Origin of the sequence: Paenibacillus sp. FSL H7-0326, assembly GCF_001955535.1 — a bacterium.
Taxonomy (GTDB): domain Bacteria; phylum Bacillota; class Bacilli; order Paenibacillales; family Paenibacillaceae; genus Paenibacillus; species Paenibacillus shunpengii.
In genome coordinates this window covers 1-57,671 of sequence record NZ_MPVN01000005.1, presented here as the reverse complement: position 1 = coordinate 57,671, position 57,671 = coordinate 1, and the positions used below count along the sequence as shown (strand labels likewise).

Here is a 57,671-nt window from a genome sequence, read left to right as displayed (position 1 = left end):
TTTTTTGTGCTTATTTTAAATGCTCAGTCAAGACCCTTAGTAAGTGTCTTCCATAGCAGCGTGCTTGCCTGCCGTATAACCTGTGGAGAAGGCAGAAGTGATATTATAACCCCCGGTGTAACCGTGAATGTCCAGAATTTCACCGCAGAAAAAGAGACCGGGCATGAGTTTAGATTCCATGGTCTTGGGATAAATCTCCTTCAAATGCACCCCGCCGCCGGTAACGAATGCTTCGGCAAGCGAACGTGTGCCATTCACTTGAATCGGCATGCCCTTAATGACAGCAGCCAGCGTTTCAATAGAGCCTTTTGGAAGATGGTGATAGGTTGTCTCACCGTCCAGCTCTGCTTTTGTCAATACAACAGGAATCAGCCGCTCCTGGACAATGCCCTTCAGCGCGTTCTTGATGGCTTTCTTAGGCTCCGATTCAAGTTTGTGCTTCAGGTCCTGCTCCATCTTGGATAAGGAGTATGCAGGATACAAATCCAGCTTCATAATCACGTTCTTCGTCCCCGTCTTCTTCTGCACCTTGCGAATGAATTGACTGCATCTCAGCGCAATGGGGCCGGACAGTCCAAAGTGGGTGAAGATCATATCTCCCTCGTGCCGAATGACCGTCTTGTCCTTCGCATCGTGAACAGACAGAGCGACATCGCTTAAGCTCAGTCCCTGCAGCTCCCGAGAGGTGATGAAGGATTCATTAGAGGTAATAGGCACCTCTGTTGGATACAGCTCTGTTATGGTATGGCCAGCGGCCTCTGCCCATGGATAGCCATCGCCGGTTGAACCGGTTTGCGGCACGGATTTGCCTCCTGTAGCTACAATGACCGCATCAGCTGCAAGAACTCTCCCCGAAGCTAATTTCACACCAGCCACCTTGGATTCCTCGTAGAGAACCTCAGCTACGGGAGAATCTGTCAGCATCATCACACCAAGTGAGCTTGCTTTGCCGATCAATGCATCGACGACCGTCTTGGCTTTGTCAGACACGGGAAACATTCTTCCGTTGTCTTCTTCCTTCAAGGCAATACCGAGATCTTCAAAAAAACGCATAATCCCTTGATTATCCATATGCTGAAATGCACTGTACAGGAACTTTCCGTTCCCGGGGATATGCTTGATTAGCTCATCCTGATCTTTGGCATTGGTCACATTGCAGCGTCCTCCGCCGGATATGCCGAGCTTACGCCCGAGTTTATTGCCTTTGTCAACGAGAACAACCGATGCACCATGCTCAGCAGCGGCAACGGAAGCCATAAGGCCGGAAGGTCCTCCACCGATGACAATTACTTTTTTCATATTTTAAAAATCTCCTCTTCAATACAAATTCCTTCAAACATCGTACCAGATTCTTGTCGTTTTTTGTTTATGTTTTGTTTATTATCAACAAGTTCATCGTTTTATTACGAGATAAAATGGTGCATTTGCATAACTACACATAGAAAATATTGTAATATAGTGTCGCCTATGTTTTAATCAGGTTACATAAGGTCGATTGATAGTGAACGAAATGAGAGGAGAGATAAACGCCTGTGTTTGCTGTCAAGAATATTCTGCTGCAGATCCTGCTGGCAGGAATTACCCCGCTTCTCTTTTCGTTATTTATTGGACGCATACGTAGTCATTTTCATGACTTGAATTCGTCTCATAGGTCAAAGACCGCAGAGAGACAATTGTTGCTGGCATGCATAATATCCATGATATTCTGTGTTATTTTCTCTACGACTTTATTTGATTCCCTGTATTTGAATTTAGATACGCTCGCTGTTACGGTGGCAATTCTGTATGGAAGCACTTCGGCGGGTCTATTTGTGTCGATTTTTAGTACGTTATTGTTTGTAATTACGACGGATTTGTGGAATGATCCTCTGATTTTTCTTCAATCCGGCATTTTGCTGTATCCTATTATGCTGCTGCTGGCAAAGCGCTTCAAGCAAGACAGAATACAAGGTAAAAGAAAGCTGTTCCTCGTCCCATTTGCACTCTTCGCAATGATCAGCATGGCTGCTGCGTATGCCTCATATTTCGCCAAAGCAGACTCGGTTCAGATTGATTTTATCCTATACTCTCTTGTTTACTCGGTCTTGTCTGTAGTGACGGGACTAGCCATTATTCAATTCATAGAGCTTCAGTTCGTTCAGCAGGCGCTTGCCTCGGAGATTGAAGCCAAACGCAGGCAGTTCATACATCATTCCAATTTGAACAAGCAGCTGCTGAACACGATCCCTGTCTCGGTTGTCGCTTTTGATGTTGATGGTCGAATTGTGAACATGAATGAACGAATGCTTGATGAGCTGCGGAGAAGAAATCCGGGCATGGAACATGAGTCTGACATGATTGGCAAGCGTATTGAATCGATCGTTGGACAAGAACATGGGTCGCGAGTAACAGAGAGAATTCGAGTTGCATCGAAGAGTGGAGAGATCTCTTCAGAGTATTTAAATGTGGGACCTTATATCTTTCATACGTTAATTTCGCCAGTCAGAGACCCTTATGAAGGATCCTTGATTGGAAGCTCCCTTGTGCTTCAGGATATCACGGAGCTAGAAAAACTCCGCAGTGAGCTTGCCCATGTAGAAAGGCTCAGCCTGGTTGGACAAATGGCTGCAAGCATCACGCATGAGGTGAGGAATCCAATGGCCGTCGTAAGAGGGTTCCTGCAATTGATGCATGAGAGAAGTCCACGGTCACTTGATCACTATTATCGGATTGTTATGGAGGAATTAGACCGGGCCAACGGAATTATCACGGATTTTTTATCCCTCGCTCAGAATCGGATCGTCGAGAAGGAAGAGGTTCATCTGCATGACATTATCCATGATATGCTTCCGCTGCTAAAGGCCGATGCGAACATGAGAGGGCAGACGGTTAAGCTTAACTTGAGCGATAGGATACCTAAATATCATCTGAACTCAAAGGAAATGAAGCAGCTGATCTTGAATTTGGCACGAAACGGTATGGAGGCCATGGACAGCAAGGGAACACTCTATATCGAGACATCGTGTGAGCAGAATCGAATTCTGCTTAAGGTGATAGACGAAGGTCCGGGTATTCCACCGGCCGTTCAAGAGAAGCTGTTCGAGCCTTTTTATACGACCAAGTCGAAGGGTACCGGTCTCGGACTTGCGTTATGCCGAGGTATTGCTGAGCGGCATAACGCCGTCATTCAGGTGGAATCTGGTGATGGGCGAGGCACGATGTTCACGGTTGTTTTTAAGCTGTAAAGAGGCATCTATGCATACACTGCTTGAAGGATAGAAACAATCGTCTGGAGTCATAATAACATGGCCATCTGTTAGTTAACGGGTGAGAATCCTAATCTTGAAGCGAAAAAGGAGAGTTTCCCATGGCAAAAAATGATTCCAAACAACAGGAAATCCAGAAGCAGTCCAACAAGAAGAACCAGAGAGGGCAAGGTCAAATCGTTGACAAGAAGCTCGAAGGGGACAATTTCCCGGCAACGTAGGTTGCTACTCCATGAGATTACAGTCCCATCTTGGTCATCAGGATCTGAGGTGTCGTAAGTTACACCAGCTGGTTTGACATGTCCATCTCTTGCGTTCACGACTTAGGAATGTATAATAAAAGTTAGTGAAGGAGTGAATAGAACATGTCAATGTCTTTTGACCAATACATGAAAGATATGGTTCAACCCATGAGGGATGAACTGACACGCCTCGGTATCGAAGAGCTTCGTACCGTAGAAGAAGTAGAAGCTAAACTGCCGGGTGCTGAAGGAACTGCCCTTGTTGTCGTCAATTCGGTTTGCGGCTGCGCAGCAGGTCAAGCACGTCCTGGTGTAGCCAGAGCGCTTGAGAATGAAGTAACCCCTGACCACTTGTTTACGGTGTTTGCAGGTCAGGACAAAGAAGCCACTGCTCAAGCACGCGAATATTTTGCTCCATATCCGCCATCCTCCCCTTCCATTGCTTTGATGAAGGATGGAGAGCTGGTACACTTTATCGAGCGTCATCAGATCGAGAATCGTTCTGCTGAAGAAATCGCTGCCGATCTAGTGGGAGCATTCAACCAGTACTGCAAATAAGCTAGTTACATAACGCCCCGATTCTTTCGGATTAGTCCCGAAATTACGGGGCGTTTTGGCTTTTTCCATTATTCATACTTACTAATCTCTAAGAGACGGGGTGCGTAAACTTGAGTTTACAAGAGCAAATCATCACAGAATTACGAGTGAAACCACAGATCAACGTGGAAGAAGAGGTTCGGAAACGGGTGGATTTCCTGAAGGAGTATGTTCTGAAGTCAGGCACAAAAGGGCTGCTTATTGCGATTAGCGGCGGCATTGATAGTGCAGTAGCAACAGCGCTGTGCAAGCAGGCTACGGATGAACTGACAGAGGAGAAGGGCGAAGAATACAAGACACTGGGTGTGTTCCAGCCTTACGGAGAACAAGTAGATATTGCGCACAGTTATGCGGTAGCGAAGGCATTTGACCTGAAATATACGGTTGAGACAAACATTGAAGAAGCGGTTAACGAGATTGCCCTTGAAGTAGAGCATGGCTTCAAAGCTCTTGGATCTCCGCGTCATATGACACCGCAGGGTAAAGGAAATGTGAAGGCCAGAACTCGGATGGTTGTACAGTACGCACTATCGTTTGAAATGAATCTGCTCGTTGTCGGGACAGATCATGCATCGGAAGCCATTACGGGCTTCTACACGAAATGGGGCGATGGCGCCGTTGATATTACGCCGCTGACCAGCCTGAACAAACGTCAGGTCCGCCAAATTGCAGCCTATGTGGGCGTGCCGCAGGAGATTCTGGACAAGGCGCCGACAGCGGGACTATGGGAAGGTCAGACCGATGAGAAGGAACTTGGTATTACATATGATGATAACAGCGACTATCTTGAAGGCAAGGAAATTAATGCAGAAGCAAGAGAGAAGCTTGAAGCAGCCTACCTTCGTACAGCACATAAGCGTAATGCGATTCCGGGTATCTAATTAGCGGCTACCTATAACCTATAAGCAAGAGAACCCTCGTAATATGGGACAATTTACTGCCCCGACGAGGGTTTTTGATTTGTCCAAACAACTGATACAATAGATTAGGTTGAAAAGGTGGTGAAGAGCTTGATCTACGGGATTGGCAACGATGTGCTGGAGACAGACCGGATTGCTCGAATTATGGAAGGCGCTCACAGGGCCAGATTTCTCAGCCGAGTGCTGACTGAAGAGGAACGAGCTATACTTAGTGAGCGTACACAGAGTGAAGTTCAGTATGTATCGGGAAGATTTGCAGCGAAGGAAGCGATATCTAAAGCGTTTGGCTGTGGAATCGGGGAGCTGCTGGGCTTCCAGGATATTGAGATTTTACCGAACAAGCTGGGTAAGCCGACTGCGGCCATCTCTGAGCCTGCTCGGAAACGGCTTGGTCTTAGCGGCGAGTATTCTTACATGGTTCACATCAGCATCTCGCATCAGCCAAGCGTTGCAGCTGCGTTCGCCATCGTTGAACGGATGTAACTGAGGATTATACGAATCATTTAGTAATACAGAATGGGAGAATAGGAATCGAATGAATCAGAGCAATGCAAAAAAGTTCTTTAGTACGGAGCTGCTTCATTGGTATATGCAAAATAAACGTGATCTTCCGTGGCGGCGACATCGGGACCCCTATTATATATGGGTATCGGAGATCATGCTGCAGCAGACAAGGGTAGATACGGTGATTCCGTATTTTCAGCGTTTTATCGAACGCTTTCCGACAATACAGGATTTGGCAGAGGCGCCTGAGGAGGATGTGCTTAAGCTGTGGGAGGGGCTCGGATATTACTCTCGTGCCCGTAACCTGCAGGCGGCCGCAAGGCAGGTCATGGAGCAGCATGGCGGGGAAGTGCCGAACCAGAAGGATGCGGTATTTCATCTTAAAGGTGTAGGTCCTTACACAGCGGGTGCAATTCTCAGCATCGCGTTTAATCAGCCGCAGCCTGCTGTGGATGGAAATGTCATGCGGGTGCTGTCACGTTATTTTCTGATCGAAGATGACATTATGAAGGGCAGCACAAGAGTCAAGATGGAGACGCTGGCAGAGGAGCTCATCCCGGAGGGACGAGCATCGGATTTCAATCAGGCATTAATGGAGCTCGGAGCGCTCGTATGTACGCCAAAATCCCCACATTGTTTGACTTGTCCAGTGATGGAGATGTGCACGGGACGGATTGAAGGAAGAGAAGACACATTACCAGTGAAGAAAAAGGCCAAGCCGCCTCGTCCCGAGCAGAGAATTGCTGCGCTTGTTGTCGGTACGGGGGTGAACGAAGGGAAGGTGCTGGTTCGTCAGCGTCCTGCAACCGGCTTGCTGGCCAAGATGTGGGAGCTTCCTCATATGCAGGCATCAGCACCTGGCGAGCTGGCCCATCTGGTTCCTCACGAGCCTGCGATGGATCTGATTGCTGGACATTTGCTTGAGGAGGGCTATCATATTAAGCCGAACTCGTTCTGGAGAATGGCCGAGCATACCTTCAGTCATATTCACTGGAATCTGCAGGTATATCATTGTGCAGAGGCGGAAGCGGTGCTGACATCCACTATGGTTGCAGAACAGGTGGAAGCTTATAAGGAAGAGAGACATCTGTACCGCTGGATCGAGCCGAAGGATATGGACACCATGGCCTTTCCGAATGTATTCCTGAAATTATTGCGCGATTATTTTAATGAATTGAATGAATAGATAGTGAAGAGTATAAGAAAAAAAGCAGTCTTAGAATAAAATGGCAAAGGCCGCTTTATTCTGGACTGCTTTTTTAGAAGCAAACAGCGGTAACCGCTGTTGAACTGCAGAGGTCTAATTCTTATTTCGCTGCAGCGTAACGTTTATTTACTTCATCCCAGTTGATTACATTCCAGAATGCTCCGATGTAGTCAGGACGTTTGTTTTGATATTTCAGGTAGTAAGCATGCTCCCATACATCCAGACCAAGAACTGGAGTCAAGCCTTCAAATACAGGGCTGTCCTGGTTAGGTGTGCTAGTGATTGCCAGTTTGCCGTCTTTGCCGACAACCAGCCAAGCCCAGCCGCTGCCGAAACGAGTTGTTGCTGCTTTTGCAAAATCTTCTTTGAATTTGTCATAGCCGCCCAGCTCGCTGTCAATTGCTGCAGCGATTTCGCCTGTAGGAGCGCCGCCGCCGTTAGGTCCGATAATTTCCCAGAACAGGCTGTGGTTGTAATGACCGCCGCCGTTGTTGCGGACTGCTGTACGGATGCTCTCAGGTACGCTGTCGAGGTTCGCAAGCAGCTCTTCAAGGGATTTCTCTTGAAGCTCAGGAGCGCTTTCCAAAGCAGCGTTCAGGTTCGTTACATAAGTATTGTGATGGCGATCGTGGTGGATTTCCATCGTTTGAGCGTCGATATGTGGTTCTAATGCATCGTTTGCGTAAGGAAGTGCTGGTAATTGGAATGCCATGATTGAAATTCCTCCTAAAAATAAATTAAAGGTTAAATCTTTATGTAGATTTCCCCTCGACACTTATATTAAACCTTATTCAGTCTATTTAATCAACATTTTTGTTTGTTAAGCTGTTATAAAAGGGTTTTAATATAACATGAAATTAACAAAACAGTTTTTGAAGTCTATTACTGTGTTAACTAGTTTAACACCAAATATACAAAGTTTAGCAATAAAAATGTAAGCGCTTGATATTAAGCGCTTACAGAAGAAAAAGCGTGTTTTCTGGAGCAAAGTGTGGTTTAATGGACGATGAAGAAGATATATCTCGTTTTTTGTCATATTATCATTTCCTGAACATTTCTGGCTCTCCTTAATAGGCGTGGCAGATGTTTCGGCCGGCTTTTTGCCGGTTTTTCCGTCTGTACATATCATTCTAATATATTCAGATGGATCATCATCGGGTTTTTGGTAAAAAGGGCGTGCCTTTTTTGTAAAACCTCACTAAAGATAACGAAAAGGGAGATTTAGCAGATGAACATTCGTTCCTTTCAGTTGAGTGACGCAAATGGTGTAACAGAGCTCCTTGCGGCTGCTTTGTCGGAAGATTGCTTTGAGAACACGATGGGTCCTTTCGCTCGCCAGTTATCCTGGGATTCAGACCTTATTATGGTTGCTGAGCAGGATGGGGAGCTGATCGGTGCTTTAATCGGTACTATTGATCAGAACCATGGTTGTATTTATCGTATTGCGGTTCACCCTGATTTCAGACGTCAAGGCGTTGGAAAAGCCTTGGTTAAGGCGCTTGAACAGCGTTTTCAACAGCGCAAGGTAAGAGGGGTGTGGGTCGCTGGTGACGAGCATAACAAAGCCGCGATGCCGCTGTATGAAGCGATGGGTTACGGAGCTAGTCAGGTCATGAAGGCATTCCAGAATCTTAGTATTCTGGCACACAGCTAATGAAGTGTACTGAATGCAAGTTATAGTTTTGCTAGATTGGCGTCTCATGTTCAAGCAATGAGCGAGATCAGATATAGAGAGAGAACACAGACTTTATTCTATTTTTTATTGTTAATCCATAATAGGCATATCTTGGCGTCCAATTGCAAATGGAACCGAGATATGCTTTTCTATTGATATGGCATTTTTATTATAACCTTGAGGTGATAGAAGCAAATGAGCCGGGAAATACCGCCAGATATAGAGAATACGGCGACAACATCCTCTTCGGGCTCAACTCTGTCCGGAGAGCTTCTGGATTGGCTTAAGACCATTTTGATTGCTGTCGTACTGATGCTGCTTCTTAATTTGTTTGTCTTCAATATTTCGATTGTTAAGGGTGAATCGATGCAGCCAACCCTAGTTGAACAAGATCGATTGTTCATTAATAAGATCGTATACGAATTTGATACGCCGAAGCGTCATGACGTCGTCGTGCTGCATGATCCGAGCCATACGCCTGATCGTAAAGAGTTTCTTGTCAAAAGAGTCATTGGTATTCCCGGCGATATGATAGAAATACGGGAACACGTACTATATATCAACGAAGAGCCCCAGACGGAACCTTATACAAATACTTCAATTGAGGATCCGGATTTTGGTCCAATCCGGCTGGAAGAAGGCCGTTACTTCGTCATGGGAGATAACAGGCATGCAGGTAAGAGCAAGGATAGCCGATCATTCGGGAGTGTCTCGGCTAAAGAGATCGTCGGGAAAGCTGAATTTATTTTTTGGCCCATGAGTGATATGAAGAAGCTGTGAATGGGAACAGAAGATCAGGCTATACAGATATATGTGAGGAATTGACGTTTATTCCATTTGTGACAGCAAAGTTATTATGAGATTGATTGGATTAGAGGTGATAATATGATTAGTCGAGATTCGCTTGTAAGCCCGGGAGTACATTTTGAGTGGCTGAAGCAGGAAATTAAACAGGCAGCACCGTCTTTTGGAATCGATGATGTTGGATTTGCCTCTGCGGAACCGTTTGAATCCTTGCGTTCCATATTGCTGGAGCATCGTGCCAAAGGCTATGAGTCAGGATTTGAAGAGCCTGATATCGAGAAACGGGTGAATCCCGCGCTGGATTCGGGTAAGCCTGCTTCGCTTATTGCTATTGCCATCGCCTACCCTTCCAAGATGAAGGATCCGCCAAAGTCGGAGCCTGGCAGCTATAGAGGGATATTGGCCCGCTCAGCGTGGGGGCAGGATTACCATCATGTTCTGAGGGCAGCGATGGACAAGCTCACCGCCTTTATCCAGGAGAGGGTTCCAGAGGCGCGCATTGAGAATATGGTGGACACGGGTGTTCTGGTGGACCGGGCTGTTTCAGAGCGGGCGGGTATTGGCTTCAGCGGCAAGAACTGCGCAATCATATCACCCAAATTCGGTTCGTGGATATTTCTAGGGGAACTCATAACAGACATTCCTTTTACACCGGATGCACCGGTGACAGAAGGATGCGGAGAATGCACGAAGTGCATTGATGCCTGCCCTACAGGAGCGCTTGTTGGCCCGGGACAGCTGAATGCCCAGAAGTGCATTTCTTTTTTGACGCAAACCAAAGGCTTTTTGGACGAAGAATATATGAAGAAAATCGGGAATCGGCTGTACGGCTGTGACACATGCCAGATCGTATGCCCGAAGAATAGAGGGAAGAATTGGGATCATCATCCTGAATTTGCACCCGACCCCGAGATTGTCAAGCCTTTGCTTAAACCACTGCTCTCCCTGAGCAATAAGGAATTTAAGGAACGGTTTGGACACAGCTCTGCCGCTTGGCGAGGTAAAAAACCCATACAACGCAATGCCGTCATCGCGCTTGGTAATTTTAAAGATCAAAGCGCTGTACCCGAGCTGAGCGAAGTGTTGCTGCGGGATCCTCGTCCCGAACTGAGAGGAACCGCTGCTTGGTCGCTCAGCCAAATAGGAGGAGAAGAAGCAATGAATGTGATATCGGAAGCTGCTGCAAGAGAACAAGATGGGAACGTACTGAACATGCTGCAGAGAGCCCAGGAGAAGCTGCTCATGGGGCCTCTATCCGAGAAGAAGAAATACGAAGCAGAGTTTGCTGCTGAATATAGTTCGTCTGAATCGAGTTCATCGGATGGCAATAACAATGAGTCTAATATGGCGCTGAATCGCAATGACAACACGGCAGCCTGGAAGCCTACTCCGGTAACCAAGCTTACGGGTGAGCCTGTATATTATCATGAAATATCAACAGAAGCAGGAGAGCTTACACTTTGTGCCACGCAACAAGGACTTGCAAGACTCGATTTTGGTAACTACACGGTAAGAGAGGCGCATCTGCAGCAGTGGGCACGCACTTGGCTGGGTGAATATCATTTTGTACATGATCCTTCCCGGTTCCAAGAGGTGACATGGCAGCTTCAGGAATACTTGTCTGGAGAGCGTACAGAGTTCGAGCTTCAGCTGGATCTAAGAGGAACCCCATTCGAGCTGCAGGTATGGCAGGCGCTAATGGAGATTTCATATGGTCAGCATGTCTCAAGTCTCGGATTAGCGGAGAAGATAGGGAGACCGAAGGCTGTTCGCTCGGTTGTAGCGGCAGTTTCAAAAAATCCGCTTCCTATTATAATTCCTCATCACCGTTTGACGGGAAGTGAGGGTGGAGTAACGATATACCCTGGAGGGCTCCATGTGAAGGAACGCCTGCTCTCATTGGAAGCACAGACTACGAATTGACAAAAACTCCAAATTGCGTTTGCTAGCCGCGTTTCTACATGCTATGATATCGTGTATGATGCGTTAAGAATAGCAATCAAGCAAAAAACAGGGGTGTATAAGTATGGATATCGTTATTCCCATTATTACACTAATTGTAGGCCTCGTTGGGGGATTCTTTATCGGTGCATTCTATCTGCGCAAGCAGCTTGAGAAGATGCAGAGTGATCCTGAAGCTCTACAAAAAATGGCAAAACAAATGGGCTACAATTTGAACAGCAAGCAGATGCAGCGTGCTCAACAGATGATGAAATCCCAGCAGGGCGGAAATGGTGCAGGCAAGATGCAGCCGCCTATGCGCAAGAATCAGGGAAGAAAAAGATAATGCTGCTATCTTGCCTGCCAGGTACAGGTGTATGCCGCTTGGGAGGAGGAAGAAGGAATGGCTGGAGTTAAAGATTACATGAACTCTTCTGTCGGCGCTAATCGCGAGAAGATTGAGTATCATGTTGAACAGATATTGAAGCTGATCGGTGAAGATACAGAACGCGAAGGTCTGCTGGAAACACCGGCTAGAGTTACCCGTATGTACGAAGAGATTTTTGCGGGCTATGAAGTAGATCCTAGAGATGTACTTGGTGTCACTTTTGATGAGAATCATGAAGAGCTTGTCATTGTGAAGGATATTGTGTACTACAGTCAGTGTGAGCATCATATGGCTCCGTTCTTCGGTAAGGTCCATATCGGATATGTACCAAGTGGACAAATTGTCGGGCTTAGCAAGCTTGCGAGACTGGTTGAGGCGGTAACTCGTCGTCTGCAGGTACAGGAGCGGATTACTTCTCAAATCGCGGACATCCTTGAGGATGCGCTTAACCCGAATGGGGTCATGGTTGTTGTAGAAGGAGAACATCTATGCATGTGTGCTCGTGGTGTGAAGAAGCCGGGCAGCAAGACAGTAACTTCTGCTACACGTGGTACATTCCGGGATAATGCAGCTTCCCGGGCTGAGTTCCTATCTCTTGTTAAAGGTTAATCTTGAAATTTCGGAAAGTCTTGATCGTACTGATCAAGGCTTTTTTATTAGGGGGAGAAGAGGCGCATGGCGAGCAAAGATACAATGCTTCACAAATTCAAGGAGATCCAAATCTGGGAATCGCCGCTCATGAAGAAGGATGAGGACGTGCTTGAAGCTTTTGCATGGGAAGAGGTGATGTGCAGGCAAGTGGGGCTGGGGCATCGCGCTGTCGCTCATCTCTGGCGTCACGAGAATGCGCTTGTCATCGGTCTCCGGGACCGCAGGCTGAAGCAGGCTGAGGAGGCCATGCAGCAATTTCGGAATAAGGGGATAAGCTCCTGTGTGCGTCCTTCCGGAGGTGCGGCGGTCAGACTGACCAGAGGAGTGGTGAATCTTAGTCTTATTCTTCCGAACCCTGGACATGCGATTAATATTCATGATGATTTTAAATCCATGGTTGAATATATCCGGAAAGCGATTCTTCCCTGGGGAGGACATGCAGTGGCAGGAGAAATCGAAGGAGCCTATTGCCCGGGAGACTATGATGTGGCGATCAATGGACGGAAGTTTTGTGGAATTGCCCAGCGTCGTTTGGCCAAGGCTTATCTTGTTACTGGCTTTATTATCGTGGAAGGAAGAGGGGATGAGCTGACAGAGGACATCATCCAGTTCTATGATCAGGCAGCCGGAGATGCTGATGAGGGCTATCCTCAAGTGAAGTACGGAAGTATGGGGAGTCTAAATGAACTGTCAGATGTACCTTCTGCTGAGGCGTATATGCAGTCTTTAATAGAAACGATCGGTGCTTCGGCAGAGAAGGTGTATACCGGAGTTAGACCGTCTGTTCCTCGATCCGAGGTGGAACGCACAGTGGCTGTATTAAAGGAACGTTACGATTAAGCTCATCCCCAAAAGGTGTAGTGACAATAAAAGACCTCGGAGGGAGGTCTTTTACTTTGAGAATAGGGGTGCAGTTAGAGAGCCCACATTTATTTTGAAAAAATAAGGAGAGCTGCCTTGATGTTCTCCCTACGGTCAATAAGGAGTCCATTTCAGCTTGCGGGCTTCTTGGAAACGTTCTGCCACAGCAGGCCAGTATACAACGTTCCACCAGTCGGTAATGTATTTCTTGCGTTCATTCTGATGCTTCAAGTAGTAGGCATGCTCCCACACATCCAGCGGAAGAAGAGGAACAATATCATACTGAGATAGATTTTGATGCTTTTCTGCCTGTAATATTTCTAACCGATGCGCTCTTGGGCTCCACACCAATACAGCCCAGCCGCCGCCTTCCACCTTATTGGCTGCTTCTGTAAAGTGCTTCTTAAATGCTTCATAGCTTCCAAAATCCTTTCTGATCTGTTCTCCCAGTGACCCAACAGGCTTTCCGCCGCCATTCGGGCTCATGATGTTCCAGAAGATGGTATGAAGGTAATGCCCTGCTCCGTTAAAGGCCAGCTCTCGTTCCCAATGCTTCACAAGCTCGAAATTCCCGGTTTGCCGTGCTTCCTGAAGCTTCTTCTCCGCGGTGTTAAGATCGTCGACATACGTCTTATGATGCTTGTCATGATGGATGCGCATCGTCTTCTCATCAATATAGGGCTCCAGCGCATTGTAGGGATAAGGCAGCGGCGGCAGCTTGTGTCCTCCAATCGGAACAGGAGACTCAGGAGGGGAACTGTCTGCTGATGCAGTGTCTGATACAGTGAGAGCTGAGGATAATTGCTGAACCAATTCCTCCGAAGCTCCAGTTCGCGGTGTCGACACCTCCGGATAAGGGAAGGGCTCTTCGTTCCAGATGCTTATAGGTTTTACTCTTTGGGAAATGGCTGCGGGTTGATCCAGTCCTCGGAGCCTGTTCACCGTCTGCTCTGATTGGCCCTGGATATATCGAAAAACAACCTCGGCAGCAGGGTTGCTTGATAACGCGGTGCTATGCTCAAGAATGTGGCCGAGGTGACGATGGAATTCCTTCGATTGGGTAAACGAAGCGGCCAGCAGCACATCCAGCTGAGCAAGCGCATAATCATCTGGAGGCTGTACGCCTGTGCTTACCCGCTGAAGCAGATCATCTGCTGCATCAGCCGATCGCTGGAATACGCTTCCCCATTCATTGAGAAGCTTCACATAGGCCTCCTCAAGCTCCGGTGCAATCGATGTAATCATATTTGTGCAACCCATTTCAGTATCCTTCCAAGTCCTTATCTCTTCCAGCGCGCGCAGCGGTAAATAGGGTCCATAACTGAGCTCCATAAGCTCGGCACCTCCCAAGAATCATTCTTATCAAATCAATGTTATGCATAACAGCAGGCGGCGTAATGATCTAACGTATACTTATTCTCATTAGGGCTTGGACTATGATGACTTGTCAAAATAAGAGAGCGTTTAAAAAAGAATACGAAGAAGGCACCTATTTAAAGGTGCCTCAGCTTGATCTATTTTTGAGCGAGACTTATACCGCCAAGGAATGAAGACACCTTGTTCAAGTACTCTCTTGGATGCTCTCTGTATATGAGCTCGTGACGTGCTTCCTCTACAATCCACACATCAGAGTTTGGATTCGTCTGGTTACTCGCAAAGAGCTCTGCCATTGGGTAAGGCGCCTTCTCATCCTGGGTCCCGTGGATGAAGAAGATAGGAATGTCATAAGCCTTTGATCTTACCTCCTGATAAGGGATGGAGTTTAGACTGGTGCCATTCAGGATTGGAAACAGCATGGTCAGAATTTGCAGCGTAGGCTGCTTCGGCAAGTCAATCTGATTCTGTATATTATGATACAGCGTATCCGGCTCCAGCAGGAAGGTGCTGTCAAGAATCATGGCATCAATGTCCTCAGTTTGAAGGGCAGCCTGAAGGGCGGTCCCTGCACCCATCGAGAAGCCCCATACGACAACTTCTTGAGCTCCCTTTTGCTTAGCGAGCTGAACTGCGCCGAGAAGCTGCTTCGATTCTGCCTTCCCGCCCGTAGCAACGACTCTTGTGCTCTGGGAGGCGAAGCCATAATCGAACATAATGACATTAAAATTCTGCTGATGAGCGTAATGGGCCAAATCATACATGGGAATCCAGGATTCTTCCCGGTTGGCCCCATAGCCGTGACTGAACACAATCGTTTTGCTGCTGTTCTCCTCGGCAGGAATGTACCAGCCGCTGACGTCCCGGCTTCCGTCCGTAGCAGGGAAAGTCACCTCTTCATACTCCATACCCTTGGACAGCAGGGGATTGGAATATACCGGAGCTACTGCCGGGTAGGACAGTACCCATGCGATATAGGCATGAAGAGCAATAAAGCAAAATACGAGGAAAAATATAATCGATAAAATAAGAGCAACCACAATATGCTTAAAACGGATGAGCCGAGTGGAAAGTGCGGGAGGAGCACTCGATACGTTCTGATTAAGGGATCTATTCTCGGAGATAGGAAACATCATACTCCTCCTTCCAATAGAATGTTATATAGGACTAAATTACTAAATCCAACCTATGAATAAAGTTGAGGTTGGTATAACTTATTCTTTATCCTATGATGCGTCCTGTCTAATGTCAATTGATTGGGACTAATTGTTACACACTTGTAATGTAAGTGAAATTATTGGTGAAAAATGTTTGTCAAGTGAAGGAAGACTTATTCCAAAATTTCTCCATTATGATCGATTGTTGAGAGAAATGAGCGGTTTAATTGAGATTAATTCTCAATTAAACCTTTACTTTGGTCATCGATTCTCATATAATTTATGTAACCAGGTTTCACGTGATGAAACAGAGAGGGGATTATGCCATGGAAGAGCAAGATCGCAAATTAACGGTTCGAGCGGTCGAGAGGGCATTGGATATTTTGTTATGCTTTACAGAGCAATCAGATCTGGGTCTTACAGAAATTTCGGGTAAGATCGGTTTACATAAAAGTACCGTTCATCGTTTAATGACAACACTGGAGGACAGGGGGTTTGTTGTGCGCAATCCTTCAACGGAGAAGTATAGGCTTGGTATTCGCATATGGGAGCTTGCGGCACATATGTCCCAGAGTGATGACCCGGCGATTCTACTGCTGCCTGCGATGGAGCGCCTTCGTGATCGCTTGGGAGAGACCGTTAGCTTGTATTTGAAGGACGGCAATGAGCGGATACGCGTTCAGGCCGTACAGAGCAATCAAGCGATCCGAAGGGTAGCACCTGTTGGTGTAAGGCTGCCCTTGTCCGTTGGTGCATCAAGCAAAGTGTTGGTTGCGTTTGCAGCAAGAGAAGAGCAGGAGCAGCTGATACGCAATTTTGATATCCCCTTGTCCGTTGATCAAGATATTTATATGAGTCAGCTGCAAGAGATCCGAGAATTGGGATATGCAACGAGCTATGAAGAGAGAGAGCCTGGAGCAGCAGCGGTATCAGCGCCGATCTTTGATCGCAAGGGCAAGGTGGCAGCGGCACTGTCATTATCCGGACCCGTCAGCAGGCTGTCGGAAGAGACACTTCGGGAATATGCGCCTATTGTTATGGAGACGGCGGCACAAATGGGTTTCATGCTGAGGTAATTCTCTCGGATTGGATGGAAAATAAAGGTTGAAAATATGCTCTGAATGAGATAATCTTGTATGGACCTTGATGCAGACGAAGGATGAGGTCAATCCATTTCTTTTAAACAACAATAACAATTTACTAGGGGAGCCCGAAATGCCGGGCTGAGATGGCACTGCAAGGTGCCGGACTCTTTGGACCTGATCTGGATCATACCAGCGTAGGGAAGTAATTGGCGATATAATGTGGATAGGATCCGTTGTATGCGGTGATGGCTCTGTTAGTGGTCTATGCAGATCTATTAGCCTGTACACCAAGATCTTATTTGGATTAGAGCTGATTCCCCTGTGGGAATGGGCTCTTTTTTTGTTGCCGCAGCTTCTATATAACTGGCTATCGTTTGTGAAGCTTCTGTCTTTCAAACACAGCTCAGGAGAGGGCTTCCCAACTCGACAAAGGAGGAAGCACATATGAATCATTCGAACAAAGGATTGAACACAGAGACATCGGCTATAAGAGGAGAACAATTAAAGATCGAATCTGGAAGGCTACAGCCATTCCCCGCCAGCAAGAGGGTATATATCCAAGGATCAAGGCCGGACATTGCCGTACCCGAACGTGAAATTGAGCTCCATCCCACCAGCACACCCCAAGGAGTAGAGCAGAATGAGCCATTTCGGGTTTACGATACGAGTGGACCCATGGGTGACATGAATACTGAAGTTGATATTCGTCAAGGCCTTCCACTCTTGCGTCAGAATTGGATCCTTGAGCGTGAAGATGTTGAGTTTTATGAAGGAAGAGAAATACGGCCAGAGGATAATGGGATTCGATCGGACAGAAGTGCCCAGCAGGAGGTAGAGGTGTTCCCGGGCGTCAGAAGACAGCCGCTCAGAGCCAAGTCAGGGCGATGTGTAACTCAGATGCATTATGCCAGAAAAGGGATCGTGACGCCTGAAATGGAGTTTGCAGCGATCCGCGAGGGGCTTGATCCGGAGTTTGTAAGGAGTGAGATTGCAAGAGGAAGGGCAATCCTGCCTGCAAATATTAATCATCCGGAAAGTGAGCCGATGCTGATCGGAAGCCGATTCCATGTTAAGATCAATGCGAATATCGGAAACTCTGCTGTTTCCTCTTCGATTGAGGAGGAGGTAGAGAAGATGAGCTGGGCTGTGCACTGGGGAGCGGATACAGTCATGGACCTCTCGACGGGCCGCCATATTCATACGACTAGAGAATGGATTATCCGCAATTCTCCTGTACCCATTGGGACAGTTCCACTCTATCAAGCGTTGGAGAAGGTGAACGGGGAGGCAGAGAAGCTCTCCTGGGAAATATATCGAGATACGCTGATCGAGCAGGCGGAGCAGGGTGTTGATTATTTTACGATTCATGCAGGCGTTCTTCTAAGATATATTCCAATGACAGCAGAGCGGATGACTGGAATTGTGTCACGGGGCGGTTCCATCATGGCAGCTTGGTGTCTGGCACATCATCAGGAGAACTTTTTGTACACTCATTTTGAAGAGATTTGTGAGATTATGAGCCGATATGATGTTGCTTTTTCACTTGGAGATGGACTAAGACCCGGCAGCATCTATGATGCGAACGATGAAGCCCAGATGGCAGAGCTGGCGACGCTCGGGGAGCTGACGAAGATCGCCTGGAAGCATGATGTGCAGGTGATGATTGAAGGTCCCGGACATGTACCCATGCATAAGATCAAAGAGAACGTCGATCTGCAGATGGAGATTTGTCAGGAAGCTCCATTTTACACGCTGGGTCCACTTACAACAGATATTGCTCCGGGATATGATCACATTACATCTGCGATCGGGGCAGCGATGATCGGTTGGTTTGGCACCTCCATGCTCTGCTACGTTACGCCGAAGGAACATTTGGGACTACCGGATAAGAACGATGTCAGAGAAGGGGTCATTGCCTATAAGATCGCTGCCCATGCAGCCGATCTGGCCAAGGGTCATCCTAGAGCGCACAGAAGAGATGATGCCCTCTCCAAAGCGAGATTTGAGTTCCGCTGGAAGGATCAGTTCAATCTGTCCCTTGATCCGGAGCGTGCCTTATCCTATCATGATGAGACTCTTCCTGCAGAAGGGGCGAAGACGGCGCATTTTTGTTCGATGTGCGGTCCGAAATTCTGCAGCATGCGCATCACTCAGGATATTCGAAATATGGCATCCGTTAAGGGAGTTAGTGAGAAGGAAGCGATCCATGCAGGTATGCAGGAGAAGGCAGAAGAATATCGGGGTCAGAATAGATGAATGAATGATCTCCCTATGATTGAGGAAAATAATGTGAGATCCCGTTTCGTAGATTGCAGATTCTCCAGTTGGTTAATATAAATGTGAGAGCCAGAAGCCAAGGAGGGAATCACATTTATGAATACTCCAGTAGTGAATCAAGAAGCAATTGAGACGGTAAGAGATTTGATCAAGGATATAGATACAGCGATGCTGACCACCGTAACTCCAGAAGGATTGGTCTCGCGTCCGATGAAGACACAGGAGGTTGAATTTGACGGAGATCTCTGGTTCCTGACGAAAAAGGACACAAATAAGTATCGGGAATTGATGCAAAATCCGCTGGTCAATGTAGCCTATGTCGGTAAATCCTATGTTTCCATTCGGGGTGAAGCGGAGCTGATTCAGGATCCGGCGAAAGTGAAGGAGTTCTGGAACAAAGCCTATGAGATGCTGCTTGATGTTTCTTATGACGACCCTTCGCTGGTGCTTATTAAGATTCAGGCAGATACCGCCGAGTATTGGGAAACAGGCAGTAAAACGAAGCTGGTCAAGAATCTGTTCAACAAAATGACAGGCAAGCATGAGATGGATTTGAACAAGACCGTAGATCTGTGACGGAGCTTGTACAGGATTGCACATAAAGGGGGCCCGTCTATGGGCCTCCACTTTTTTTTGTGCGATGAATTATTAATGCTGTGAATCAACTCCATATTTGAGGGTGGGCGTTGATAATATCATCAGCTGTCTTGGAAAGTGCAGGCAAGTAGTTTAGAATTTGCCCTGCCCTATTCAGATAATCCTCAGGTGTACCGATGCCTAGATCATTGATCAGCGCCTGGAAGGCAGGTGCAAGTGACTGCTTAGTCTCCGGTGAAGCGTCAGCATCCAAAATTTTGTGACATCGGGCAAAAGTGGCTGCTATCCAAAACACAGCCTCAAGGTGATTTCCGGATTCAATAAGCTCGCGGCTTCCCTCGATCACAATGGGTCGTGCGCTTACTGTAATATCGGAGCTGAAAAAGAAAGGGGTAGACGATACATCCGCAGCTGTATCAAAGGTTATTTCAAGCTGTTCAAGATGCTGACGAACTTGTTCCGCGGTCATCTGATCACAGCCGAGCAGCTGCAGTAGTTCAGTGTATACCGGGAGCTGATTATACTGGGCGAGTACCTCTCGCACGCGGAGATACCGTAAACGGACCGTCGGATTTTGCAGTGCAGCGGTGAGCAGGACATGTGTTGTAATGGCAGCCGGGAAGAGAAGTGCTGTGATTCGATCATAGAGAGGCAGCGTCATATCTATGGATTGGAGCCCTGCCTCTATTTTATGAAGGGCGTTTTTACATCGCTTCTCGACCCATGACTTTTGAGCATAGTGCTGAGATACCTGCTGGTATATCGGATACAGACGTGAATAAGGATCGGCGATGATCGTGTTCGTGCGAAAGCTTCCGGCCAAATGGTAGTTTGTAAGCACCTTCTCTACTGAATCGAACAGATCCCACGGCAGATAGGTTACTTCCAGCAAGACATTTTGATATCGGAATTTCCCGAGTTTAATAGAAGGTACTTCTTGAGTAACAAGGACAATATCAACATCCGAAGCAGGAGGCAGCATAGCGTTGTCAGGTAGAGGAACAGTAGAACCGCTGAAATAAGCGCCGAGATAACCGGGACATTGACTTCCGTGGCTCGTTACCCAATTTACTGCTGCTTGTCTGGCAGAACCAATATTCATCTGTACACTCCTTTCAGGTGCTCTAGAAAGATATCGTGACTTCCTCTTTTTGCATAAAACAGGAGCTCTTGAAACAAAATAGGATGTATTTCAAATTCGCCAATAAAGTAGGTGTTCCCTGTGTATTTCTACAAAGAGGATCTTATCAACATTATCGTGCCTGACAAGCCTGATCCCGCTGCAGCTAAGGTACTGCAAGAAGCTTTGGGTGGACGGTTCGGCGAAATGCGTACGATGATGCAGTATTTTTTTCAGAGCAGTAATTTCCGTGGGAATAAGACCCAGTATCGGGATTTGATGCGAGGTGTATTTCTGGAGGAGATCAGCCATGTGGAGCTGGTGCAAACGACCATTAATCAGCTGCTGAATGGATCAGGCGAAGAGACGCCGGGTAATGCAGGAGTAGATGGCGCTCCATTGGATGAGGCTGTTCGCCATGCAAATCCGCATCATTACATTGTTGGTGCACAAGGGTCTCTGCCCGTAGATGCGGCCGGGAATCCATGGATGGGCAACTACGTATATAACCATGGTAATCTTGTAGCTGACCTTATGGATAATCTGGTTCTTGAATCAACAGGAGTTCTGCAAAAATCCCGTATTTATGAAATGAGCTCCAATAAGACGTTCAGAGAAACCTTGGCTTTTCTCATCGTGCGGGATAATGCCCATCAGAATGCGTTCGCCAAAGCGCTTGAGACGCTTGGTGTAGAGTGGGGCAAACTGTTCCCGGTACCTAATTATGATATCAACAAGTATCCGGAGTGCAGAAAATATGTGGACATGGGCTTTCATAACGCACAGTTTAACTTTAGGCTGGACGATACCCGGATCGGAGAAATTTTCAGTGGTAAATCTCCAAGCCGCAATGGTGGTGAGCTTGAGGTAACACCTCCTCCAATCGGTCATCCGGTACCCATGCTGCCAGACATGCCAAATGAGCATGCCCCAGGTCTTAATGATTTAAACACATAACAGCCTGGTTTTCTTATGAAAATACGAGTAGAACCAACATAAAAACTCCAGCTTCCCCCTTGCCTGAAAGCGAGGAAGCTGGAGTTTTTCTAATGGGAACAAAATCGGCTAGAGAATGAACATGATTCGCGCGCCGACTTGGTCGCATATCTAGTATACGCATTATAGTCAGCCTGCCGGTACCGTCATTTTGATATGAGCCGGCACCGGAGGCTTCACTTCAGCGGGAATTCCGGCTCTGAAAGTGACCCCATTTGCTCTTTCCTTAAATTCAGCTTTGGCCTGCTCAATGACACCATTCGTATTCAGAAGCAGATCATAGGCGGATAGAGCCATCAGCTTCGCGGCATAATGCATCCCCTTCATTCCAATGGAGGAGCCGAAGGCGGCCGTGGCCTGCCAAGTGTGAACTTGGACACCGAGCGGAGCGCAGGTCGTCATGATCTGACCCATCGGTGTGATCCAGGACACATCACCCACATCAGAGGAGCCGCCCATCGTCATACCGAAGACATGTTTATTGTTAATAAACTCCGTTGGGAGAATAGATTGTTCAGAGAGCAGGGCAGCTTCTGCATTGGCTGCAAGGACGTCTGGATGAACGCTCTTCAGCAGCTGTTCGGCGAAGGCCTCTTCTTCCGGAGTGAAACGGATAGCTTCTGCAATTTCGGTTTGAGCATGCATAAGATCATTCAACGTGGCATTTGGCAGTGTATCGTAGCAGCCTGCTTTGATATTCGAGCGTACACTCGTTTCTGTCATCAATGCCGCACCTTGAGCGATTTTGATGAGTCTCTCGAGCAGATGATCGACGGCTGCACGGTCTTTTCCGCGTAAAAAGTAGTATACGCTTGCCGCATCCGGCACGATATTCGGAGCCTGACCGCCGTTTGTAATCTGATAATGAATCCGGCTGCCGTCCGGCACATGCTCACGAAGGTAATTGGCGCCGACGTTCATCAGCTCAACCGCATCCAGGGCGCTGCGGCCAAGGTGAGGGGCAGCTCCGGCGTGTGCGGTACGACCCGAGAAGAAGAACTCCACACCAGTCAGTGCCTGCATGCTGTAATTCGCCGCCATGTTGGAGCTGCCTGGATGCCAAGTGAGCACACAGTCCAGATCGTCGAACACGCCGTCACGAGCCATAAAGGTCTTGCCGGATAACAGCTCTTCTGCCGGGCAGCCATAATATCGAACGGTACCGGGGAGCGTTCCTTCGTGAATGAGCTGCTTAAGCGCGGTGACCGCTTCTACTCCCGCTGTGCCAAGCAGGTTGTGTCCGCAGCCATGACCGGGTCCGCCGGGAACAATTGGTGTCTGATCTGGACTTACCGTTTGGGACAGACCAGGAAGGGCGTCAAACTCGCCGAGGATGCCGATCACCGGACTGCCCTGACCATATTCGGCAACAAAGGCAGTAGGAATTTCACCCACGCCAGTTGTGATTCGAAAGCCTTCCTGTTCCAGCAGGCCAGCCTGAAGAGAGGAGGCGTAGGATTCCGTGTAGCCGACCTCCGGATGCTCCCATATATCCTTAGCCATTTTTGTGAAACGCGGCTCACTTTCGTTAAGGGCTTGAATCAGGTTTGATTTGCTCATGCCTTATACCTCCTAAGATTTAGTGTCTTGCCGTCAAAGCGACTGCAGATGAATCTGTAATAGGCTCGTCAGGCTGTTTGTCCAATTTAGGGATGGTTAATGAAATGATTGCAGCGACAAGGCAGGATGCCGTGAGGAATAAAAAAGCACTGTTGTAAGAGCTTGTAGCTGAGATAAGAAAACCCATTATAGCGGGAGAGAGGATACCTGCAGCCTGTCCACCAAAGTTGATCATACCAAAGGCGGTACCGACGACTCTTTGCTTCATCAGCCGATGAGGCAGCGTGAACACAAAGGACAGTGTGAAGGAGCCAAACGCCATGGCAAGACTCATGCATAGCATAATTTCGGCGAGTCCGCCGGCACGTGTAACGAGGAATAAGAATAGAGCATACATGAACAGGCAGCTTGTGACCACATACTTCACCTTGGCTCCGATTCGATCGATAATCCGGCCGCTGATGAGCATGCCAAGAGCAGCGACGACTGCGGGAATAGCGGACACAAGACCAGCTGCCTTCAGATCAATCCCTTGTGCTTCTATGAGATAGGTAGGCATCCACGAAGAGAGTCCCCAGCTGGCAATGTTGGCGAAGAAGAAGAGCGCCATGACCCTCCACAAAGTCGTATTGCGCAGCAGTTCCTTGTATACACCTTTCTCCGCTTGGGGTGAAGCCGTACTTTGTTTGACAGAAGATCCGCGGGTGATATATAGGAACCATATAACGAGAACTACACCAAGCAGGGAAATGGCGAGAAATGTATGTCTCCATCCTAACCACAGGAGCAGCGGTGTGCAAATTATAGGAGCGATGGCTCCTCCGAGTGCATTGGAGGACATCATGGTCGTTTGAGCCTTGGTGCGTTTTTCTCTGGCAAAATAATCAGAGATGGCTTTGGTGCTGGCAGAAGGATAAGCCCCTTCCCCAATTCCGAAGAGGAAACGAATTACGAGCAGAGAGGCCAGGGACCAGGCGGCGCCGGATAAACCGGTGAAGAGGGACCAGAACAGGATTGCGACGACAATGACCTTGCGTGAACCGAACTTGTCCGCGAGCCATCCACCGGGAATCTGCATGAGCGCATAGCCGACGAAAAAGCTGCTCAGCACAATTCCGAGTGCCGAAGCATCCAGACTCATGTCTTTGCCCATTTGACTGAGAGCAAGCGTAATTACTCCTCGGTCGATATAGGAGACAATCCAGGCTGCAAATAAGGCGGTAAGTATCCATTTACTGTTAGGTTCTTTTTTCATAGCATCACGCTCCAAACGGTTGTGTTAAGTATGGTAACATTTTATAATGTGAGTTAACGAAAATCATTGTTCATTTGACTAATGTTTTATATAGAAAATTGTATGAATTTCCAATGACAATCTATTTTAAGTTAAAAGGTGTTCATATATGTTATATTATCTAACATATATCGAGTGGGGAGGGGGGGTTAAGGTGGATTTGCTCCGGTTTTTGGAGAAGAAATTTGGAGACGTAGAGTATGGAGCATGGTTTCTTACGGAGAATGATGGAAGCTTATACCTGTGGCTGGGAACAGACGGAGCAGACAGGTTGATCGAGAAAGTGAAGAGGAACGTAATGGGAGTGCCGCTTCAACAGCATATGGAGAGGCTGGTATGCCGTTCCCTGCGAGTGGAGAATTCTGCACTCTTATCCATCTATTTTACACCGAATGATGCCTCAGAGCAGAGACACATGCTGATGCTGATTGAAGCCGAAGGTGGAATGACAGACAGAGAGCTTGAGCAGCTGGAGCTGCTGACCAGAATGGAGCTGCTGACGAGAAGGCTTGCGAAGCAAAAGCTGGATCACGAACGCTGGCTTGAGGGGCTCCGGGCACTGACCTCTTCCCTTGACCTGAATGAATTGCTTCTGCACATTATGCAAAATGCACTGAAGGTCATTCCCACTGCGGACTGCGGCTTCTTCATGATGTATGACGAGGCAGAGAAGAGGCTGGTGCCCAGGGCGAGCATTGGAATTAAAGATACAATCTATCAGTTTCAGACAAGGCACAGCCAGGGGATTACAGGTAAAGTATTTACGAGCGGGATCGGCAAAATATATACCTCAAGATCGGCCCTGGATGCGATGGATGATGTTCCAAAGGATGCGCTGAGTTATCTTGTTAACGCTTTTGGCGGAGACGTGGTGCAGGTAATATCTGTCATCGCAGTCCCAGTCACGATGAATCGGGATCGGATCGGGGTCATGCTGGTGCATCAGCTAGAGGATGGCAGGAGGCCTTTTCATGATCAGGACCTGCTGCATCTTCAGGGCTTTGCAGATCAGGCCGCTATTGCGATATCCAATGCGAGGATGTACTCAGAGCTGCGGGAAGCGAATGAGTATCTCGTGAAACGGAGCGATATTCACAATGTATTTACCAAGCTGTCTGTCCGGCAGGAAAGTGTGGAGGTGCTGGTTGGTCAAGTGCTTGCTATGCTGAAGCTGCCGCTGCGATTTGTTGACCTGCTGCTGAACAACTGGCATCCTGCAGCTGACGATAAGCATGAGCTCTCCGATCTGGACTTGTTCCAAATGTTTGAGGAGAATAAAGCTCCTGTCACGATACCGGGTAGTCAAGATCCTGCGTATTACCTGTACCCTGTCGTGAATGGCCCAGTGCTGCTGGGTGTGTTCGTGATTCCACTCCTTCGTACGTTGGAGCCGCTGGATCATATTGTACTAGAGCAGGGAGGTGCGATCGTTGCACTCCAGCTAATGAACACGCATTCTGCCACGGAAATGTATTACAAACGGAGTCATGAGTTTTTTAATGAGCTGGTGCAGTTTCGTGAGCCTGAGCGTGTAGCGGCCAAGATGAGTAATTTTGGACTGCCTAAGGACGTTCCTCTATTCGTTAGTGTCCTTCATCTTCTGGGAGAGCACGGAGATCTGAAGCAGCGTGAGATTTTTTTGCGTAAATTAATACTCGATTTGGAAAAAGAGCTTGGCCATACTGAGAAGCTGCTGTTTGGCTCCCATGATAAAGTAACGATCATTGCAGCAGCGCTGAATTCCACTCAGCAAAAGCAAATGGTGGAACGGATGAGAGCAGCTGCCGAGCGATGGGCAAAATCTACAGGCAAATCCGTGAGCGGGGGCATTGGCAGCTTGTACAGTGGTCTTGAACAGGTGGCCAGAAGTAACGATGAGGCACTCGATGCCTTATCCTTTCTGCTCCGCAGGCAAAAGACAGGGCTTACCCGTTATGAGGATATCGGGGTGAACCAATTGTTTCTCAATCAGGAGCCTGCAAAGATCGGGCATTATATCGAAAGTGTGCTGTCTCCACTGTATTCAAGGGGTAAGCAGCAGGGTGAGGATCTGGAGCGCACGTTAAAAGCTTACATGGCTGCGAATCGTTCCGCTTCAGCAGCAGCTGAAGTGCTGCATATTCACATCAATACGCTGTACCACCGGCTGCACAAGATTGAGGAACTGATGCAGGTCAGTCTAAGCGATCCTGATGACTGGCTCAAGGTATATCTGGCTTGCCATCTCAGCGAGACCTATTAATCAGGTGATATTAAAAAGGGCCGTATCCAGCTGCCGAGAGGCAGGGGATACGGCCTTACTATTTGTACGTCGATTATTTCATCAACTGACGAAGTACGGTTTGCAGAATACCGCCATTATGGTAGTAATCCACGTCAACCATGCTGTCGAGACGCGCGATAACAGGGAACTCAAATTTAGTACCGTCCTCGCGTGTTGCAGTTACAGTCAATTCTTCACCTGGAGTGACCTCGTTGGAGAGACCTACGATATCAAACGTTTCACGCCCGTTCAATCCAAGGCTGGACCATCCATAGCCTTCTTTGAACTGAAGCGGAAGTACGCCCATACCAACCAGGTTACTGCGGTGAATCCGCTCGAAGCTCTCAGCGATAACAGCTTTGACGCCTAGGAGAAGCGTACCTTTGGCTGCCCAGTCACGGGAGCTTCCTGTACCATACTCTTTACCAGCCAGTACGATGAGGTTTCTGCCTTTCTCCTGATACTTCATAGAAGCATCGTAGATGGACATGACTTCATCGGTAGGGAGGTATTTGGTAACCCCGCCTTCCGTGCCTGGTGCCACTTGGTTACGAATACGGATGTTGGCAAATGTTCCGCGCATCATAACTTCATGGTTACCGCGGCGAGAACCGTAGGAGTTGAAGTCCTTGCGTTCTACACCATGGTCTTTGAGGTACAGACCAGCCGGGCTGGTTGGCGAAATATTACCTGCAGGCGAGATATGGTCGGTCGTTACAGAATCGCCAAGCAGTGCAAGCACGCGTGCATCACGAATGTTCTGGATATCGTTCAGATCACCTTCAAGTCCTTCAAAGAACGGCGGGTTCTGAATGTATGTCGAGTTCTCATCCCACTCATACAATTCGCCTTCTGGAACTTCAATTGCATTCCAGCGTTCATTGGCAGTGAAGACGTTCGCGTATTTATTCCGGAACATATCTGCGTTAAGCGAGACATTAATTGCTTCTTGGATTTCTGCGGAAGTCGGCCAGATATCCTTAAGATATACAGGCTGATTGCTCTGATCATAGCCAATCGGATCGTTCTGCAGATCGATGTTCACCGTACCTGCCAGCGCATAAGCAACAACCAGCGGCGGAGAAGCCAGGTAGTTTGCTTTGACCTGAGCATGAACACGGCCTTCGAAGTTACGGTTACCCGATAGTACTGCAGCAACGGTCAAATCGTTGTCAGAAATCGCCTGACTCACTTCATCTGGAAGCGGACCGGAGTTACCGATACAAGTTGCACATCCGTAGCCGGCAACGTTAAAGCCCAGCTTCTCAAGCGGATCGAGCAGGTTTGCCTTGGTCAGGTACTCTGTAACAACAAGAGATCCTGGAGTCAGCGAGGTCTTCACATAACCAGGCTTGGTCAGTCCGCGTTCTACCGCTTTCTTCGCAAGAAGACCTGCGCCGACCATAACACTTGGGTTGGAAGTGTTCGTACAGCTCGTAATTGCAGCAATTACAACTGCGCCTGGAGCCAGTTCACTCTTGGAACCGTCAGGATGGGTAACAGGCACTTTCTCTGCGATCTTCTCATCGCTTAGTCCGTAACCGCCCTTGTCGATTGGTGTGCGGACAATGCCTTCCCAATTCTCTTTCATATGAGACAGCTCAATCCGGTCTTGAGGACGTTTAGGTCCTGCAAGGCTCGGTACAACCGATGCCAGATCAAGCTCAATGGTATCTGTAAAGACTGGATCTTCGGTATGGTTCGTACGGAACATGCCTTGGGCTTTGTAGTATGCTTCAACCAGCTCGATTTGTTCTTCAGAACGACCCGTATTGCGAAGGTAGTTCAGCGTCTCTTGATCGACCGGGAAGAAACCAACAGTTGCACCGTATTCCGGAGCCATGTTAGCTACGGTCGCACGGTCAGCCAAGCTGATGTTGGACAGGCCAGGACCATAGAATTCTACGAATTTGCCGACAACACCCTTCTTACGAAGCATTTCGGTAACCGTCAGGGCAAGGTCAGTAGCTGTAGAGCCCTCTGCCAGGCTGCCTGTCAGCTTGAATCCGATAACCTCAGGCGTTACGAAGTAGAGAGGTTGTCCAAGCATTCCGGCTTCTGCCTCGATACCGCCGACACCCCAGCCTACGACGCCGAGACCGTTGATCATCGTTGTATGAGAATCCGTACCCACCAGAGAGTCCGGGAACACAACGGTTTCACCGTCAATCTCTTTGGTTGCAGCTACGGAAGCGAGATATTCAAGGTTAACCTGGTGAACAATCCCTGTAGAAGGTGGAACTGCACGGAAATTGTCAAAAGCAGTCTGCGCCCAGCGAAGGAAGCGATAACGCTCTTCATTGCGCTCAAACTCTACTTTGATGTTATAGTCTAGTGCGCTGTTTGTTCCGAATGCATCGACCATGACCGAGTGGTCAATAACGAGATCGACAGGAACGAGCGGATTGATCTTCTTCGGATCGCCGCCGGCTTTCTTCACCGTATCGCGCATAGCGGCAAGGTCAACGACCACCGGAACGCCAGTAAAGTCCTGCAGTACAATACGCGCAGGAATAAAAGGAATTTCTTTGTTGTTATCTTTGCCTTCTGCCCAGCCTGTAAGCTGGCTTACATGATCTTCAGTAATAGCGCGTCCATCAAACTGACGGATCGCCGCTTCGAGGAGCACCTTAATGGAGAAAGGCAGCTTGGAAATGTCGCCGCGTCCTTGCTCTTCGAGCGTTTTGAGGCTGTAATAGCGGTACGTTTTGCCTCCGACTTCAAGCGAGCTTGCAGCAGAGAAATGATTCTGTTGAGACATGGATGTACCTCCTTGATTAATAGTATGCCAGAAGTTCATTTTATCCGATCAATGTTCATGGAGTTTCACGCTGTGAAACGTAATTTCAAAAATGAACTTTTGACTTTAGTATACCGTTTTCATCCATTAACGTAAAGTTTTTTTTCTTGTAATGAAGCCTATTTTTGCAGGGAAGAGAATGCTTCAGCTCTCTCTGGATAGGCCCCGTACATACCAAGATAAACTTAGTCATATAGTGAAAAGAGAAGGTAAACATACGATCGAGAGGCTGGGCGGAGGAGAAGAAAGGGGACATGGGCCGTTGGAGCGAGAATGGAAAAACACCTTATATTCTTATGTGAAAGAGTATAATCGGAGCGAGATTGATTATAAGCCGCAGGAGCAGCATATCATTACGGACCTTGCTGTCCTGCTCGAACGAGGCAAGCGGGCAGCGCAGCTGGATGAGTGGTATCGCGATCGTCAGGCCGTACCCCTCCGCTGCGAGACAAGCGCTAAACTGCTCCGGACACTGTCGGATCGGAAGGGTGAGGCGGTGGCCGATGTACAGCTGTACAGCCGGTTATTCTACTCTAAGGGAGGGATTACTCACCGGGAGGACCGCATCGAGAAAGAACGGCTGACCTTCACCAAGGATGGTAATCATTGGGTCGTATCGCGTGTGGTCAGAGATGTACAGGAGCGAAAGCCGGTCGCCTATGAGACGTTGATCGCAGCCGAGAATGCCAAGCAGGCAGGTATCCAGAGGAAGCCTCTGCTGAATAGAGAAGTGCTGTATCCAGGTATCCCGGCCAGACTGGTTCGATACCGGAGAGAAGATGCGGTGGCTTATGCAGATCAATGGTGGAATTCGGGTAATCCGGAGTTTGAAGAATTCGAAGTGAACTGCACCAATTATATCTCGCAATGTCTCTTTGCAGGGGGAGCGCCGATCAACTATACTGGTAGGAGAGAAACAGGCTGGTGGTATAAAGGTTACGTTTCCGGACAAGAGCAATGGAGCTACAGCTGGGCTGTGTCGGATAGTTTGGAGAATTATCTTGCGCGCAATCGTAGCGGGCTGACGGCAACGCTTATTGAGAGGCCCGAGCAGCTGCAGCTGGGCGATGTTATTTTCTATGATTGGAATGGGGACGGCAGGTATCAGCACAGTACGATTGTGACAGCATTTGATGCGGGTGGAATGCCCCTTGTGAATGCGAACACTGTAAGCAGCAGGCATCGTTATTGGGATTACAAGGATTCTTATGCCTGGACCGAGAACACAACATACCGGTTATTCCATATCGCAGATACTTTTGGAGCCTAAAAAAAGCGTAACGCTCATCCTTAAGATGAATATACTACTGGCATAATTCGGTAGGCCTTGGCGGATACGATAATCTAGATGATTTTCTTCCTTGGACCTGTAACCGTTAAGAAACCGGAGGTAAGTCATGGTACACAGTAAAGACAACAAGATGACCATAGGCGTAGTCTATGGAGGCAAGTCAGGAGAGCATGAGGTATCATTGCAGACTGCATTTGCCGTCATCAGCGCATTTGATTTTGATAAATATGAAATTATTCCTTTCTTTATTTCGAAGCAGGGAAGCTGGGCTAAGGGCGGCAGACTCACTGCGCCTCCTGCCAGTATAGATGAGCTTAAGCTCGGTGGAAGTGCGGAAGATACAAGAGATGCACTGAATTCCGTGTTTGGACGCCTGTATGGTACGGAGGGTGAACTAGATGTGATGTTCCCGCTCTTGCACGGTACGAACGGTGAAGACGGCACGATTCAAGGCTTGTTTGAGATGGCTGATATCCCTTACGTGGGTGCTGGTGTGCTGCCCTCTGCAGCAGGCATGGATAAAGTCGTGATGAAGAAGCTGTTTGCACAGGCGGGTCTTGCGCAATGTGAATTTGCGTATTTCAATCATGTGCAGTGGAAGCGTTCAAGTCACGATCTCATCGTGGGAATGGAGGACCAGCTGGGCTATCCCATGTTTATTAAACCGGCGAATCTTGGATCCAGTGTTGGTATTTCCAAGGCACGTAATCGCGATGAGCTCGTTCAGGCGGTTGAATTCGCATTCCGCTACGATATTAAAGTCATCGTCGAAGAGTTTGTAGATGCGAGAGAAGTCGAAGTCAGCGTACTCGGTAACGAGGAAGCGATCGCTTCTGTTCCGGGGGAGATTGTATCCTCCAGTGAGTATTATGATTATGCGGCAAAATATATCGACGGCCAGTCACAGATGCTGATTCCTGCACCGCTTGATGAGGAAGAGGCTGACCGTGTTCGTGAGGCTGCTCTCCAGGCTTTTCGTGCCATTGAGGGCAACGGCATTACACGTGCAGATTTCTTCATTCGCAGATCTGACGGAGCACTCCTTATCAATGAAGTAAATACGATGCCGGGCTTTACGCCGTTCAGCATGTATCCGTTGCTGTGGCGGGAGACAGGTGTATCCTACAAAGCGCTGCTGGATCGGATGATTGAGCTTGCTCTGGAGCGGTATGCTCAGAAACAAGCACTGAATTACGAGAATGGTAACCGGTAGTCGATGTGAACACAAAGGAGAGTGATATGCTCTCCTTTTTTCATATATACAGGAAGTCCACAGAATCTTGTGGACATATCATTTTGGATACAGGAGGTTATTGATGATGGGGTTTCAAACAGAGTTTAATTCAGTCTGTAAATTCAAGAGCGATCAGGAGCTGTACGAGCTGCTGGAATATGGCCGGGGCAAAATGGTGAAGCAGGGCTTCCGGGTGTTCCCCACTGGCCAGAAGGTCATTGCCTATACACCTGAGAATACCGCGGTTGCCATAGTGAAGATCGTCGGCTGTATCGCCGAGATTAATTTTCAAGGACAAGAGGTCACTGAGGTGGAAATGGTGCTTGAACGCAAGCTGAACGAAGAGGAATCCCGGATTCAGACTGCGCTTGCTTATGAAATGTTTTTTGGAGAGCAGAATCAGTAGCCTTTAATAAGGTTCCAAGAAGGTTTTAATCCGTAGACATAGGGTATAACTGTACTATTATGACGAAGGGATTGAAACGCTTCCATGATCGTACGATTCGGATATGTAGCCATGTCAATGGTGGTAGCGAACGCGTCACCGTCCAAGACGATGACGATGGCGAGTTTTAACAAAATAGAAGACCGGGAAGCAGCGATCCGCAAGCTCGAACGCATTGCAACCGAGAATTTACATAACACCCTCAGGCTGCTGAGGCATAACCTTGCAAGTGATATTAAAGTCTATCGCTTCTCATCCAAGCTCATTCCGCTTGCTACACATGGAGATTTGGCCGATTGGGATCCATTTGCGGCATTAACCCCTTCTTTTCAGGAAGTTGGTGATTTTGTGAAAAAACATGGGATGCGAGTTTCGTTTCACCCCGATCATTTCACGGTGTTAAGTACACCACGGGAGGAAGTGCTGAGAAGCTCCATTCGTGATCTGATGCACCATAAGGCGATGCTTGATGCGATGGGACTGGATGCACGGGCGAAGAACAATATTCATATCGGCGGTGCTTACGGGGACAAGAGGAAGGCAGCAGAACGATTTATCGTCAATGCGGAAGCCCTGCCTCCCGAGTTACTGCAGCGGATCACGCTTGAGAATGATGATAAGACCTTCACAGCGGTCGAAACGCTGGAGGTATGTAAGAAGACAAGCCTCCCTATGGTGCTCGACATACATCATCAATGGGTGAATAACGACGGAGAAGCATCCTGGGAATTGTGGGATGATATTCTGGAGACATGGAAGACGATCTATGCCCAGGCGGATTCTTCCCCTGAAGAAGCCCTGCCTCCCAAAATTCACGTATCGAGCCCCAAGAATGAGAAGGATATCCGGAGCCATGCAGATGGTGTTGTGCTGGAGCCGCTGCTTGATTTCTTGCGTCATATTGCCGACCGGACCCCTGCTATTGATGTGATGATTGAAGCGAAACGCAAGGATGAGGCGTTATTCAATTTAATGAAGGATTTCGAGAAGCTCTCGGGGGAAGGTATTGAAATATTAGACGGAGCTACAATTTGTATGTAAGGAAATGCACAATATTGTGAAATAGGGCTTTTTACGTGTAACGAGAACACGTTTTAAACGTTACTATTATAGTAAGCTTAGCTATAGTTCATTCAGTATAGCGCAAAGATACAAAGAAAGTAGTGTGATCGCTTTGAACGACAATCAGAAGATTCCATATGTAGTCACTAGTAAGAGTTATACTGCTGTTGCAATTAATGCTGCTGCCAAAGCGGGAGAGTGGATTAAGAGCCGCGCTGGCTCCGCCTTTAAAACAACGACGAAATATTCAGCTCAGGATTTGGTGACCGAGGTGGATAAAGGAGCAGAACAGATGATTCGCAGACTGATCCTGACTCATTTCCCCGATCATGCAATTCTTGGCGAAGAAGGGGTTGAGCCGGGAGCTGAAGCATCGGCCAAGGCGCTTGAGGCTGCACGTGAGGAAGAATATTTGTGGATCGTAGACCCGGTTGACGGCACGACCAACTTCGTGCATGGCTTTCCGTTTTTCTCTGTATCCATTGCACTTGCCTATCGTGGGGAAGTTATCGTAGGTGTAATCTATGATCCTGTTCGAGATGAGCTCTTTGTAGCTGAGAAGGGGAAAGGTGCATATGTTCACGGAGATCGAATGAAGGTCTCTCGTGAAGAGAGCTTGGCAGACAGCTTGGTAGCAATTGGATTTCCTCCTGATCCCGAATTTGCGCTCCCTGCAAACATGAGTGTTGCTAAGGCGCTGGCACCCAAAGTTCGCAATTTGAGAGCAGGGGGCTCGGCTGCACTTCACCTTGCATATGTGGCAGCAGGCAGACTCAGCGCATACACCGAAATTGGACTCAATCCTTGGGATATCGCTGCAGGGGCCCTGCTGGTTCAAGAATCCGGGGGAACCGTGACGGATACGCAGGGCAATCCATATCATTTAGCGGTTCGGTATATTGCAGCAAGCAATGGCCAAATTCATGAAGAACTCATTCATACACTGACAGAAGAGAATGCAACCGGCGTAAACTGATGCCAGTTCTGCATAAGAAATTCCTCTGCGGTGGAATAATGTATGTAAAAAACTAAGGAGTGATGGATCGTGAAGGATTCACGTGAACTGGAACGCCAGCTTAGCGAAATGCTGACCGAAGGAGAACCTGAATTTGGAGACCGTAAGGAAAGAGAGCGGCAGAACATATCTCCGAAGCACGAAATCCGCATTCAAACACAGCTTGATCCGATTGTAGAAGAAACGAAGAAGTTCCGCAGCATGGCGAAGGAAGTAGATCATCGGTATGATGACTATATGAAGAAAGCCGGTTTATCCGAGTAATAACAGCTATTCATTAATTAATACTGCAGAGATGCCCCGATATAGGGGCATCTCTTTTTTCGTGTGAAGCTTTAAATAGTAGTATCTCCCTCTATACGCTTGGTGGTAAAATAAGGAACATGGCATGAGAGAGGGGATATTGTTACATATGATGAAGATCGCAGGCTTCAAGAGAAGGGCTAAGCAAGGCGTTGTCTCAATGTTTGCAGGGGTGCTCTTCTTGTGCGCAGGGCACACGGCGGTGGAAGCGCAGGAAGTGACTGGCACTGAGCCGTTTAAGATTGTGGCACTCGGGGACTCCATCACGGTAGGCTATGAACCGGGAATGGAGGATTACGCTACTGCTCCTTACGGCTACGTCGAGCGTTTACTTGAGCAGGGTCTATTGCATGAGCGGACCGTGGTAACAAACTACGGAATTGGCGGCTTAAAAAGCAATGGATTGAAGCAGTTTACGGAAGCGATATTAAACGAGAAGTCCGTATCACCTGAGGATATACAGCCCGGACTTCCAGATGCTCGTGTGGCCTCTTATTTGGCAAGTATCGATCAGATTAATCAGGATGTGACTGAGGCAGATGTCATAACGATCACGATCGGTGGCAATGATGTATCGGAGCTGCTTATGACCGCAGACGGAATGAATGCTTCAGATTTGGATCGCAGAGTTGAGGAGCTGCTTGCAAAATATACATTAGAGGTTACGGCCGCTGTTCAGCAGCTTCACACCATGAATGGTGATGCTATGATCGTGCTGGCAGACCAGTATCAGCCGGTACCCAAGGTAGGGAATGCAGGTCTCTATGCTAAGCTTATGGAAGCAAGTGCTGCCTTTACCCGCACAGTGGATCTACTAGCTGCTGAACTCAGCACTCAGGGCGTCTCGATCAAGGTCGCACACATCGCCGAGGCGTTCGTCGGCGGCGAGGGGACGATGACCCACATGATCGGCAGCCGGGATTTTCATCCGAATCAGCTCGGTTATGAGGCAATTGCCAAAGTATTTGCAGAATCGATATGGGGGCAGTACGTTAAATTAAAGGCGGCAGAGACCGGGGAGCCGATGAACATAATCGTCAGCGGGAAGCTGCTGGATACTCCGTATAAGCCGGTGCTGCGAAACAACCAGAATTATGTGGCCATTCAGGATATTGTAAGTGCCGTAGGCGCTAAATCACAGTGGATTCATGAAGCGAAGGCGACGATGATTACTTATAATGCGAATCGTGTGCAGATCCAGATTAATGAGCCGAACGTACTCGTAAATGATCAGCTGATCCCTGTAAAGAATGCTCCATTCCTCCATAAAGTAGGCAAGGAAGCGAAGACTTATGTACCTCTTGCCCTTATCGCTGAAGGGCTGGGTTATGATGTGCAGTACAATGCCAAGCTTAAGGCCGTCTTTATCAATCCGTGAAAATAAGGCTGATGACAGCTCTTCATACCTGTTCACAGTTGTAGCTGCTCTCTTCATGAGGGCAGCCTTTTTTATATTATTCTTAGTTGCACTTCCGTTTCGAAATATTCGTTTTAATGAATTAAAATTGATTGAATCAATTTCATAAATCATATTCGATTCACTGTACAATAATTATGAATTTGTAATATAATCAACAACAAAGACTTCTACAGATAAACACAGAAGAATTAATGATTTATATTTCTGTATCACAGATTTTGTTCTGATTTACCGGCGTACTGAGGTCAGGCTTCTATAAAAGGAGGCGTGCGAATGCATGAATAATTTGGAGCATGTTGTTAGTCGTGCTCGGGATTCTGGCAGCAGAAGGTCCGCACCTGTAATCAGACTCCGTGTCTTCCGAGAGGAGAAGGACAGTGTCAAACAATCGGCGATTGTCAGCTCCATGCTGGAGCTGGTGCACAATCATTATGCCGATGCTGATTTATCCCTGAATACGGTAGCAAGACATATGCTGTACATGAATCCGGATTATTTAGGTAAAATGTTCAAGAAGGATACAGGGCTTAATTTCTCTCAATATTTAAATCAATACCGGATACGACAAGCCTGCAGCTACATCCAGCAGGAAGATGAGGATGTCAGAATTTTTGAGTTGGCAGAATGGTTTGGATTTGGAGGAAATTCAGGTTACTTCAGCCAAGTATTCAAGAGATGGACAGGGATGACACCGTCTCATTACAAGAGAAGGGCAAGATGATGTTTTGTAAAAGGTAGGTAAGGAGGACGAACTCTTTGAGCACAAGCACATTGTCCCATTTCAAATTTGACTTTGGTCCCGGCAACACTGCAAACGGTTACATTGGAATCCAGCCTGACACGATTTACGATGAGGGACTTGGATACGGGTTTGAGCCAGTCGGCACAATTTATGGAAGAGACCGGGCGGAAGCACGACTCGCTCCGACCAATCAACAGAGCAAAGTGAACGGGGAAGGGTCTGGATCAGTTAGGAAGCGTTTGCAGGACAGCTTCTGCATTCCGCTGAACACCGTATTTCGCCTGGATGTCCCTGCGGGGAGCTACCGAATTCATATGCTCATTGGTGATGAATGGACCGAGACGAGAACGATCATAAAGGCAGGAGAAGGAAGGTTGATTCTCCCTGAGATACAAACGCCGCCAGGACAATGGATTGAGGAGAAATGCACTGTTCATGTAAGGGAGGGAGATTCATTACGACTCTCTTTCTCGGGAGCTGCGCCGCGGATTAATGCGATGGAGATTATGCCTGCCAATCAAACACTGACGGTATTTATTGCCGGAGATTCAACCGTATGCGACCAGCCTGCAGCAGGCTACCCGTACTCGGGCTGGGGACAGATGCTTCCTGCCTGCTTCAAGCATGACGTGGTAGTGGACAATCATGCGCATTCCGGGCGCAGCACGAAGAGCTTTATTGACGAGGGAAGACTTGCAGCAATCGAGAAACGCATTAAGCCTGGGGATTATCTGTTCATTCAGTTCGGACACAATGATGAGAAATCGGATGCGCAGCGGGGAACACAGCCGTTTACAACCTATAAAGAGTACTTACACCAATACATAGATACGGCAAGGCGTCGTGAGGCTCATCCGGTTCTTATTACACCTGTGCACCGAAGATATTTTAATGAGGATGGGAGCTTGATCGACACGCATGGTGACTACATTACAGCGGTTAAGGAGCTTGCTGTGGAGGAAGAGGTTCCAATGATCGACCTAGCGGCACGCAGCAGGGTGCTCTTTGAAGAAGCAGGCGTGGAAGGGAGTAAGCATGACTTTTTATGGGCGTTCCCTGGCGAATACATGAATCATCCGGCAGGAGTCGAGGACAATACGCATTTCTCTGTCCGCGGAGCCACCCGGCTGGCCAAAGAGGTGGCAGCTGCCCTATCCGAGCTTCAATTGCAGCCGCTTCAAATGTATCTTCGGGGCCAAATCAATCGATAAGTGGGGGATTAAGCGCAATGAATCCAACAGAGGCTAAGGGATATGAATCGCTTGGACGCACTACGTGGATGATTCCTGACGGTTACATTCCGCCTGACAGCAGCGGCCGTCTTGAAAGTCATGAAAGCATCTGTGTTCTCAATACGGGCAGCGAGGATGCTCATTTGGTGATGACCATTTATTTCGAAGACAGGGAGCCGCTGGAGGGAGTCGAGACTGTCGTTCCTGCCAGAAGGACCCGCCATATTCGAACCGCGGGACTTGAATCAGAGGGACAGAAGATACCTGCCGGTGTACCTTATGCAATTACAGTGCAGAGTAATATTCCGATCATTGTTCAATATAGCAGGCTGGATACAACACAGCCGGAGCTGGCACTGATGAGTGTAATGGCTTATCCGATCTAGATTCATATTAGAAAGAGGAATGACTCCAATTGGTCATTCCTCTTCTAATATTCAGCTTATTTGTAAGTAGTCGTATTTACCGGATGGACATTCACCTTTACTTCCCCCAGCTCGTAATTGTCAATCGGGTGCTCTTTATCCTTGGACACTTTCTTCCACAAGTTAAGATGCCTTCGATACAAATGCTCCTCCAAGCTGTAAATATCCATTTTCTTGGCCTTGGTCTGTTCGAATGTGTAACGTATTTTCTCTGCAATTCGGCGCTCGGTTTCCTTTTTCAGTTGAACGTCCGATGCGAGCTGCTCGTCCTCGAGAACCGTCGCCTCGGCATTTACGGAAATATCGAAGGTAACGGTATGGTTATCCTTTGATCTGGCAGAAATATTGGACTTTACATCACGAACGAGCACCACATGTGAGCTCTTTATTTCAGGATCAAGGTCGAGGGGATACTGCTGCATTTTTCGATAGCTGACATATCTTGCGCCATCTGCTTCTTGTCCACTGACTTTTCCCGTATTTTTCTTCTTAGAAATCAGGTAGAGACCATTGAAATAGGTCATTCGTGGCTTCTTGTTACTCTCTTGATTCCAGGCCTCAGTATTTGTGGCGACGGAAGGAAGCAGGACAGTGGAAGCAGGCTCGCGGAAACCGTCCAGCAGAAAGTGAATACGGATCGGCTCATATTCGGAGCTCTGACGATACAGAGAAACCGGCTCAAACAATTCAATGCTTTGCACGGATTGGTTTAGTAAGGACGAGGCGGTGAGCAGTGTCTTAATATCTTCGTTTGTACCATACATCCATGGTGTATAACGCAGCTCACCGGAGTGCAGGATGACATCAAGCGTCTCCTCCAGCTTCTCGTTCAATATATTTTCCGAGAGGACGATGGCCTTCACATGTGTCCACATGGTTCTCTGTTGTGAAGTGCGGTACAAATCATAAATTGCGAGCATCAGTGTCTTCCCTTTTCCTTCACCTACCCATATCGTTCCTTCATTAACTTGGTTGGGGCCTTCCTGTTTCGCTATATTGGCAAAATCTACAACCTGCGCATAGGCGATAAATTGCTTATCTCGGTAATCAACTCCCAGCGTTGTAATAAAGTTGATGCTTTGAACTTCCTTCGTACTCCAGCATCCGCTAAGTGGAAGCATGAGAGAGAGGAGGAGGCATAGCAGCAGTATTCTCGCTCTCATGATTTGTTACCGTTACGTGTGCTATCCTGAGTTTGCAGGGATTCAGGTCGTTTCTTGCGTCCAAAGCTTGGCTTCATGAGAACGGTTTGTATGGCATCCCCAAGCTTAAGAGGCGTGATGGGAGACAGGTAGCGAACGCCGTAACTTTCAAGTGAGGCCAGATGAATAACAAGAATGAATGTTGCAATAAAGAAACCATACATTCCCAAAAATGAAGCAAACGCAAGTATGAACAGCCGAATGAGCGATGTTACCGAACTAAGGACCGTATTAACAAGCATATAGGAAGAGATAACGGAGATGGCGACAGCGACAATAATGGTCGGGGAAGTAACCCCTGCGCGGATTGCTGCATCACCAATGATCAGTCCTCCTACGACCGTAACCGTCTGCCCAAGCGCGCGTGGAAGTCTCCTTCCTGCCTCGTTGAACAATTCGAACATCGCAATCATCATAAATGTTTCGAGCGGAACGGGGAGCGGCAGTCCGACCCGTGTACCGGCAACCGTAGCCAGGAGCGGCAGCGGAATCTGCTCGAGATTAAAGGTCGTCAGACCAATATAGAAACCAGGGAAGAGAGAAGCAACCAGAAGACCGAAGATTCGAAGCAGCCTTTCTACAGCGACCATAAAAAAAGGCGTGCTGGCGTCTTCTGGCGAATGGATCTGGTTAAACAGTGTTGTCGGTGCAATATGTGCAACGGGGGATCCATCCATCATGACAGCGAAACGGCCATTCAGGAGAGATGTGACAATATAGTCGGGACGCTGCGTCATATCCGTGAGCGGCAGAATGGACGGAATGCTGCCCATAATGGTTCGTTCAATGATAGATGACCCAACGAGCCCATCTATATTAATCTGACTCAACCGCTCCCGGATGGTTTTTAAGATCTCTGGATTGATAATATCTTCTACATAGAACAGAGCAATCTTGGTATGTGAGCGCTCGCCGGTTACAAATTGCTCATAGCAAAAGGATTTGGTTCGCAGCCGCTTCCGAATCAATCCAACGTTGATTGCAAGCTCCTCGGTAAATCCGTCTCGTGCCCCCTTCACCGCCGATTCAAGTGCAGATTCCTCCGGCATTCTGCCCGGTACACTGGCAATGTCCAGTGTGTATATTCGAGAATTCTGTTCACTTCCAGTCAAGATCAGAAGCTGTCCACTGAATACCGGTTCTTCAATTTGAACGGAATCAACAGGGTATTCAATTTCATTCAAGGTGAGAGCCAGCCTGGAAGAGAGATTGGAGCTATCAGTCAAGTCCACAGAGGTAAGACGTGGCAATACAATTTCGTTAATCGTTTTCTGATCCGTCAATCCGTCGCAATACACCAGCGTGATGGGCGTGGACATATCTGTAAAATGGTGCACGACGACGTCGGCGCAGTTCTGAAACAAGTTGTTCAGCATTTCATAATTAAGGTGAGCTTCTTTCTCGTGAGGTTGCACCGTTTCCCCTCCTTTTTTTCTTAAGCTTCCCGATTGGAATGGCCATCAGAGCAATAACGATTAAAAAGCTGAAGTAAGCAAAATTGACTGGGAAAATCAAAGTGATGAGCAGGTTCTGAAAGACAGTGTCATTCATAGGGTAAATCAAACTTGCGCTTAACAGGATTCCCCAGATAATGAAGAGCAGATTGCGTTTCTTCTTAATGTCCCAAACCACAATGGCAATATACATGGCAAGACTAATTCGGGTGAAGGCTCCAGCAAGCCATTGATAAATAGAGAAAAAGTCCGTCTGGGTGATATATTTCCCAAGTGAGGCAATCCTCCATTCCTCGAATGCAGGATATCGCATGTGTTCTGCCTCATACGGACCGAACTCCATGATAGCTCCGGTCAGTGGGCCGAATGTCAGGCCGATCATAATAAACATGAGGAGAAGCAGCTGCCAAAGCTTGAATTTCTTCGAGAGATAGGGCTGGATGAATAGGATTAGCGCAAGCTCAAACCAGCCTGACAGACTGTAAAATACGCCTTTGAACAAGGGAGTGTATCCGTGCTCGAATAAGGGCAGAAGTCGATTATAGTCTTTGTACTGCACGTTGACGGTAGCAACGTAGAAGCCAAAGATGACGACCAGAGGCAGCAAAATGCCAGAAGCGAAAGCCAAAGTACGCATTCCCAAACAGGCTGTTAATACAGAGAGTAAGGCCAGAATCAAACCAATCACAAACATGGGGGACTCTATCAAGTACGATGATTTTGCCCACATGGCCGTGTCATAGAAGGTAAAATAACTGACCTGGAGGAAATAAATCGAACTGATCAGCTTGAACAGAAACCCGCCTGCCTTGCCCAAATTACTTGATAGCCATTCAGCCAGCGTATTTTCTTTCAGTTGCTTGGATATGAGAAATACCACCAAGGTAAACAGGATGATGGGGAGGGAAGAGATCACTACAGACAGCCAGGAATCCCGACCTGCGACTTGGAGCAGAACCGGAATAATAAACACATGATTGCTTAAGCCCACAGAGAGCATGATCAGCATCGCCGCTTGCAAAAAGGAAGGTTTGACTGGATTCATTAAACAGCCTCTTTCTTGTTTAGATACGCTCACCATTGAAAATATATCGAGAGACTTATTTCATTGTGCGCAGCTGTATAAATTTTCATTCACAAAGAAAATATGGCGTAAGGATATAAAGAAGCTGCGGCTTCCAGGAGGATTGTCCCTCCTGAAAGCCGCAGCTTCTAATCATTATTATATAGTTTAGGCTTCTGCCATTGCTTTAAAGGATTGCTCGGCCGCTTCAATGGTGGCATCAATATCTGCCTCTGTATGCGCGGTGGTTAGAAACCATGCTTCATACTTGGAAGGGGCCAGATGGACACCGCGGTTCAGCATATGGCGGAAGAATGCCGCAAACGCTTCTCCATCCGTATCCTGGGCCTCTTCATAATTCGTGACCGGATGATCGCAGAAATGGGTAGAGAACGAGCCGCGAATCCGGTTAATGGTCAGCGGAATACCGTATCGATCAGCAGCAGCTTTAATCCCATCTGTCAATTTAATCGTCAGGCGTTCCATTTCCTCGTACACACCAGGCTGACTCAGCACCTCAAGACAAGCAATTCCTGCGGAGATCGAAGCTGGATTACCAGCCATGGTTCCGGCCTGATAGGCGGGACCCAGCGGAGCAACCTGCTCCATAATCTCCTTCGATCCGCCATAAGCTCCGATAGGGAGTCCTCCTCCGATGATTTTTCCGAGGGCAGTCAGGTCCGGTTTGATCAGATCATGGTTATCCAGTCCCGCATAGGTTTGCGTCGAACCGTAGTGGAAGCGGAATGCGGTAATGACCTCATCGTAAATAACAAGCGAGCCATGCTCATGCGCAAGCTTAACCAGTCCTTCGAGAAATCCGGGCTTTGGCATTACCATACCGAAATTGCCGACAATCGGCTCAACCATGACGGCCGCAACATCATGGCCCCATGTCTTCAGTGCTTCTTCCAGACCGCCAAGATCATTGTAAGGTACAGTAATGACCTCCTGAGCAATGCTTGCAGGAATACCCGCACTGTCCGGTATTCCGAGTGTCGCAGGACCAGAGCCTGCAGCAACGAGTACCAGATCCGAGTGGCCATGATAGTTACCGGCAAACTTGATGATTTTGTTTCGCTTCGTATAGGCACGGGCTACGCGGATCGTCGTCATGACGGCCTCCGTACCGGAGTTGACAAAGCGAACTTTATCCATGGAGGGGATGGCTTCCTTCAGCATTTTGGCTAGCTTGATCTCAAGTGTAGTCGGTGTACCGTATAATGTTCCATTCACTGCTGCATCCGTAATGGCTTTCGTAATATGCGGATGGGCATGTCCCGTAATTATTGGACCATAGGCTGCCAAGTAGTCTATGTAGCGGTTGTCATCCACGTCATAGAAGTAAGCTCCTTCTCCACGCTTCATAAATACAGGTGCACCGCCTCCAACGGCCTTAAAAGAACGTGAAGGACTGTTGACGCCTCCAACAATATGTTCAAGAGCCTCAGCGTAATGATGCTCCGATTGCGTACGATTCATTTATATCATCCTTTCTGCATTTCTATATTGTAAAGTTAAGTCTCCAGGCGGACAACTCAAAAGGGCAGCTTTCGCTGCCCTTACTTGTTCTTATCTATTATAGTATATCACTTCGTGAATGGTTATGGCAGGGAGGCAGCAGGATTGAATATAACTTCTGGCAAGCTGCCTACTGACTGTCGCCGCTGGCTGATTTGTCGATGGTCGTTGGATCATTAACCTTTTCCGTTTCTGTTGGGTTAACAATCTCTTGAACATAGGTTTTTAATTCCTCTTCATTTCTTACGCTAAGAACAGCAGCACCGCCGATTTTCTCTTCAACAAGCAGGCTCATTGGTGGTATCTGCTCACTGCCCTGAAAATTGCTCTGATATCCAAGAGAGGCCAGCTTCCACATGTCATTTAAGGTGAGATTCGTATCGATATATGGATTGACCTCATTCAAAATGGTTGGCAGCTTGGCTATTGACGTTGTTGTCTGCATTTTATCCGCAATGGCACCGATCAGCTCACGCTGCCGTTCGGTTCTTGAGAAATCCGACATGGCATCATGCCGGAATCGGACATACATTAATGCCTTTTCACCATCCAGATGCTGCAGCCCTTGCTTAAGGTCAATATCATATTCATGATGATCTGCCTTGCTGACATAGTGCATATCTTTTTCAACCTCAAATTCAATGCCGCCGATCGCATCGACCAGCGCGATAAAGCCTTGGAAGTCCGTATAGACGTAATACTGAACAGGTATGCCGAGCAGATCACTGGCTGCCTGCATCGCTACATTAGGGCCGTGGGTAATCGCAGTATTGATGCGATCGCTGCCGTATCCGGGAATTTCGGTGTATGTATCTCGAAGGAGAGAGAACAGTGAAATCTTCTTGGTAACCGGGTTGAGAGAGGCAACCATCATCGTATCTGATCTTGGTATTTCACCTTCGGCCATGCCTCTGGCGTCAACGCCCATGAGCAGGATGTTCACAGGTTCTTTACCTTCCCATTTTGGTGGCTCGGGTGTTCTCTCCTGGTCTACCTTCTCGACGTTATAGAAAGGGGACTCCTCACCTTCCTTCTGCAAATCTTGAAGTTCATTTACAACCGAAGTAAAATAATAAGCTGCAGGCAGTAAGACAGCAAGGATCACAACGGTAACAACGGTCCACAGAATTCGTTTGGTCTTCTTGGTCATCTGGAGCTCTTCCTTTCACAGTCACATGAGTTATATAAAGGTCAAGAAGGCGTTGATTTACAATAATATACATATGATATCCTGTACATTATAAGTTCTTTTAGGGATACAAATCAATTCGGGATGGCCTGTGCACATGAAGGCAACATAATAGAAGAAGGGATTGCTGCAACATGGAACTAACCATTGGCGCAAAGGCGCCTGATTTTGTGCTTGAAGGAAGCGGAGGACAGAAGGTTCGGTTGTCGGACTATCGCGGTAAACGCGTTGTACTCTACTTTTATCCCAAGGATATGACGGCTTCCTGTACGGATGAAGCATGCCAGTTTCGAGATGCTCATGCATCGTTCAGCACACTGAATACTGTGATCTTAGGAGTAAGTACGGATCCAGTAAGCCGTCACGATAAATTTATTGCCAAGTATGAACTTCCATTTACACTGTTGTCAGACGAGGACCATCAGGTGTCTGAATTATACGGTGTCTGGCAGCTCAAAAAGCTGTACGGCAAAGAGTATATGGGTATCGTTCGCTCCACCTTTTTAATTAATGAAGAAGGGATATTAGTGAAAGAGTGGCGTAAGGTTAAAGTGAAGGGCCATATTGATGATGCGCTTGCGTTTATTCAGAACAATATGGAGAAGTAGTCTCGATCCAGAAGTCGAGTAGATCTGCCGGTCCAATTAAGGATCGGCTTTTTTTATAGGAAATAACCCTAAATGCCCTTTATGAATCCGACTTCATCCAAAAATATGAATCTAGGGATTTGCAATTGTATAGTCTTTTTTAGCCGCCCGTTTCATAAGATAGCATTGTGAATCTCAAAATCTACTTATTGAATATAAAAGATGGGGGCAATGAGGATGAAAGCGAAAATGAATATCGTAGCAGGTATGGTTGTCTTGGTTATATTGGCAATAACAGCGTACATCGTTCCTTCCCAAATCATTAGCTCGGCCAATTCCTCTGCGGAAAAAGAAAGCAGATTAGATAACAGCTCTGTAATCGCTGAAGATAGAGAAGTGAATTATTCACCACAGGCAGAAATCACTCAAATAGCTTATGCAGCTCACCGTAACCTCAACCATTCGAAGCCAAAAGAGACAGCTGTTCAGGCAGCAAATAAGCAGGAAGCAAGTGCAGTAAAAGAAGCTAATCGTCGTCTGAATGAAGTATCCGCAGAAACAAAGGAGAAGTCTGATCCTCAAGCCAGCCCAAAGACCGTTTACTTAACCTTTGATGACGGCCCGGGCAAGCACACTGCTGAAGTACTCGATATATTGGAGAGTTACAAGGTGCCTGCTACTTTTTTTGTACTTGGAAAATATGTAGAGACGTATCCTGAACTGGTCTATCGAATGCATGAAGAAGGGCATGCCATCGGCAATCATACGTATAATCACAATTATGATGAACTTTATGATAATTTCCCTGATTTTTGGTCACAGATCAAAGAAACAGAAGAAGCAATTCGACATATTACCGGCAGTAGACCGCAGCTGGTTCGCGCACCTGGAGGAACGTTTGGTCATTTCGACGAGACCTATTTTGAACTGATGAAGCAGGCAGGTTATTCCGTTGTGGATTGGAATGTGGACAGCGGTGATTCGAAGCGCAGCGGAGTCCCGGCAGCAGAAATCACTCAGCAGGCAACAGAGGTCAGCTCAGATAAAGACCTGGTTATTCTGCTGCATGATGGAGGAAATCATGGCGAGACCGTTAAAGCCTTGCCGGACATTATAGAATACTATCAGAAACACAAGTACCAGTTTGCCGTGCTCGATCCTGCGGAGAAGCCGGTTCAGTTCCGTGTGAAAAATGATGAATCCACGAAGAAGAAGTTTCAGCCGAGCAGCAAATGGATAAATAATGTTATCGCTCCTAACGCTGAACTATTCGAGGAGGGACCTGCGCTTGTCATTGAGGCAGGTAAACAGGTGGCAGAGCTCAAGTTCGGCGAATACCGGTTAGAGAATGGACAGTATATCGTTCCTCTCAGAGATGTAATCGAGAAATTCGGAGGCGCAGTGAAGTGGAATACAACTGAGCGCAGTGCTGAAACGGTGTTTGGAAATAGAGCAATTACGGTAAGAGCGGACGAGCAGATGGTCACTGTTTCAGAACACGGATATACAGCAGAGACCGATATTTATATGGAAAACGGAGTAATGTGGCTTCCATTAAGATCCTTACTGAATGCTGCCCATTTCGAGGTAAAATCCCTGGTCCGTGGAACAGGAGAAATTGTCGTCTACGCTAAGTAAACAGTAGGAAATTCCAATTTTATGCATACAAATCCGGCAAACCGTTGATAAGACTTGGAATTCATGCATTGTCAAAAAATGCTTGACTTCAAGCTCTGATTTTAATATGTTTATATCACGGTTTAGCTGATCATCATATCAGTTAAGCAGGAACGTGATTAAAGGGGAGTAGCTGTACAGCAAAGTCGTCAGTTCGGGAATAGTCCCCGGCTTTGTTGGCAACCATTCGTTGTTAGCGAGACCTTTACCACAGACTGTGGTAGAGGTCTCTTTTTTGTGAGACCTTTGCCGGCCGGTGAAGGTTTTTTTTAATTTATTTTATTACTAGGAGGATGTTTCATGGAGCTGTTTTTAGAGTATGCATGGGTACTGCTTGTGCTCGTTGCTCTAGAGGGATTACTTGCGGCAGATAATGCCCTGGTTCTCGCAATCATGGTTAAGCACCTGCCTGAGGATCAGCGTAAGAAGGCGTTGTTCTACGGTTTGCTTGGTGCATTCGTATTTCGTTTGGGGTCACTGTTTATTATCTCGTTCCTGGTGGATGTATGGCAGGTACAGGCTATTGGTGCGCTTTACCTCTTATATATTTCCATAAATCATGTGGTCAAACACTTTGTTGGCAAGAGGCAGACAGAGGATGCGAAGCCTAAGCCGGAGAAGCAGAAGAAGCAGTCCGGTTTCTGGATGACGGTACTCAAAGTCGAAGTTGCCGATATCGCTTTTGCGGTTGATTCCATTCTTGCAGCGGTAGCTCTTGCTGTTGCCCTGCCTCCAAGTGGAATACCTGCAATCGGCGGTTTGGATGGCGGACAATTCATCGTTATCTTCTTAGGCGGATTCATCGGGCTTGTGATCATGCGTTTCGCAGCGACCTTCTTTGTTAAATTGCTGCAGCAACGTCCAGGTCTTGAGCTTGCGGCCTTCGTTATCGTAGGCTGGGTAGGGGTTAAACTGGCAGTAATTACACTGGCTCACCCTGATGTAGCTCTGATTGATGAGCACTTCCCACATAATGCAGCATGGAAAGCTAGCTTCTATATTGTGCTTGTGCTGATCGCTGTTGTTGGATGGTTCGCTTCTTCGAAGAAAGAAGTTCCTGCCGAGGATGTGGCAACGAAGGAAGTCGAAGAAGTACAGCCTGGTAAAGATACATCGAATTAATTTTATAGAGCACTAACTGAGGATGAGATCCGGAGTTCAATATGAACTCCGGGTCTTTTTTTGTACCTATAAGCACTTTAGCTGTTCTAGTGTCTATATCAATTGTGGATTGGAAATAATAGAAGTAAACCAAGTGAAAATTAACATAGAACCAGCGCCAAATAAGGAGGGATAGCGATTATGGAATTCTCAAAATCTAGCGATTACGCTGCCGGTTTGCTTGAAAGATTGGTGCAGCGAGTCGAGACAGTGATGGTTGGAAAGACACAGGAAATTCGTTTAATCCTGATCGCGATGTTATCGGGAGGTCATATTTTGCTGGAAGATGTTCCGGGGACAGGCAAGACCAAGCTCATCAAGACGATTGCCTCATGTCTCGGCGCAAGCTTCGGGAGAATACAATTCACTTCAGATGTGATGCCTTCGGATGTGACAGGCACATCCGTGTTTAAGCCGATCACAGGAGACTTTGAATATAGATCTGGCCCCATTATGGCGAATATTGTGCTCGGCGACGAGATTAACCGGGCTGCCCCAAGAACCCAATCGGCCCTGCTTGAAGCCATGGAAGAGAGAAGTGTAACGGTGGACGGCTCCACTTATGCATTGCCTAAACCCTTTCTGCTGATGGCTACACAGAATCCTTTACAATTCGAGGGTACGTTTCGTCTGCCAGAGGCGCAGCTGGACCGCTTCATGATGAGGCTGAGCTTGGGTTACCCCACAGTCCATGAGGAAGTGGAAATGATGAACCGACAGGGAAGCTACGGCGACGCATTCATCAGACCGGTCATGCTGGCAGAAGAGCTTGTCAAAATGCAAAGAGAAGCATCGGCTGTTTTTGTGGATCCCGTGATCAAGGAATATATCGCCGGATTTGCAGCTAACTCGAGAATACATCCAGAGCTCGTACTCGGTATTAGTCCAAGAGGAAGTATTGCTTGGATGTGTGCTGCTCAAGCAGCGGCTTACATGAACGGCCGAATGTACGTCATTCCTGATGATGTCAAGGAAGTGGCTATTCCCGTACTGTCTCACCGTATTCGGAGCCGTGCAGATTTATCTCATCCTTATAATTCAGAATCCGTGATTCGATCTTTGCTTCAGGAAATGCCGGTCCCTGTTCAGCCTGCACGGGCAAGAGGGTGATGGAAGATGTGGAGGACATATCTGAACTGGCTGTTCATGGCGGTGCTGTTAGCTGGTTTGTCACTTGCTTACCTAATCCAAGGTGGAGGTACGTTGCTGTTTCTCTTGATTTGCTGTGCAGCCATAGCGGGTTATGGATTACTGATTCTATGGGCAAAGCCCCGTAATATACGGATCGTACGGACATTAGAAGCGGACAGAGTAGCAGCTGGAAATAAAGTGAATATGCATGTTCACTTTGAGGCAGATATACCCATATTTCTGCGCTGGCTTAGGATTGAAGAGTCCGCAGCTTATACTCAGCTTGAACATAAGCAGTTCATTTTTACGGCACGATCACGTTCTTATCCATATGAATATACGATCCGTGCAGTCCATAGGGGAGTATATGAATTTGACTCCTGCAAGGTGATATGGGGAGATGTGTTCGGATGGTTTACCGGCAGCTGCCGGGTTGAGGCACCTTGTACATTGATTGTTCATCCATCGCTCCAGGCAGGCACAGGTCATATAAGTACTGATTTCACCAGATCCTGGGAAGGAGAGGTTTCAAGATCACGCTATCATCCGACCTCATTAGGGACTGAAGTCAGAGAGTATGTGGAGGGTGATCCGATGCGCTATATCCATTGGAAGAGCTCGGCTCGCAGCGGGAAGCTGCAGGTACGTATTCCGGAGGAACAGAGCGGCGGGCAGGTTTATCTCCTGCTGGATAACAATATCCATGCCTATGTGTCTAAACGGGCAGAAGGCGGCAGTCAGTTTTCATGGGATGCCTATGAGGCGGCAGTTTCTACCTGTGCGAAGCTCCTCCGCTCTTCATATGAAGAGGGAATAGATGCTCATCTGAATGTTTTTCATTTGGATACGGTTGAGGGTGAAGGCGGAGGCGAGAATAATTCTGTGCTGAAATGGACTGTTTTACCTGATGCTACTGCCGGAGAAGGGAAGGGTTACGAACAGTTGGATTATCTGGCCGGTCTTGAACCGGCAGGGACCTGGACAGATCAAAGTAGGAAATTCGAGATTCAAGAGACGGGAAGCAGGCTCTATGCGCCCTCTTTTTACGGCAATCTTGTTCCAGGCTCCCAAGTCTATATAATTACTGGCTTGTCAACGGAATTGAATAAAGCAATTTGTCAGCATTACAGCATGCAGCATATACAAGTTATTTTATGTGAAACGTCCGGAAACGGCCCGGATCAGATGAATTCAAGGGAAAGTGCCGTGTAATCGGAACTAAGGGAGGAGGAATGACAAGATGTACGATCGTAACCGTCTTGAGCAAAAAGAAGTCGGTTCGGCAGTGACGGCAGCGCAAGCAGCAGCCTTTCATGAACCATGGTATTTTCGCGCAGTGGCTTCTATCGCATTATTTATTATGTTCCTGGAATGGCTCAGACCCGGAGGGATAAGCGGAGATTTATGGAGCCCCTCCTCCATTAGTTTGATGGTAATGACTTTTCTCTTGCTGCTGATTGGCACATGGAATATGTCACTCGGCAAGTCCCTTATGATCCGGTGTGTCCTTTCATTCGCAGGCTTGTGGTGGATGGTGAAGGAGGTCTCAGGTGCAGATTGGATGCTTCACTATCCGTTGATCCTAAGGCAGGATATATTCATTTGGTTAAATCGCGATGGCTTCTGGCTCATCAGTGATCAGACCAAGACAATCTTAGTTGCGCTGGGCTGGTCCTTGTTCGTAAGTGCTGTACAAATACTGGTCATCCAATTAAGGACCGTCCTATTATTCGGTGTGGTAACGTCCTTGTATATCTTTGGTGTTGAATTGGTAAATGGAGAAAATACGACAGGTGCAATGATTCGAATTATCAGCTGCTTCTTATTCTTGCAGACACTTATGCAGCTTCCGAAGCTTAACAGTATGAGCTTCTCGGTTCGTGGAAAAGACAAGCATCGCTATCTGTTGTGGATAGGCATTGCTATGGGATCTGTGCTTCTAGCCGGTGGTGCGGCTGCTGTGTCTTCGGTTCTTCCTGCCAAGTCCCCAGATCTAAATGCTCTGGCTAATACGAGGGACCGCCTCATCAACTGGGCGGAAGGACTGCAATCACCTCCATCTGAAGCCGCCTTGGCGAGGACCGGGTATGACAATGGAGGAAGTGAAATGGGAGCCCCCCTCGTTGCCAACAATGAAGTGTTTTTTACGGCATATAGTCCGGTGGCAACTTACTGGAGAGGCCAGTCCCGTTCAATTTATGATGGACGAAGCTGGAAGAGTGAATACAATGATGCCGAATCTAAGCATTACATAAGTACCTCAGGTCGGATCCGGGAGGATGAGATCGAAGAAAATCCGTATTTTCGCCTTATTCAACAAACTGTTGAGCTGCAGACACCAGCCCAGGGCGGCGCAGACATTTTTACAGGTGGAGTGCCTGTTCGTTTGACTCTTCATCCATCAGAGAATGTCGATGCACTACAGAATGAGAAAGGGATCACTGGACAAAATAAAGGCAACCAGCAGTTTCCGTATATAGTAAGCGATTATGTCTCAGGGAATTTAAGGTTTGATGATATGTATTCAAGCGGCTATAAGTCTGTGACCAGCTACAGTGCTGATGTCTTGATTCCCGTCGACGATCTAAGCAGCCTGTCCACAGTAACGGGCAGTGATCCGGCAGAGATCAAGCGCATGAATTTGCAGCTCCCTGAGGCTCTTCCAGTCAGGGTTAGAGAACTCGCTGCCAATATAACGGATGGATCAACGAATAGATACGATGCTGTAACTAAGGTTGCATCCTATTTGAGATCGAACTACTCGTACAGTCTAGATACCCGAGTGCCTCCGTCAGGCAAGGATTTTGTAGATGACTTCTTGTTCATCACGAAAAAGGGTTATTGCAATCATTTCTCCACTGCCATGGTTGTGCTGCTTCGCAGTCAAGGAATTCCAGCGAGATATGTACAGGGATTTGGCCCTGGCGAACGTAGTGATCCAGAGTCCAATGAATATACGGTGACTCATGGTGATGCTCATGCATGGGCTGAGGTGTACTTTCCGGGAGTAGGGTGGATTCCTTTTGAGGCGACACCGGGATATAGCACAGAAGAGCTTGTGGCTGCGGGAGCTGCCGAGACTGACGAAACTGTACCATCAGAACAACACAATGTAATCAGCATGGTAGTGCAAAAAATCGCCAGCTCACTAAAGAGCGGACTAACATCAATCATGCAGCCATTGACACTGTCTGTGGCAGCTGCCTGCGCACTTCTGCTTGCAGCAGCGGTGCAGGCGGGGCGAAGCTACAGCCCCGCTATAAGGCTGCGGCTGATGCTGAGCTGGCCGCCCAGCCCTGCCTTTCCAGACCGTGAGCGCCTACTGCGTGTGGGGGCTCCGGTCTGGGAACGGATCGCGCAGAAATATGGTGTGCGCGAGCAGGGCGTGACGCTGCGTGAGTACACTGCAGCCCTGCCTTTAAGCGGTACTCCCGTGCATGATGACGTGCGACAGTTCGCTGCTGATTGGGAGAAGCTGGTTTATGCATCAGTGCCGTTCTCCCGGTCATCGAGCGTAGCGTTTCTGAATCGGTGTCTGCGGATTTCGAGGTCACTTAAATGAGTAAATTATTTACGATATAAACAGTTTGTACCATGACATTCTGATTTACATTATTTCTTAATGATGAAGAGGACGAGCTATCCTTGACGTTAGGTTTTGTCGTTCAGTATAATTAATCTCATTAATTGAGGGAGGCTCGGTAATGATAAAGCCAAATGAAATTGTTGTCGTTCTTGATTTCGGGGGACAATATAACCAACTAATTGCGAGAAGAATTCGTGATCTCGGAGTATACAGCGAACTGCTTCCATATAACACGCCTGTTGAGAAGATTCGTGAAATTGCACCTAAGGGGATTGTTTTCTCCGGTGGACCGTCCAGTGTTTATGCAGAAAATGCACCACATGTAGATCCAGCTATCTATGACCTGGGTTTGCCAATCTTCGGTATTTGTTACGGTATGCAGCTCATGGCGCATCAGCTTGAAGGTAAAGTAGAGCGTGCGCATAAGCGTGAGTACGGCAAAGCGGACGTGTTGTTCAATGAAGGCTCTCATCTTGCCAAAGGACTTGAGGCGAACCAAACGGTATGGATGAGTCATGGGGACCATGTGGTTACACTGCCTTCCGGCTTCCGTCTTGACGCAGGTACGGAAAGTGCGCCAATCGCGGCGATGAGCCATCCAGAGCGTAACTTGTTCGCGGTTCAGTTCCACCCAGAGGTACGTCATTCTTTGAACGGTAACGATATGATTCGTAACTTCCTGTATGAAGTGTGCGGCTGTGAAGGCAACTGGAGCATGGAGACCTTCATCGAGGATAAGATTCGTGACATTCGTGAAACGGTTGGTGACAAGAAGGTACTGTGTGCACTAAGCGGCGGTGTTGATTCTTCAGTGGTTGCGATCCTGCTCCATAAAGCGATCGGCGATCAGTTGACTTGTATGTTTATCGACCACGGCTTGCTGCGTAAAGGTGAAGCTGAGAGTGTTATGGAGACCTTTGTCGGCAAATTCGATATGAAGGTTGTTAAGATTGATGCTCGCGAGCGGTTTATGTCCAAGCTTAAAGGCGTTGACGATCCTGAGAAAAAACGCAAAATCATCGGTAACGAATTCATCTACGTATTTGATGAAGAGTCCAGCAAGTTCGACGATTTCGATTTCCTGGCACAAGGTACGCTGTATACCGATATTGTCGAGAGTGGTACAGCTACGGCACAAACCATTAAATCTCACCATAACGTAGGCGGACTGCCTGAAGATATGAGATTTAAACTGATCGAGCCGCTTAACGCTCTGTTCAAGGATGAGGTGCGTATCGTAGGATCTGAGTGCGGATTGCCGGATGAGATTGTTCATCGTCAGCCTTTCCCTGGTCCAGGTCTCGCAATTCGTGTGCTGGGTGAAGTAACAGAAGAGAAGCTGAAGATCGTTCGTGATTCGGATTACATTCTGCGTGAGGAAATTGCCAAAGCAGGCCTTGATCGTGAGATTTGGCAGTATTTCACGGCCCTTCCGAATATGAAGAGTGTTGGTGTAATGGGTGATGCGCGTACGTATTCCTACACTGTAGGTATTCGTGCAGTAACGTCCATCGACGGTATGACTGCAGACTGGGCACGTATCCCTTGGGATGTGCTTGAGAAAATCTCTGTCCGCATCGTCAACGAAGTCGATAACGTAAACCGTATCGTTTATGATGTGACGAGCAAGCCGCCAGCAACCATTGAATGGGAATAGGATTACTTGGTAGGATTAATCCACCTTGTATTGATGCGAAGAGTCTTCGACATAATGTCGGAGGCTTTTCTTTTTTTAGGAAAATTGTGTTAGAAAAAATGTGAAAATAGATGTCAACATTTTTCTGTGAATTTTCATGAATATGAAATTACCGAACATTGCTAACGATTAAAGTTTGTATTATTCGTATTTTTATATTGACAATTTTACATATCCCTCCTAGAATGAGACAAGGAAAACCAATAAACACATGCTTTTTCGTATAATCTCGGGGATTTGGCCCGGGAGTTTCTACGAGATCACCATAATGATCTGGCTACGAAAAGAAGAGAAGTGCAATTCGGAGCAAAAGGTACTGACACTGTCCATATTGACCGGAATAAAGTGTAAGCTGCTTTTTGGTTGCTTTTGCGTCTCTTTTTAGCGTAAGCCCATGAAGATCAATCATCTTTGCGGGCTTTTTGTCGTTTTAAGGTAACCGACTTATCTCTAAGGAGGAATATTCGGATTATGGAGCGGTTCTTTAAATTAAGGGAACACGGGACAAATGTCAGAACAGAAGTAATTGCAGGTTTAACCACGTTTATGACCATGGCTTATATTTTGGTGGTCAACAACGTATTCCTTGGACCAGACGGAGCAGGGATGCCGGCTAACGGTGTATTTTTTGCCACAGCAGTGGGTGCAGGTCTTATAACCATATTGATGGGGCTTGTAGTCAACGTTCCGATTGCGCTCGCTCCAGGGATGGGTCTTAATGCATATTTTATGACGGTCGTACTTAGCTCGGGTGGCGCTATTACTTGGCAGGCTGCGCTCGGTGCGGTATTTATTTCAGGTTTGATCTTTATCTTGCTTACGGTAACGAAAGTTCGTCAGATGCTGCTAGTAGCTGTACCTGAGAGCATTAAGATGGCTATAACCGTTGGTATTGGTTTGTTCGTCGCTGTGATCGGTCTGAAAATGGCTAATATTGTAGTAGCAAATGTTAATCCGGGAACTGACATTGCTGGCCCTGTGCCAGGTGGCAGCTTTAACCTTGCTTTTGGTAACTTGACACATGCAGACGTTATTTTGACGCTGATTGGACTCTTAATTATTGCAGTACTCATGGTAATCAAAGTAAAAGGTGCGATGCTTATCGGTATCGTTGCAACCACGCTGATCGGTATTCCGATGGGTGTAACCGATGTAAGTGGATTGTCATCTGCAAGCTGGCTTCCTAGCTTTGACGATTTGACATTTGGTCAGCTGGATTTGGGAGCAGCACTCCAGGTTGGACTCTTTGAAATTATCTTTGTATTTACCTTTGTGGAATTGTTCGATACCTTCGGTACTTTGGTTGGAACAACGACACGTATGGGACTGTTTAAGAATAAAGAAAAAGGTGAGAAAATTGTCGGCAAAGCAATGCTCGTTGATGCTGTCGGCGTAAGTGCTGGTGCGGTTATTGGTACAAGTACAATCACTTCTTATGTAGAGAGCTCTTCTGGTGTAGAAGCAGGCGGACGTACTGGGCTAACAGCTGTAACAACAGGGATTATGTTCCTGCTCGCTTTGTTCATTGCTCCTCTGGCTCTTATCGTTCCTTCAGCTGCGACATCTCCTGCGCTTATTATTGTAGGGGTTCTGATGATGAGTCAAGTTCGCAACATTGATTGGGATGATTTCCTTTACGCATTCCCAGCTTTCTTGACAATCGTTATGATGCCGCTGACGAATAGTATTGCTAACGGTATATCTCTTGGTATTATTTCTTATGTAGTACTTGCAGCCTTCTCTAACATTGCAACAAGCCGCAAAGTGAAGATCCATTGGTTGATGTGGGTGCTGTTTATCATTGTATTGATTAGATACATTTTTATTGGTGCAGAATAACACATATATATAGAAGATATAGTAGAGTGCTATATTACGAATGCAAAACCCTGTTCATGATGAACAGGGTTTTCTTTGTTTGGTGCCTTGCTTTCAATAGCGACTGATCTGAGAGAGAACGATATGAGTGCCGGTCCATTTATATAGCCGGTCCATTTATATAGATAGAAACTAAATGAAGAACTAATTTTTTTTAAAAAAAGTGTTGCATAATTTTTATGTGCATGGTATATTCTAATTCCGGCCAAGAAATAAGCCGTTCGCACATGAACTTAGCAAGTAAGCTTCGATCAGAAGTTGAAAAAAGCTTTAAAAAAAAAGCTTGCATTTCTAAACCGGACATGATATGATATAAAAGTTGCTGACGACGAGAGTTGAAACGCAACGAAGTTGATCTTTGAAAACTGAACAACGAGTGAGCAGAATTTTGCAACTGCAAAATTCTAAACGCGAGGTTATGGTACAAGTCGTCAGACGGTATGATAACCGAGCAAAATAAAGAGAACATTACGTTCTCGTCAGTTTTTCTAAATGAGCTTAATCGCTCTTTCAATATTTTGAAGGTTGGATATTTTCTCGAAGCGATTCGAAGGGTGTTCAGCTCGATAAATCCTTATTGGAGAGTTTGATCCTGGCTCAGGACGAACGCTGGCGGCGTGCCTAATACATGCAAGTCGAGCGGACTTGATGGAGTGCTTGCACTCCTGATGGTTAGCGGCGGACGGGTGAGTAACACGTAGGTAACCTGCCCATAAGACTGGGATAACTACCGGAAACGGTAGCTAATACCGGATAGGTTCTTCTCTCGCATGGGAGGGGAAAGAAAGACGGAGCAATC

The 57,671-nt window shown here is 47.4% G+C and carries 47 protein-coding genes, 1 rRNA gene and 2 riboswitches; of the genes, 35 read left to right on the top strand and 13 right to left on the bottom strand.

Annotation, left to right across the window (positions count from 1 at the left end; translation table 11 throughout):
* Nucleotides 1–36: 36 nt before the first annotated feature.
* Nucleotides 37–1,299, bottom strand: a complete 1,263-nt coding sequence (locus BK126_RS21785) for a BaiN/RdsA family NAD(P)/FAD-dependent oxidoreductase (protein ID WP_076314660.1) — start codon at nt 1,297–1,299, stop codon at nt 37–39.
* A 233-nt stretch (nt 1,300–1,532) separates the two neighbouring features.
* Here BK126_RS21785 and BK126_RS21780 point away from each other — a divergent pair, with 233 nt between their 5' ends.
* From BK126_RS21780 to mutY, 5 genes are all read left to right on the top strand, one after another.
* Complete coding sequence (locus BK126_RS21780; protein WP_076314659.1) at nt 1,533–3,224, top strand: ATP-binding protein; 1,692 nt, start codon at nt 1,533–1,535, stop codon at nt 3,222–3,224.
* A 386-nt stretch (nt 3,225–3,610) separates the two neighbouring features.
* Nucleotides 3,611–4,045, top strand: a complete 435-nt coding sequence (locus BK126_RS21775) for a BrxA/BrxB family bacilliredoxin (protein WP_076314658.1) — start codon at nt 3,611–3,613, stop codon at nt 4,043–4,045.
* Between the two features lie 110 nt (nt 4,046–4,155).
* On the top strand, nt 4,156–4,965 hold the full coding sequence (nadE, locus tag BK126_RS21770; RefSeq protein WP_076314657.1) for an ammonia-dependent NAD(+) synthetase: 810 nt from the start codon (nt 4,156–4,158) through the stop codon (nt 4,963–4,965).
* 120 nt (nt 4,966–5,085) lie between these two features.
* Nucleotides 5,086–5,487 carry a holo-ACP synthase gene (gene acpS, locus BK126_RS21765; protein ID WP_305954050.1) on the top strand — a complete coding sequence of 134 codons (402 nt, stop codon included), beginning with the start codon at nt 5,086–5,088 and terminating at the stop codon, nt 5,485–5,487.
* 52 nt (nt 5,488–5,539) lie between these two features.
* A complete protein-coding gene (mutY, locus tag BK126_RS21760; RefSeq protein ID WP_076314655.1) occupies nt 5,540–6,694 on the top strand; it encodes an A/G-specific adenine glycosylase in 1,155 nt (384 codons plus the stop codon).
* A 121-nt stretch (nt 6,695–6,815) separates the two neighbouring features.
* On the opposite strand, the gene BK126_RS21755 is transcribed toward mutY, so the two are convergent.
* Nucleotides 6,816–7,427 carry a superoxide dismutase gene (locus BK126_RS21755; RefSeq protein WP_076314654.1) on the bottom strand — a complete coding sequence of 204 codons (612 nt, stop codon included), beginning with the start codon at nt 7,425–7,427 and terminating at the stop codon, nt 6,816–6,818.
* A gap of 516 nt (nt 7,428–7,943) precedes the next feature.
* Here BK126_RS21755 and BK126_RS21750 point away from each other — a divergent pair.
* From BK126_RS21750 to BK126_RS21725, 6 genes are all read left to right on the top strand, one after another.
* Entirely contained in the window at nt 7,944–8,369 is a 426-nt protein-coding gene (locus BK126_RS21750) for a GNAT family N-acetyltransferase (protein ID WP_047911583.1), read from the top strand.
* A 216-nt stretch (nt 8,370–8,585) separates the two neighbouring features.
* The gene (lepB, locus tag BK126_RS21745; protein WP_076314653.1) at nt 8,586–9,170 is read left to right on the top strand and encodes a signal peptidase I; all 585 of its coding nucleotides are present in this window, start codon (nt 8,586–8,588) and stop codon (nt 9,168–9,170) included.
* A gap of 105 nt (nt 9,171–9,275) precedes the next feature.
* Entirely contained in the window at nt 9,276–11,117 is a 1,842-nt protein-coding gene (queG, locus tag BK126_RS21740; protein ID WP_076314652.1) for a tRNA epoxyqueuosine(34) reductase QueG, read from the top strand.
* A 103-nt stretch (nt 11,118–11,220) separates the two neighbouring features.
* The gene (locus BK126_RS21735) at nt 11,221–11,481 is read left to right on the top strand and encodes a YneF family protein (protein ID WP_076314651.1); all 261 of its coding nucleotides are present in this window, start codon (nt 11,221–11,223) and stop codon (nt 11,479–11,481) included.
* Nucleotides 11,482–11,538: 57 nt separating this feature from the next.
* Complete coding sequence (gene folE, locus BK126_RS21730; protein WP_076314650.1) at nt 11,539–12,132, top strand: GTP cyclohydrolase I FolE; 594 nt, start codon at nt 11,539–11,541, stop codon at nt 12,130–12,132.
* 66 nt (nt 12,133–12,198) lie between these two features.
* Nucleotides 12,199–13,014 (top strand): lipoate--protein ligase family protein, encoded by an 816-nt coding sequence (locus BK126_RS21725; protein ID WP_076314649.1) that lies wholly within the window; start codon nt 12,199–12,201, stop codon nt 13,012–13,014.
* A 135-nt stretch (nt 13,015–13,149) separates the two neighbouring features.
* Here the strand turns inward: BK126_RS21725 and BK126_RS21720 are convergent, their stop codons facing one another.
* Nucleotides 13,150–14,367: a Fe-Mn family superoxide dismutase gene (locus BK126_RS21720; RefSeq protein WP_076314648.1), complete on the bottom strand. Its 1,218-nt coding sequence runs from the start codon at nt 14,365–14,367 to the stop codon at nt 13,150–13,152.
* 182 nt (nt 14,368–14,549) lie between these two features.
* Nucleotides 14,550–15,542 (bottom strand): alpha/beta hydrolase, encoded by a 993-nt coding sequence (locus BK126_RS21715; RefSeq protein ID WP_090725567.1) that lies wholly within the window; start codon nt 15,540–15,542, stop codon nt 14,550–14,552.
* A 350-nt stretch (nt 15,543–15,892) separates the two neighbouring features.
* On the opposite strand from BK126_RS21715, the gene BK126_RS21710 reads away from it, so the two are divergent.
* From BK126_RS21710 to BK126_RS21700, 3 genes are all read left to right on the top strand, one after another.
* A complete protein-coding gene (locus BK126_RS21710; RefSeq protein WP_076314647.1) occupies nt 15,893–16,642 on the top strand; it encodes an IclR family transcriptional regulator in 750 nt (249 codons plus the stop codon).
* A 116-nt stretch (nt 16,643–16,758) separates the two neighbouring features.
* Nucleotides 16,759–16,869: riboswitch (TPP riboswitch) on the top strand.
* A gap of 226 nt (nt 16,870–17,095) precedes the next feature.
* On the top strand, nt 17,096–18,907 hold the full coding sequence (thiC, locus tag BK126_RS21705; RefSeq protein ID WP_076314646.1) for a phosphomethylpyrimidine synthase ThiC: 1,812 nt from the start codon (nt 17,096–17,098) through the stop codon (nt 18,905–18,907).
* Nucleotides 18,908–19,024: 117 nt separating this feature from the next.
* Nucleotides 19,025–19,504: a pyridoxamine 5'-phosphate oxidase family protein gene (locus tag BK126_RS21700; RefSeq protein ID WP_076314645.1), complete on the top strand. Its 480-nt coding sequence runs from the start codon at nt 19,025–19,027 to the stop codon at nt 19,502–19,504.
* A gap of 85 nt (nt 19,505–19,589) precedes the next feature.
* Here the strand turns inward: BK126_RS21700 and BK126_RS21695 are convergent, their stop codons facing one another.
* Nucleotides 19,590–20,627 carry a hypothetical protein gene (locus BK126_RS21695; RefSeq protein WP_076314644.1) on the bottom strand — a complete coding sequence of 346 codons (1,038 nt, stop codon included), beginning with the start codon at nt 20,625–20,627 and terminating at the stop codon, nt 19,590–19,592.
* Between the two features lie 120 nt (nt 20,628–20,747).
* Here BK126_RS21695 and BK126_RS21690 point away from each other — a divergent pair, with 120 nt between their 5' ends.
* Entirely contained in the window at nt 20,748–21,602 is an 855-nt protein-coding gene (locus tag BK126_RS21690) for a manganese catalase family protein (protein WP_076314643.1), read from the top strand.
* Nucleotides 21,603–21,770: 168 nt separating this feature from the next.
* Here BK126_RS21690 and BK126_RS21685 read toward each other — a convergent pair whose 3' ends face one another.
* Both BK126_RS21685 and BK126_RS21680 read right to left on the bottom strand, forming a co-directional pair.
* Complete coding sequence (locus BK126_RS21685; RefSeq protein WP_076314642.1) at nt 21,771–23,201, bottom strand: amidohydrolase; 1,431 nt, start codon at nt 23,199–23,201, stop codon at nt 21,771–21,773.
* Nucleotides 23,202–23,220: 19 nt separating this feature from the next.
* The gene (locus tag BK126_RS21680) at nt 23,221–24,456 is read right to left on the bottom strand and encodes an MFS transporter (RefSeq protein ID WP_076314641.1); all 1,236 of its coding nucleotides are present in this window, start codon (nt 24,454–24,456) and stop codon (nt 23,221–23,223) included.
* Between the two features lie 193 nt (nt 24,457–24,649).
* Here BK126_RS21680 and BK126_RS21675 point away from each other — a divergent pair, with 193 nt between their 5' ends.
* Nucleotides 24,650–26,737 (top strand): helix-turn-helix domain-containing protein, encoded by a 2,088-nt coding sequence (locus BK126_RS21675; RefSeq protein ID WP_076314640.1) that lies wholly within the window; start codon nt 24,650–24,652, stop codon nt 26,735–26,737.
* A gap of 73 nt (nt 26,738–26,810) precedes the next feature.
* Here the strand turns inward: BK126_RS21675 and acnA are convergent, their stop codons facing one another.
* On the bottom strand, nt 26,811–29,519 hold the full coding sequence (gene acnA / locus BK126_RS21670) for an aconitate hydratase AcnA (RefSeq protein WP_076314639.1): 2,709 nt from the start codon (nt 29,517–29,519) through the stop codon (nt 26,811–26,813).
* 301 nt (nt 29,520–29,820) lie between these two features.
* On the opposite strand from acnA, the gene BK126_RS21665 reads away from it, so the two are divergent.
* The 10 genes from BK126_RS21665 to BK126_RS21620 all read left to right on the top strand — a co-directional run bounded on the left by BK126_RS21665 (nt 29,821) and on the right by BK126_RS21620 (nt 38,688).
* Nucleotides 29,821–30,828: an amidase domain-containing protein gene (locus BK126_RS21665; RefSeq protein WP_076314638.1), complete on the top strand. Its 1,008-nt coding sequence runs from the start codon at nt 29,821–29,823 to the stop codon at nt 30,826–30,828.
* 127 nt (nt 30,829–30,955) lie between these two features.
* On the top strand, nt 30,956–32,062 hold the full coding sequence (locus tag BK126_RS21660; RefSeq protein WP_076314637.1) for a D-alanine--D-alanine ligase: 1,107 nt from the start codon (nt 30,956–30,958) through the stop codon (nt 32,060–32,062).
* Between the two features lie 106 nt (nt 32,063–32,168).
* Entirely contained in the window at nt 32,169–32,489 is a 321-nt protein-coding gene (locus BK126_RS21655; protein ID WP_076314636.1) for a hypothetical protein, read from the top strand.
* Nucleotides 32,490–32,573: 84 nt separating this feature from the next.
* Nucleotides 32,574–33,569, top strand: a complete 996-nt coding sequence (gene uvsE, locus BK126_RS21650; protein ID WP_076314635.1) for a UV DNA damage repair endonuclease UvsE — start codon at nt 32,574–32,576, stop codon at nt 33,567–33,569.
* 133 nt (nt 33,570–33,702) lie between these two features.
* Nucleotides 33,703–34,566 (top strand): inositol monophosphatase family protein, encoded by an 864-nt coding sequence (locus BK126_RS21645; RefSeq protein ID WP_083656136.1) that lies wholly within the window; start codon nt 33,703–33,705, stop codon nt 34,564–34,566.
* A 69-nt stretch (nt 34,567–34,635) separates the two neighbouring features.
* Nucleotides 34,636–34,869 (top strand): hypothetical protein, encoded by a 234-nt coding sequence (locus tag BK126_RS21640; protein WP_177178758.1) that lies wholly within the window; start codon nt 34,636–34,638, stop codon nt 34,867–34,869.
* 148 nt (nt 34,870–35,017) lie between these two features.
* Nucleotides 35,018–36,286 (top strand): SGNH/GDSL hydrolase family protein, encoded by a 1,269-nt coding sequence (locus tag BK126_RS21635; RefSeq protein ID WP_179085583.1) that lies wholly within the window; start codon nt 35,018–35,020, stop codon nt 36,284–36,286.
* Between the two features lie 319 nt (nt 36,287–36,605).
* On the top strand, nt 36,606–37,049 hold the full coding sequence (locus BK126_RS21630; protein ID WP_076314633.1) for a helix-turn-helix domain-containing protein: 444 nt from the start codon (nt 36,606–36,608) through the stop codon (nt 37,047–37,049).
* 35 nt (nt 37,050–37,084) lie between these two features.
* Nucleotides 37,085–38,281 (top strand): rhamnogalacturonan acetylesterase, encoded by a 1,197-nt coding sequence (locus BK126_RS30005; protein ID WP_256702986.1) that lies wholly within the window; start codon nt 37,085–37,087, stop codon nt 38,279–38,281.
* A 17-nt stretch (nt 38,282–38,298) separates the two neighbouring features.
* Nucleotides 38,299–38,688 carry a sensory rhodopsin transducer gene (locus BK126_RS21620; protein WP_076314632.1) on the top strand — a complete coding sequence of 130 codons (390 nt, stop codon included), beginning with the start codon at nt 38,299–38,301 and terminating at the stop codon, nt 38,686–38,688.
* Between the two features lie 56 nt (nt 38,689–38,744).
* Here BK126_RS21620 and BK126_RS21615 read toward each other — a convergent pair whose 3' ends face one another.
* The 5 genes from BK126_RS21615 to BK126_RS21595 all read right to left on the bottom strand — a co-directional run bounded on the left by BK126_RS21615 (nt 38,745) and on the right by BK126_RS21595 (nt 45,117).
* Nucleotides 38,745–39,890: a Ger(x)C family spore germination protein gene (locus BK126_RS21615; protein ID WP_076314631.1), complete on the bottom strand. Its 1,146-nt coding sequence runs from the start codon at nt 39,888–39,890 to the stop codon at nt 38,745–38,747.
* Nucleotides 39,887–41,344 carry a spore germination protein gene (locus BK126_RS21610; RefSeq protein ID WP_076314630.1) on the bottom strand — a complete coding sequence of 486 codons (1,458 nt, stop codon included), beginning with the start codon at nt 41,342–41,344 and terminating at the stop codon, nt 39,887–39,889. The genes BK126_RS21615 and BK126_RS21610 overlap by 4 nt, the downstream gene beginning before the upstream one ends.
* Nucleotides 41,313–42,428: a GerAB/ArcD/ProY family transporter gene (locus BK126_RS21605; RefSeq protein ID WP_076314629.1), complete on the bottom strand. Its 1,116-nt coding sequence runs from the start codon at nt 42,426–42,428 to the stop codon at nt 41,313–41,315. Before BK126_RS21605 ends, BK126_RS21610 begins: the two co-directional genes overlap by 32 nt.
* Nucleotides 42,429–42,614: 186 nt before the next feature.
* The gene (locus tag BK126_RS21600) at nt 42,615–43,928 is read right to left on the bottom strand and encodes a glutamate-1-semialdehyde 2,1-aminomutase (protein ID WP_076314628.1); all 1,314 of its coding nucleotides are present in this window, start codon (nt 43,926–43,928) and stop codon (nt 42,615–42,617) included.
* Between the two features lie 169 nt (nt 43,929–44,097).
* The gene (locus tag BK126_RS21595; protein WP_076314627.1) at nt 44,098–45,117 is read right to left on the bottom strand and encodes an LCP family protein; all 1,020 of its coding nucleotides are present in this window, start codon (nt 45,115–45,117) and stop codon (nt 44,098–44,100) included.
* Between the two features lie 173 nt (nt 45,118–45,290).
* Between BK126_RS21595 and bcp the strand changes: the two genes are divergently transcribed.
* The 9 genes from bcp to BK126_RS21550 form a co-directional block, all read left to right on the top strand.
* Nucleotides 45,291–45,764: a thioredoxin-dependent thiol peroxidase gene (gene bcp / locus BK126_RS21590; protein ID WP_076314626.1), complete on the top strand. Its 474-nt coding sequence runs from the start codon at nt 45,291–45,293 to the stop codon at nt 45,762–45,764.
* A 216-nt stretch (nt 45,765–45,980) separates the two neighbouring features.
* Nucleotides 45,981–47,381, top strand: coding sequence for a polysaccharide deacetylase family protein (locus tag BK126_RS21585; protein WP_256702984.1), 1,401 nt, complete (start codon nt 45,981–45,983; stop codon nt 47,379–47,381).
* A gap of 339 nt (nt 47,382–47,720) precedes the next feature.
* Nucleotides 47,721–48,542 (top strand): TerC family protein, encoded by an 822-nt coding sequence (locus tag BK126_RS21580; RefSeq protein ID WP_076314625.1) that lies wholly within the window; start codon nt 47,721–47,723, stop codon nt 48,540–48,542.
* Nucleotides 48,543–48,722: 180 nt separating this feature from the next.
* Nucleotides 48,723–49,691, top strand: coding sequence for an AAA family ATPase (locus tag BK126_RS21575; protein WP_076314624.1), 969 nt, complete (start codon nt 48,723–48,725; stop codon nt 49,689–49,691).
* Between the two features lie 6 nt (nt 49,692–49,697).
* Complete coding sequence (locus tag BK126_RS21570) at nt 49,698–50,924, top strand: DUF58 domain-containing protein (protein ID WP_076314623.1); 1,227 nt, start codon at nt 49,698–49,700, stop codon at nt 50,922–50,924.
* A 28-nt stretch (nt 50,925–50,952) separates the two neighbouring features.
* On the top strand, nt 50,953–53,274 hold the full coding sequence (locus BK126_RS21565) for a transglutaminase-like domain-containing protein (protein WP_076314622.1): 2,322 nt from the start codon (nt 50,953–50,955) through the stop codon (nt 53,272–53,274).
* A 142-nt stretch (nt 53,275–53,416) separates the two neighbouring features.
* Complete coding sequence (gene guaA / locus BK126_RS21560; RefSeq protein ID WP_076314621.1) at nt 53,417–54,955, top strand: glutamine-hydrolyzing GMP synthase; 1,539 nt, start codon at nt 53,417–53,419, stop codon at nt 54,953–54,955.
* Between the two features lie 238 nt (nt 54,956–55,193).
* Nucleotides 55,194–55,294, top strand: a riboswitch (purine riboswitch).
* Between the two features lie 171 nt (nt 55,295–55,465).
* Nucleotides 55,466–56,833, top strand: coding sequence for an NCS2 family permease (locus tag BK126_RS21555; RefSeq protein ID WP_076314620.1), 1,368 nt, complete (start codon nt 55,466–55,468; stop codon nt 56,831–56,833).
* A gap of 613 nt (nt 56,834–57,446) precedes the next feature.
* Nucleotides 57,447–57,671, top strand: a 16S ribosomal RNA gene (locus BK126_RS21550); the annotation flags it as partial.

What these genes read in the sequence shown, in the direction of transcription:
- BK126_RS21660 (WP_076314637.1), top strand. Translation starts at nt 30,956, where the DNA reads ATGGTACACAGTAAAGACAACAAGATGACCATAGGCGTAGTCTATGGA.
- BK126_RS21655 (WP_076314636.1), top strand. Translation starts at nt 32,169, where the DNA reads ATGGGGTTTCAAACAGAGTTTAATTCAGTCTGTAAATTCAAGAGCGAT.
- mutY (WP_076314655.1), top strand. Translation starts at nt 5,540, where the DNA reads ATGAATCAGAGCAATGCAAAAAAGTTCTTTAGTACGGAGCTGCTTCAT.
- BK126_RS21785 (WP_076314660.1), bottom strand. Translation starts at nt 1,299, where the DNA reads ATGAAAAAAGTAATTGTCATCGGTGGAGGACCTTCCGGCCTTATGGCT.
- BK126_RS21710 (WP_076314647.1), top strand. Translation starts at nt 15,893, where the DNA reads ATGGAAGAGCAAGATCGCAAATTAACGGTTCGAGCGGTCGAGAGGGCA.
- thiC (WP_076314646.1), top strand. Translation starts at nt 17,096, where the DNA reads ATGAATCATTCGAACAAAGGATTGAACACAGAGACATCGGCTATAAGA.
- BK126_RS21580 (WP_076314625.1), top strand. Translation starts at nt 47,721, where the DNA reads ATGGAGCTGTTTTTAGAGTATGCATGGGTACTGCTTGTGCTCGTTGCT.
- acnA (WP_076314639.1), bottom strand. Translation starts at nt 29,519, where the DNA reads ATGTCTCAACAGAATCATTTCTCTGCTGCAAGCTCGCTTGAAGTCGGA.
- BK126_RS21615 (WP_076314631.1), bottom strand. Translation starts at nt 39,890, where the DNA reads ATGAGAGCGAGAATACTGCTGCTATGCCTCCTCCTCTCTCTCATGCTT.
- BK126_RS21685 (WP_076314642.1), bottom strand. Translation starts at nt 23,201, where the DNA reads ATGAGCAAATCAAACCTGATTCAAGCCCTTAACGAAAGTGAGCCGCGT.
- lepB (WP_076314653.1), top strand. Translation starts at nt 8,586, where the DNA reads ATGAGCCGGGAAATACCGCCAGATATAGAGAATACGGCGACAACATCC.
- BK126_RS21575 (WP_076314624.1), top strand. Translation starts at nt 48,723, where the DNA reads ATGGAATTCTCAAAATCTAGCGATTACGCTGCCGGTTTGCTTGAAAGA.
- BK126_RS21585 (WP_256702984.1), top strand. Translation starts at nt 45,981, where the DNA reads ATGAAAGCGAAAATGAATATCGTAGCAGGTATGGTTGTCTTGGTTATA.
- BK126_RS21695 (WP_076314644.1), bottom strand. Translation starts at nt 20,627, where the DNA reads ATGAATATTGGTTCTGCCAGACAAGCAGCAGTAAATTGGGTAACGAGC.
- bcp (WP_076314626.1), top strand. Translation starts at nt 45,291, where the DNA reads ATGGAACTAACCATTGGCGCAAAGGCGCCTGATTTTGTGCTTGAAGGA.
- BK126_RS21565 (WP_076314622.1), top strand. Translation starts at nt 50,953, where the DNA reads ATGTACGATCGTAACCGTCTTGAGCAAAAAGAAGTCGGTTCGGCAGTG.
- folE (WP_076314650.1), top strand. Translation starts at nt 11,539, where the DNA reads ATGGCTGGAGTTAAAGATTACATGAACTCTTCTGTCGGCGCTAATCGC.
- BK126_RS21570 (WP_076314623.1), top strand. Translation starts at nt 49,698, where the DNA reads ATGTGGAGGACATATCTGAACTGGCTGTTCATGGCGGTGCTGTTAGCT.
- BK126_RS21555 (WP_076314620.1), top strand. Translation starts at nt 55,466, where the DNA reads ATGGAGCGGTTCTTTAAATTAAGGGAACACGGGACAAATGTCAGAACA.
- BK126_RS21725 (WP_076314649.1), top strand. Translation starts at nt 12,199, where the DNA reads ATGGCGAGCAAAGATACAATGCTTCACAAATTCAAGGAGATCCAAATC.
- BK126_RS21720 (WP_076314648.1), bottom strand. Translation starts at nt 14,367, where the DNA reads ATGGAGCTCAGTTATGGACCCTATTTACCGCTGCGCGCGCTGGAAGAG.
- BK126_RS21700 (WP_076314645.1), top strand. Translation starts at nt 19,025, where the DNA reads ATGAATACTCCAGTAGTGAATCAAGAAGCAATTGAGACGGTAAGAGAT.
- BK126_RS21715 (WP_090725567.1), bottom strand. Translation starts at nt 15,542, where the DNA reads ATGTTTCCTATCTCCGAGAATAGATCCCTTAATCAGAACGTATCGAGT.
- BK126_RS21630 (WP_076314633.1), top strand. Translation starts at nt 36,606, where the DNA reads ATGAATAATTTGGAGCATGTTGTTAGTCGTGCTCGGGATTCTGGCAGC.
- BK126_RS21600 (WP_076314628.1), bottom strand. Translation starts at nt 43,928, where the DNA reads ATGAATCGTACGCAATCGGAGCATCATTACGCTGAGGCTCTTGAACAT.
- uvsE (WP_076314635.1), top strand. Translation starts at nt 32,574, where the DNA reads ATGATCGTACGATTCGGATATGTAGCCATGTCAATGGTGGTAGCGAAC.
- BK126_RS21735 (WP_076314651.1), top strand. Translation starts at nt 11,221, where the DNA reads ATGGATATCGTTATTCCCATTATTACACTAATTGTAGGCCTCGTTGGG.
- guaA (WP_076314621.1), top strand. Translation starts at nt 53,417, where the DNA reads ATGATAAAGCCAAATGAAATTGTTGTCGTTCTTGATTTCGGGGGACAA.
- BK126_RS21680 (WP_076314641.1), bottom strand. Translation starts at nt 24,456, where the DNA reads ATGAAAAAAGAACCTAACAGTAAATGGATACTTACCGCCTTATTTGCA.
- BK126_RS21755 (WP_076314654.1), bottom strand. Translation starts at nt 7,427, where the DNA reads ATGGCATTCCAATTACCAGCACTTCCTTACGCAAACGATGCATTAGAA.
- BK126_RS21595 (WP_076314627.1), bottom strand. Translation starts at nt 45,117, where the DNA reads ATGACCAAGAAGACCAAACGAATTCTGTGGACCGTTGTTACCGTTGTG.
- BK126_RS21605 (WP_076314629.1), bottom strand. Translation starts at nt 42,428, where the DNA reads ATGAATCCAGTCAAACCTTCCTTTTTGCAAGCGGCGATGCTGATCATG.
- BK126_RS21635 (WP_179085583.1), top strand. Translation starts at nt 35,018, where the DNA reads ATGATGAAGATCGCAGGCTTCAAGAGAAGGGCTAAGCAAGGCGTTGTC.
- queG (WP_076314652.1), top strand. Translation starts at nt 9,276, where the DNA reads ATGATTAGTCGAGATTCGCTTGTAAGCCCGGGAGTACATTTTGAGTGG.
- BK126_RS21750 (WP_047911583.1), top strand. Translation starts at nt 7,944, where the DNA reads ATGAACATTCGTTCCTTTCAGTTGAGTGACGCAAATGGTGTAACAGAG.
- BK126_RS21620 (WP_076314632.1), top strand. Translation starts at nt 38,299, where the DNA reads ATGAATCCAACAGAGGCTAAGGGATATGAATCGCTTGGACGCACTACG.
- BK126_RS21775 (WP_076314658.1), top strand. Translation starts at nt 3,611, where the DNA reads ATGTCAATGTCTTTTGACCAATACATGAAAGATATGGTTCAACCCATG.